General features: G+C 65.4%; 49 protein-coding genes. 33 read left to right on the forward strand and 16 right to left on the reverse strand.

Going from position 1 to position 53760, the window contains the following annotated elements; all coding sequences use genetic code 11:
• Positions 1 to 190 precede the first annotated feature (190 nt).
• Entirely contained in the window at positions 191 to 1669 is a 1479-nt protein-coding gene (locus QQZ18_RS06155) for a terminase (RefSeq protein ID WP_284539142.1), read from the forward strand.
• A 345-nt stretch (positions 1670 to 2014) separates the two neighbouring features.
• On the opposite strand, the gene QQZ18_RS06160 is transcribed toward QQZ18_RS06155, so the two are convergent.
• Entirely contained in the window at positions 2015 to 2740 is a 726-nt protein-coding gene (locus QQZ18_RS06160; protein WP_284539144.1) for a hypothetical protein, read from the reverse strand.
• Positions 2741 to 2988: 248 nt separating this feature from the next.
• Between QQZ18_RS06160 and QQZ18_RS06165 the strand changes: the two genes are divergently transcribed.
• The 10 genes from QQZ18_RS06165 (at position 2989) to QQZ18_RS06210 (ending at position 12764) form a co-directional block, all read left to right on the forward strand.
• Positions 2989 to 3939, forward strand: a complete 951-nt coding sequence (locus tag QQZ18_RS06165) for a LysR family transcriptional regulator (RefSeq protein ID WP_284539146.1) — start codon at positions 2989 to 2991, stop codon at positions 3937 to 3939.
• Between the two features lie 191 nt (positions 3940 to 4130).
• Positions 4131 to 5312, forward strand: a complete 1182-nt coding sequence (locus QQZ18_RS06170) for a MalY/PatB family protein (protein WP_284539148.1) — start codon at positions 4131 to 4133, stop codon at positions 5310 to 5312.
• A gap of 76 nt (positions 5313 to 5388) precedes the next feature.
• On the forward strand, positions 5389 to 6759 hold the full coding sequence (locus tag QQZ18_RS06175) for an APC family permease (protein ID WP_284539150.1): 1371 nt from the start codon (positions 5389 to 5391) through the stop codon (positions 6757 to 6759).
• A 665-nt stretch (positions 6760 to 7424) separates the two neighbouring features.
• Positions 7425 to 7628: a hypothetical protein gene (locus tag QQZ18_RS06180; RefSeq protein WP_284539152.1), complete on the forward strand. Its 204-nt coding sequence runs from the start codon at positions 7425 to 7427 to the stop codon at positions 7626 to 7628.
• Positions 7628 to 9325 (forward strand): portal protein, encoded by a 1698-nt coding sequence (locus QQZ18_RS06185; protein WP_284539154.1) that lies wholly within the window; start codon positions 7628 to 7630, stop codon positions 9323 to 9325. Before QQZ18_RS06180 ends, QQZ18_RS06185 begins: the two co-directional genes overlap by 1 nt.
• A gap of 510 nt (positions 9326 to 9835) precedes the next feature.
• The gene (locus tag QQZ18_RS06190; RefSeq protein ID WP_284539156.1) at positions 9836 to 10207 is read left to right on the forward strand and encodes a Bbp19 family protein; all 372 of its coding nucleotides are present in this window, start codon (positions 9836 to 9838) and stop codon (positions 10205 to 10207) included.
• The gene (locus QQZ18_RS06195; protein ID WP_284539158.1) at positions 10191 to 10919 is read left to right on the forward strand and encodes a hypothetical protein; all 729 of its coding nucleotides are present in this window, start codon (positions 10191 to 10193) and stop codon (positions 10917 to 10919) included. Before QQZ18_RS06190 ends, QQZ18_RS06195 begins: the two co-directional genes overlap by 17 nt.
• A 7-nt stretch (positions 10920 to 10926) precedes the next feature.
• Positions 10927 to 11976 carry a major capsid protein gene (locus QQZ18_RS06200; RefSeq protein WP_284539160.1) on the forward strand — a complete coding sequence of 350 codons (1050 nt, stop codon included), beginning with the start codon at positions 10927 to 10929 and terminating at the stop codon, positions 11974 to 11976.
• A 66-nt stretch (positions 11977 to 12042) separates the two neighbouring features.
• Positions 12043 to 12465, forward strand: a complete 423-nt coding sequence (locus QQZ18_RS06205; RefSeq protein ID WP_284539161.1) for a Bbp16 family capsid cement protein — start codon at positions 12043 to 12045, stop codon at positions 12463 to 12465.
• Positions 12465 to 12764 carry a hypothetical protein gene (locus QQZ18_RS06210; protein ID WP_284539164.1) on the forward strand — a complete coding sequence of 100 codons (300 nt, stop codon included), beginning with the start codon at positions 12465 to 12467 and terminating at the stop codon, positions 12762 to 12764. The genes QQZ18_RS06205 and QQZ18_RS06210 overlap by 1 nt, the downstream gene beginning before the upstream one ends.
• Positions 12765 to 13106: 342 nt before the next feature.
• Here the strand turns inward: QQZ18_RS06210 and QQZ18_RS06215 are convergent, their stop codons facing one another.
• Positions 13107 to 13397, reverse strand: a complete 291-nt coding sequence (locus tag QQZ18_RS06215) for a GIY-YIG nuclease family protein (RefSeq protein WP_284539166.1) — start codon at positions 13395 to 13397, stop codon at positions 13107 to 13109.
• Between the two features lie 695 nt (positions 13398 to 14092).
• On the opposite strand from QQZ18_RS06215, the gene QQZ18_RS06220 reads away from it, so the two are divergent.
• The 5 genes from QQZ18_RS06220 to QQZ18_RS06240 all read left to right on the forward strand — a co-directional run bounded on the left by QQZ18_RS06220 (position 14093) and on the right by QQZ18_RS06240 (position 17682).
• The gene (locus tag QQZ18_RS06220; protein WP_284539168.1) at positions 14093 to 14614 is read left to right on the forward strand and encodes a transglutaminase-like cysteine peptidase; all 522 of its coding nucleotides are present in this window, start codon (positions 14093 to 14095) and stop codon (positions 14612 to 14614) included.
• Positions 14615 to 14817: 203 nt separating this feature from the next.
• Positions 14818 to 15624 carry a hypothetical protein gene (locus tag QQZ18_RS06225; protein WP_284539170.1) on the forward strand — a complete coding sequence of 269 codons (807 nt, stop codon included), beginning with the start codon at positions 14818 to 14820 and terminating at the stop codon, positions 15622 to 15624.
• A gap of 154 nt (positions 15625 to 15778) precedes the next feature.
• Positions 15779 to 16147, forward strand: coding sequence for a YybH family protein (locus tag QQZ18_RS06230; protein ID WP_284539172.1), 369 nt, complete (start codon positions 15779 to 15781; stop codon positions 16145 to 16147).
• Between the two features lie 313 nt (positions 16148 to 16460).
• On the forward strand, positions 16461 to 16979 hold the full coding sequence (locus tag QQZ18_RS06235) for a GNAT family N-acetyltransferase (RefSeq protein ID WP_284539174.1): 519 nt from the start codon (positions 16461 to 16463) through the stop codon (positions 16977 to 16979).
• 394 nt (positions 16980 to 17373) lie between these two features.
• Positions 17374 to 17682 carry a HigA family addiction module antitoxin gene (locus QQZ18_RS06240; protein WP_284539178.1) on the forward strand — a complete coding sequence of 103 codons (309 nt, stop codon included), beginning with the start codon at positions 17374 to 17376 and terminating at the stop codon, positions 17680 to 17682.
• Positions 17683 to 18014: 332 nt separating this feature from the next.
• Here QQZ18_RS06240 and QQZ18_RS06245 read toward each other — a convergent pair whose 3' ends face one another.
• Positions 18015 to 18668 (reverse strand): class I SAM-dependent methyltransferase, encoded by a 654-nt coding sequence (locus tag QQZ18_RS06245; RefSeq protein ID WP_284539180.1) that lies wholly within the window; start codon positions 18666 to 18668, stop codon positions 18015 to 18017.
• Positions 18669 to 19028: 360 nt separating this feature from the next.
• Here QQZ18_RS06245 and QQZ18_RS06250 point away from each other — a divergent pair, with 360 nt between their 5' ends.
• Positions 19029 to 19529: a hypothetical protein gene (locus QQZ18_RS06250; RefSeq protein WP_284539182.1), complete on the forward strand. Its 501-nt coding sequence runs from the start codon at positions 19029 to 19031 to the stop codon at positions 19527 to 19529.
• Between the two features lie 256 nt (positions 19530 to 19785).
• Here the strand turns inward: QQZ18_RS06250 and QQZ18_RS06255 are convergent, their stop codons facing one another.
• The gene (locus QQZ18_RS06255; protein WP_284539184.1) at positions 19786 to 20775 is read right to left on the reverse strand and encodes a Gfo/Idh/MocA family oxidoreductase; all 990 of its coding nucleotides are present in this window, start codon (positions 20773 to 20775) and stop codon (positions 19786 to 19788) included.
• Between the two features lie 1137 nt (positions 20776 to 21912).
• Positions 21913 to 23175, reverse strand: a complete 1263-nt coding sequence (locus QQZ18_RS06260) for an MFS transporter (protein ID WP_284539186.1) — start codon at positions 23173 to 23175, stop codon at positions 21913 to 21915.
• A 234-nt stretch (positions 23176 to 23409) separates the two neighbouring features.
• On the opposite strand from QQZ18_RS06260, the gene QQZ18_RS06265 reads away from it, so the two are divergent.
• The 4 genes from QQZ18_RS06265 (at position 23410) to QQZ18_RS06280 (ending at position 28374) form a co-directional block, all read left to right on the forward strand.
• Positions 23410 to 24333 (forward strand): LysR substrate-binding domain-containing protein, encoded by a 924-nt coding sequence (locus tag QQZ18_RS06265; RefSeq protein ID WP_284539188.1) that lies wholly within the window; start codon positions 23410 to 23412, stop codon positions 24331 to 24333.
• Between the two features lie 637 nt (positions 24334 to 24970).
• Positions 24971 to 25759 carry an alpha/beta hydrolase gene (locus QQZ18_RS06270; RefSeq protein WP_284539190.1) on the forward strand — a complete coding sequence of 263 codons (789 nt, stop codon included), beginning with the start codon at positions 24971 to 24973 and terminating at the stop codon, positions 25757 to 25759.
• 898 nt (positions 25760 to 26657) lie between these two features.
• Positions 26658 to 27302: a LysE family translocator gene (locus QQZ18_RS06275; protein WP_284539192.1), complete on the forward strand. Its 645-nt coding sequence runs from the start codon at positions 26658 to 26660 to the stop codon at positions 27300 to 27302.
• Positions 27303 to 27591: 289 nt separating this feature from the next.
• Positions 27592 to 28374: a PRC-barrel domain-containing protein gene (locus QQZ18_RS06280; protein WP_284539194.1), complete on the forward strand. Its 783-nt coding sequence runs from the start codon at positions 27592 to 27594 to the stop codon at positions 28372 to 28374.
• Positions 28375 to 28475: 101 nt separating this feature from the next.
• Here QQZ18_RS06280 and QQZ18_RS06285 read toward each other — a convergent pair whose 3' ends face one another.
• On the reverse strand, positions 28476 to 28727 hold the full coding sequence (locus tag QQZ18_RS06285; protein WP_284539196.1) for an excalibur calcium-binding domain-containing protein: 252 nt from the start codon (positions 28725 to 28727) through the stop codon (positions 28476 to 28478).
• Between the two features lie 227 nt (positions 28728 to 28954).
• Here QQZ18_RS06285 and QQZ18_RS06290 point away from each other — a divergent pair, with 227 nt between their 5' ends.
• On the forward strand, positions 28955 to 29425 hold the full coding sequence (locus tag QQZ18_RS06290) for a DUF4126 domain-containing protein (RefSeq protein WP_284539199.1): 471 nt from the start codon (positions 28955 to 28957) through the stop codon (positions 29423 to 29425).
• 450 nt (positions 29426 to 29875) lie between these two features.
• Positions 29876 to 30766: a cation diffusion facilitator family transporter gene (locus QQZ18_RS06295; RefSeq protein WP_284539201.1), complete on the forward strand. Its 891-nt coding sequence runs from the start codon at positions 29876 to 29878 to the stop codon at positions 30764 to 30766.
• 84 nt (positions 30767 to 30850) lie between these two features.
• Here QQZ18_RS06295 and QQZ18_RS06300 read toward each other — a convergent pair whose 3' ends face one another.
• Entirely contained in the window at positions 30851 to 31057 is a 207-nt protein-coding gene (locus QQZ18_RS06300; RefSeq protein ID WP_284539203.1) for a hypothetical protein, read from the reverse strand.
• 485 nt (positions 31058 to 31542) lie between these two features.
• Here QQZ18_RS06300 and QQZ18_RS06305 point away from each other — a divergent pair, with 485 nt between their 5' ends.
• The 4 genes from QQZ18_RS06305 to QQZ18_RS06320 all read left to right on the forward strand — a co-directional run bounded on the left by QQZ18_RS06305 (position 31543) and on the right by QQZ18_RS06320 (position 34788).
• Positions 31543 to 31683, forward strand: coding sequence for a hypothetical protein (locus QQZ18_RS06305; protein WP_284539204.1), 141 nt, complete (start codon positions 31543 to 31545; stop codon positions 31681 to 31683).
• A gap of 6 nt (positions 31684 to 31689) precedes the next feature.
• Positions 31690 to 31956 carry a hypothetical protein gene (locus QQZ18_RS06310; RefSeq protein ID WP_284539205.1) on the forward strand — a complete coding sequence of 89 codons (267 nt, stop codon included), beginning with the start codon at positions 31690 to 31692 and terminating at the stop codon, positions 31954 to 31956.
• 49 nt (positions 31957 to 32005) lie between these two features.
• Complete coding sequence (locus QQZ18_RS06315; RefSeq protein WP_284539207.1) at positions 32006 to 34321, forward strand: glycosyltransferase family 4 protein; 2316 nt, start codon at positions 32006 to 32008, stop codon at positions 34319 to 34321.
• A 74-nt stretch (positions 34322 to 34395) separates the two neighbouring features.
• Entirely contained in the window at positions 34396 to 34788 is a 393-nt protein-coding gene (locus QQZ18_RS06320) for a GFA family protein (RefSeq protein WP_284539209.1), read from the forward strand.
• 662 nt (positions 34789 to 35450) lie between these two features.
• Here the strand turns inward: QQZ18_RS06320 and QQZ18_RS06325 are convergent.
• Entirely contained in the window at positions 35451 to 36086 is a 636-nt protein-coding gene (locus QQZ18_RS06325) for a protein-L-isoaspartate O-methyltransferase family protein (protein ID WP_342398912.1), read from the reverse strand.
• Positions 36087 to 36472: 386 nt separating this feature from the next.
• On the opposite strand from QQZ18_RS06325, the gene QQZ18_RS06330 reads away from it, so the two are divergent.
• Positions 36473 to 36997: a hypothetical protein gene (locus QQZ18_RS06330; protein ID WP_284539211.1), complete on the forward strand. Its 525-nt coding sequence runs from the start codon at positions 36473 to 36475 to the stop codon at positions 36995 to 36997.
• A 399-nt stretch (positions 36998 to 37396) separates the two neighbouring features.
• Here the strand turns inward: QQZ18_RS06330 and QQZ18_RS06335 are convergent, their stop codons facing one another.
• Complete coding sequence (locus tag QQZ18_RS06335; RefSeq protein ID WP_284539213.1) at positions 37397 to 37927, reverse strand: MarR family winged helix-turn-helix transcriptional regulator; 531 nt, start codon at positions 37925 to 37927, stop codon at positions 37397 to 37399.
• Between the two features lie 56 nt (positions 37928 to 37983).
• On the opposite strand from QQZ18_RS06335, the gene QQZ18_RS06340 reads away from it, so the two are divergent.
• The 5 genes from QQZ18_RS06340 (at position 37984) to adh (ending at position 44636) form a co-directional block, all read left to right on the forward strand.
• Positions 37984 to 38826, forward strand: coding sequence for an MBL fold metallo-hydrolase (locus tag QQZ18_RS06340; protein ID WP_284539215.1), 843 nt, complete (start codon positions 37984 to 37986; stop codon positions 38824 to 38826).
• A gap of 135 nt (positions 38827 to 38961) precedes the next feature.
• A complete protein-coding gene (locus QQZ18_RS06345; protein WP_284539217.1) occupies positions 38962 to 39372 on the forward strand; it encodes a hypothetical protein in 411 nt (136 codons plus the stop codon).
• Between the two features lie 284 nt (positions 39373 to 39656).
• Positions 39657 to 40067, forward strand: a complete 411-nt coding sequence (locus QQZ18_RS06350; RefSeq protein WP_284539219.1) for an SRPBCC family protein — start codon at positions 39657 to 39659, stop codon at positions 40065 to 40067.
• Positions 40068 to 41824: 1757 nt separating this feature from the next.
• Positions 41825 to 42781, forward strand: a complete 957-nt coding sequence (locus QQZ18_RS06355) for a GAF domain-containing protein (protein WP_284539221.1) — start codon at positions 41825 to 41827, stop codon at positions 42779 to 42781.
• A gap of 337 nt (positions 42782 to 43118) precedes the next feature.
• Positions 43119 to 44636 carry an aldehyde dehydrogenase gene (adh, locus tag QQZ18_RS06360; RefSeq protein ID WP_284539223.1) on the forward strand — a complete coding sequence of 506 codons (1518 nt, stop codon included), beginning with the start codon at positions 43119 to 43121 and terminating at the stop codon, positions 44634 to 44636.
• 811 nt (positions 44637 to 45447) lie between these two features.
• On the opposite strand, the gene QQZ18_RS06365 is transcribed toward adh, so the two are convergent.
• The 7 genes from QQZ18_RS06365 to QQZ18_RS06395 all read right to left on the reverse strand — a co-directional run bounded on the left by QQZ18_RS06365 (position 45448) and on the right by QQZ18_RS06395 (position 53458).
• The gene (locus QQZ18_RS06365) at positions 45448 to 46299 is read right to left on the reverse strand and encodes a hypothetical protein (RefSeq protein ID WP_284539225.1); all 852 of its coding nucleotides are present in this window, start codon (positions 46297 to 46299) and stop codon (positions 45448 to 45450) included.
• Between the two features lie 701 nt (positions 46300 to 47000).
• Positions 47001 to 48068, reverse strand: a complete 1068-nt coding sequence (locus tag QQZ18_RS06370) for an ABC transporter ATP-binding protein (protein ID WP_284539227.1) — start codon at positions 48066 to 48068, stop codon at positions 47001 to 47003.
• Between the two features lie 10 nt (positions 48069 to 48078).
• Entirely contained in the window at positions 48079 to 49260 is a 1182-nt protein-coding gene (locus tag QQZ18_RS06375) for a glycoside hydrolase family 172 protein (protein ID WP_284539229.1), read from the reverse strand.
• A 21-nt stretch (positions 49261 to 49281) separates the two neighbouring features.
• On the reverse strand, positions 49282 to 50124 hold the full coding sequence (locus QQZ18_RS06380; protein WP_284539231.1) for a carbohydrate ABC transporter permease: 843 nt from the start codon (positions 50122 to 50124) through the stop codon (positions 49282 to 49284).
• Complete coding sequence (locus QQZ18_RS06385; RefSeq protein WP_284539233.1) at positions 50117 to 51058, reverse strand: carbohydrate ABC transporter permease; 942 nt, start codon at positions 51056 to 51058, stop codon at positions 50117 to 50119. Before QQZ18_RS06385 ends, QQZ18_RS06380 begins: the two co-directional genes overlap by 8 nt.
• A gap of 1 nt (position 51059) precedes the next feature.
• A complete protein-coding gene (locus QQZ18_RS06390) occupies positions 51060 to 52409 on the reverse strand; it encodes an ABC transporter substrate-binding protein (protein ID WP_284539235.1) in 1350 nt (449 codons plus the stop codon).
• 47 nt (positions 52410 to 52456) lie between these two features.
• A complete protein-coding gene (locus QQZ18_RS06395; protein ID WP_284539237.1) occupies positions 52457 to 53458 on the reverse strand; it encodes a LacI family DNA-binding transcriptional regulator in 1002 nt (333 codons plus the stop codon).
• Positions 53459 to 53760: the final 302 nt, after the last annotated feature.

Consider the following 53760-nt stretch of genomic DNA (forward strand, 5'->3'; position numbering starts at 1 on the left):
AGCGAAATCGATCGCATCATGGACCAATACAACGACTGCCCACGAAAGATCCTTGGCTACAGCACCCCGGCCGAGGTATTCAAAGACTTCCTCACTGTTGCGCTTCAAACGTGAATCCATCCTCTGCCTTCGCAGAGGATGACAGTTTACTTATAGAAGCCAATATGTTGTCGCGCTTGAGGGTGTTCCCATGACCTCCCGTTCCGATCCCAATGAGGACCTCATTCGGCTTGCGGCCGAGTGCCGGTATGACCCCGACCGCTGGTCGATCGCCGCCTATGACTGGGGCGAGGGGGATCTCGCCGCCCACTCTGGTCCCCGCGCGTGGCAGCGGGAGATCAACCGGGAGATACGGGATCATCTGGCCGATCCCGCCAAGCGCTTCACGCCGCTCCGCATCGCCGTCGCCTCCGGCCATGGCATCGGCAAGTCGGCCGAGATGGGGATGCTGTCCAACTGGGCGATGTCGTGCTGGGCCGATTGCAAGATCGTGGTCACCGCCAACACGCGCTCTCAGATGCAGACCAAGACGGCGCCGGAGGTGGGCCTCTGGTTCCGCCGCGCCGTCACCGCCCACTGGTTCGACACGCAGGCGCAATCGATCCGCAGCCGCGACCCCAAGCGGGGCGACAGCTGGCGGCTCGATTTCGTCACCTGGTCGGCCGAGAACACCGAGGCCTTCGCCGGGCTGCACAACCAGGGCCGCATCATCCTGCTGCTGTTCGACGAGGCCTCGGCCATCGCCGACAAGGTGTGGGAGGTGGCCGAGGGCGCGCTGACCGACGAGGGCACGGTGATCGTCTGGGTGGCCTTCGGCAACCCGACGCGCAACGCCGGCCGCTTCCGCGAGTGCTTCCGCCGCTATCGCCACCGCTGGATCACCCGCCACATCGACAGCCGCTCCGTCGAGGGCACCAACAAGGCCTATCTGCAATCGATCGTCGACGATGCCGGCGGCGAGGACAGCGACGTGGCGAAATACCGCGTGCGCGGCGAGTTCCCCAGCCAAAGCCCGATGCAGTTCATCGGCGAGGCCGACGTGGAAGCGGCGCGGGCGCGGCACCTCCGGCCCGAGCAGTATCGCTTCGCGCCCAAGATCATCGGCGTCGATCCGGCGTGGACCGGCGTCGACACGGTGGAGATCGTGCTGCGCCAGGGGCTGATGGTGAAGAGCCTTGCCAGCCTGCCGCGCAACGACAACGACGTGGAGGTGGCCAACCTGATCGCCCGGCTGGAGGACGAGGAGGGGGCCGACGCCGTGTTCGTCGACGCCGGCTATGGCACCGGCATCGTTTCCGCCGGGCGGACGATGGGGCGGGCCTGGCGGCTGGTCTGGTTCGCCGGCAAGCCCACCGACCCCGGCTACCTCAACAAGCGGGCGGAGATGTGGGGCACGCTGAAGCGCTGGCTGAAGGACGGCGGTGCGCTCGACCCCGACGACCGCATGCTGTCATCCGACCTGATCGGCCCGGAAACCGTGCCCCGCCTCGACGGCAAGATCCAGCTGGAAAGCAAGGCCGACATGAAGGCGCGCGGCATTCCGTCGCCGAACCGGGCGGATGCCGTGGCGCTGACCTTTGCCGAGCCGGTGGTGAAGCGCGGGGCGGGGGTGGGCGGGGGTGCGCGGCGGGCGGCGGAGGAGAGGTACGATCCGCATGGGGGGCTGTGAGAGGTTCAGGCCAGTTCTTGTCAGTCATGGATCGCGCTGGCTTGGTTCTTGGAGCGCTATATCTGCCGGGGAGCTTTGTTCTGCCTGAGGTCCTCGCCTTCGCAAGGATGACAGCATTATATATAGCTTTTATAATCGGTTAGGTGGGTTCGTCTCTCCATCGTGCCGTGATTTTGCGATGCTTGTCGCGCATGCCGCTTCGAGCGGTCACCTCGCGTACTCCAGTTATCTCCCGCTCATATCAAATTGTCATCCTTGCGAAGGCGAGGACCTCAGGACGGTGGAGCGAGGGGGGGCATATCAGGCTGCCTTTGTTCGGCAAGCCCGATATGGGCAGTTCGCCGATCACGCCGCCCCAGTCCCCTCCGGCGGCGTGTCTAGGGCGATGTTCTCGCTGCGGGCGTAGCAGACGCAGACCACTACGTTGACGTAGGTGAGCAGCGCCAGGCCGACGAGGGCCATCAGGTAGCCGCAGGCGATGCCGAAGAGGTCGAGGCCGCCGTCGGGCGTCACCAGCATCGGCAGCAGCCCGAAGGCGGCGAGGTGGGCGATGATGATGAGGAGCCAGATCAGAACGGCGGCGACCAGCGCCAGCACCAGACGCCAGTAGACGGTGTGCAGCGACATCCCGCCCCGGATGAGCGCCCGGTGCAAGCCGGCGCCCTTGCCCATGATGCCCGCGGGAATCCAGCTGCCGAGCAGGGTGACGATCAGCGGCAGGGCCAGCGCCAGCAGGCCGGCGACCATCAGCAGTTCGGCCAGCGGCGGATACATGCCGAAGATCATCAGCACCGTGGTGCGGTAGGTGGCGTAAAGCGTGACCGACGTGACGAGGACGGCGATCAGCACCACCTTGAAGCCGGCGGCCATCGCGCCGGGCGCGGTGAAGCCGGCGGCGCTGCTGAGCGGCATGCCCCGAAGCAGCAGAAACGGCAGGCCGGTGGAGAGATAGAGGCAGGCGACGATCTCGCCGATATGGCCGGGGCCGGCCCACAGCTTGAGGCCGGCGACCACCTCTCCGCCGACGATCAGGAGCGCCAGCAGAAGATAGAGAGCAGAATGATCGCGCATGATGCGCGCCGATCTCGCCAGCATGGTTCACCCCCTCGACCGTCCAAGCCGTGCCTACCGCAAACGCTTCGCAAGCGCCACCGGCAATGGCGGCGGGCGGGAGGGGCGGGGATATCGAGTGCGCTTCGCTTTGCCCGGGCCCCGCCCCCGCCGGGTAGCCGAGGGGTGGTCTGGACGCTTTTCCTGGCCTGTGCCACATACTCGCACCAGTTTTGCGGCCATGGTCTTGGGGTGGGGGAGCCGTTCGCATGAGGAATCTGGCTTCGCTGTCGCAGCTGATGGTGTTTGCGCGCATTGCCGAGACCGGGTCGCTTTCGGCGGCGGCGCGGGAGTTGAACGTCACGCCGTCGGCGGTGTCCAAGAGCCTGACGCAGCTCGAGGAGCGGCTGGGCATTCTGCTGATCCGGCGGACGACGCGCAGCATGATGCTGACCGAGGGCGGGCGGGCGCTGATGCAGCACACGGCCACCATTCTCGACAGCCTGGACGAGGCGCTGAACGAAACCTCGCAGTTCCGCAGCTATCCGGCCGGCCCGCTGCTGCTCACCAGTTCGGTGGCCTTCGGCTGCGCGCAGCTGTCGTCGATCCTCGGTCGCTTCATCGAGGCGTCGCCGCAGGTTCAAGTGAACATCTCGCTCGACGACCGCTGCGTCGATCTCGCCGAGGAGAACTATGACGTCGCCCTGCGCATCACCGCGTCGACCGTCTGGAGCCATGCCTCGCGCAAGCTGGCGCCGATCCACTGGGTCTACTGCGCCGCCCCCGGCTATCTCGAGCGCCACGGCCGCATCGAGTCGCCCGACGATCTCGCCAGCCATCGCTGCCTCGTCTATCCGGCCATGACGCTCGACGGCGCCTGGACCTTCCAGCGCGGCAACGAGGTGCGGCACGTCAAGGTCGAGGGCTGCATGATCTCCAACTCCAGCCTCGCCCTCCTGGCGGCGACGCGGGAGCAGCACGGCGTCGCCTGCCTGCCGACCTATGTGGTGGCCAACAACATCCTCTCGGGCGACCTGGAGGTGGTGCTGCCCGACTACCGTTCGGCGATCACCCACACGCTCTACGCCATGTATTTCCGCTCGAAATACACCAACCCGACCATTCGCGGCTTCATCGACTTCATCGTCGACGACCTCGGCTCGATCCCGCCCTGGGATGCCGCCCTGCGCGCCCACCTGCCGTTCCTGGTCGACGAATAGTCGCCGAACCGGACGGACGGCCGCCCCCCCTTCCACGATCGCGACAGCGTCCCAACCTGCCCCCAAGCCGGGGCGGGCCGTTCCATTTTTGAAAATTACTCACAAGTGTTTTGAAATTTTACCATTTTATTTATATTATTCAACACGTTAGCTTCAAATTTAACACGTGTTTCGCTTCAGGAGAGGATAGCATGGCTTTTGATTTCGATACGGTCATCGACCGCCGTCATTCGGACTCGGCGAAATGGGCCTTTCCGGAAAGTTGCCTGAGCGCCGACGAGGCCGCCGCCGACCCGCTGCCGATGTGGGTCGCCGACATGGATTTCAGGGCGCCGCAGCCGGTGATCGACGCGCTGAAGGCTGCCGCCGACCGGGGCATGTTCGGCTATCCCGGCGTCACCAAGAGCTATCTCGACGCCGTGGTCGGCTGGCAGCGCAAGCGGTTCGGCTGGGACGTGCCGACGGAGTGGGTGCTGCAGACGCCCGGCGTGGTCACCGCGCTCAACACCGTCATCCAGGCGCTGTCGCGCCCCGGCGACTCGGTGCTGGTGCAGACGCCGGTCTACGTCCACTTCCACCAGGACACGCTGAACAACGGCCGGCAGGTGGTCTATGCGCCGCTGACGGTGGACGGCGACCGCTACAGGTTCGACGCCAAGGTGTTCGAGGCGGCCATCCAGCCGAACACCAAGCTGTTCATCCTGTGCAACCCGCAGAACCCGACGGGCACGGTGTGGTCGGAGGACGACCTCCGGCAGATGGGGGAGATCTGCGCCCGCCGCAACGTGCTGGTGGTGTCGGACGAAATCCATGAGGACCTCGTCTTCAACCGGTCGATGAAGCACATCCCCTTCGGCTCGCTGGGTCCGACGTTCGCCGACAACAGCATCGTCTGCACGGCGCCGAGCAAGACTTTCAACATCCCCGGTCTGCAGTGCTCGAACATCATCGTCGCCAACCCGGAGATCCGCGCCGAGCTGGGTCGCCAGCTGACGCGCAACGGCCTGCATTTCATCAACAACCTCGGCATGGTGGCCGGCGAGGCCGCCTACCGCCACGGCGAGCCCTGGCTCGAGGCGCTGCTCGACTACCTGAAGGGCAACCAGGAGCACTTCGCCAAGGAGATCGCCAAGTCGCTGCCGCAGCTGAAGGTGTTCAAGGCCGACGGGCTCTATCTCGCCTGGATGGACTGCCGCGCCCTCGGCATGGACCCCGAGGCGCTGGAGAAATTCATGCTGACCAAGGCGCGGGTGTGGTTCGACAAGGGCCAGAAGTTCGGCCCCGAGGGCCACGGCTTCATGCGCGTCAACCTCGGCTGCCCGCGCGCCACGGTCGACGAGTGCCTCAGCCGCCTGAAGCGCGCGCTGGGCTGATCCACACTCAAAAACAACGAGGACCGGGGGCTTCCGCAGGAGGGGGGCCTCCGGCGGCATACCGGGAGGAAACGACATGGCTGTGAGCAAGATCACACGAAACACGGATAGTCTGAAAAAAGAACTCAGCTTGCCGATGGTGTTCTGCGTGGCGTTGAAGCAGGTCATCGGCGGCGGGGTGATCGCCCTGACGGGCGTCGCCATCGGCCTGACGGGCGCCGGCGTGCCGCTCGCCTACACGCTGGCGGCCTTGACCTCGATCATGGCGGGCATTCCCTTCGCCATCATGAGCTCGGCCATGCCGGTCACCGGCGGCACCTACACCTGGCCGACCCGGCTGCTGTCGCCGGTGGCGGGCTTCCTGACCCTGTGGTTCTTCTTCCTGACCAACGTGGCGCTGTCGCTCTATGCCATCACGGCCGCCGACTACATCTCGGTGTTCTACGAGCATTTCCCGGCCTGGCTCCAGCTGCCGAAGCCGCTCCTGGCCTTCTTCATCCTGACGCTGTTCTACCTGCTCAACCTCTCCGGCTCCAAGTCGACCGCCAAGGTGGGCATGGTGCTGACGCTGATCATGGCCAGCGCCATCCTGCTGTTCATCGTCACCGGCGCGCCGGAAATCCAGGCGACCAACTTCAGCGAACTGTTGCCCAACGGCTTCAACGGGTTGATCAGCGCCGCCGGCATCCTGCTGTTCACCACGGGCGGCGCGGCCATGGTGGGCGAACTCGGCGGCGAGATGAAGAACCCGGGGCGCGACATCCCCATCGCCATCATCGGCGCCACCGGCCTTGCCGCCGTCGCCTACGTTCTCGCCAGCTCGGTGGCGGCCGGCGTGCTGCCCATCCCCGACGTCGCCAACAAGCCGCTGACGCTGGTGGCCGAGCACGTGATGTCGCGCGGGCAGTTCCTCTACTTCTCCATCGGCGCCGGCATCGTCAGCGTTCTCGGCATCATCAACGCCCAGATGCTGTGGGGCAGCAAGAGCCTGCTCGTCGCCTGCGACGACAACTGGCTGCCGCGCAAGCTGGCCAGCGTCAACAAGCGCTTCGGCACGCCGCACTACCTGCTGACGCTGCTCTACCTGATCGGCATCCTGCCCATCGCCCTCAGCCTGTCGGTGAAGGAGATCTCCATCGCCGCCGGCATCACCGGCGTCGTCGCCCAGATCGTCGTCATCGTCTGCTGCTTCATGCTGTACCGGAACCACAAGGGCATCTACGACAACGCCACCTTCAAGGTCCGCTCGAAGCCGCTGCTGATGACCATCATCGCCATCGCCTTCCTGCTCAACTGCTTCCTGGTGATCATGATGTTCATCAACGAGGCCAGCGCGATGACGGCGATGCTGATCTGCGGCTGGATGGTGGTCGGCGTGATCATTTCCGTGATCCGCCGCAAGGGCATCCTGGAAAACACCATCGAAAGCGCGGCGGTCGGCTCGTAACGCCTGCCTGCCGGATCGCGAAGAGGAAACCAAGGGGGCGCGAGCCCCCTTGTCGCGTTCGGGGGGCAGGCTTCTGCGATCGCGTGCGGATCGTCGTATGCTGAGTTCAGGCCGCGTTGCGGATCTGGATATCCACCTTGAGGCCAAGGGCGGTCAGCATGTTGATCAGGCTGTCCAGGCTGAACATGCCGATCTTGCCCCTCGGCGCAATGCGTGTCTCCCTGACGCCCTCGGTTTGGGGAGCGCGATATCGGCCGCTCGCTCCATCCTGCCCGAGGTCCTCGCCTTCGCAAGGATGACAGCATTATATATAGGGATGACAATCGGTTAGGTGGGTGGCTTTATCATCGCGCTGTCATCCGCAACGCTTGCCGCTCATGCGACATCAAGCTGTATGCCGCGCACTCCAGCTATTTCCCCTTTATATCAAGTTGTCATCCTTGCGAAGGCGAGGACCTCGGGCAGGATGGAGCGCAACGCCGATATCGTGCTCCAAAAGCCGGCCTGATCCTCCGTGCTCCACTGCCCCTTGATCCTTTCGCGATAGCGCTTGCATCGGCGCGATTGGGTCGCGCTCCGAACTCCAAAATCCCCGCCAACCGCAGTCCGGAAACCTCACCCGCCGTATGGACGAGAGGTACGATCCTTACGCGGGGCGATGATCCATGTGCCTTTCCAAGTCCACTCCCAAGGTGGAGCAATACAAGACCTCGGCGCAGTCCCAGGAGCCGGATAACGGCGCCATTCAGACGGCGGCGGCGCGGCGGGCGACCGACAAGCTGAGGTCCGGCGCCTCCACCATCCTCACCGGTGCCAACGGCGTGTTGCGAGATGCGACCACCCAGAAATCCGTACTCCTGGGGGTGTGATGGAAGCGCGCGCCAATGAAACGCAGGTCCAGTATCACCGCCGCCGGGCCGAGGAGCTGAAGCGGGTTCGCCAGCCGTGGGAATCCACCTGGAGCGGCCTTGCCGATTTCGTGGCGCCGCACCGGCTGCGCCTGGAAGCGACCGACGAGCGGGCGATCTCTCGCAAGCGCATTCTCGACCCCTCCGGCACCTTCGCCTGGCGGACGCTGGCGTCCGGCATGCACTCGGGGCTGACGTCGCCGGCCCGGCCGTGGTTCCGCTTTGCCACCACCGACCCCGAGCTTCGCGAGTGGGGCCCGGTGAAGCTGTGGGTGGACGAAGTGGAGGCGATCGAGCGGCGGATGTTCCAGCGCTCCAACGTCTACCCGGCCTTCCACGAGGGCTATGGCGACATCGGCCTGTTCGGCCAGTCCTGCGGCATCCTGATCGAGGGCAGCGACGACCCGCTGCACATGATCCAGCTGCTGCACGGCCGCTTCTGGATCGCCAGGGACGCCGAGGGCCGGGCGACGACGCTCTACCGCATGCTCCGCTGGTCGGTGGAGAAGATCGTGCGCCGGTTCGGCCTCGACACCATCTCCACCTCGATCCGCTCGGCCTATGACGCCGGCCGCTACGACCAGACCTTCGACATCTGGCACGCCATCGAGCCGCGCGTCGGCCGCGACCCGCAGAAGATCGACAAGCGCAACAAGCCGTTCCTCTCCAACTACTGGGAGGCCAACGGCAACAGCAACGATGGCCTGCTCGAGGAAAGCGGCTTCGACAGCAACCCGATCATCTGCCCGCCGTGGCTCGTCTGCGGCGACGACACCTATGCGCAGTCGCCCGGCATGGACGCCATCGGCGACGTGAAGACGCTGCAGGCCATGGTGCGCGACAAGCTGGAGGTGATCGCCAAGCTGGCGCGGCCGCCGCTTCAGGGGCCGACGTCGCTGAACGGCAACCCGATGTCGCTGCTGCCCGGCGCCATCACCTTCGTCGACGATCCGACGGGGAAGGGCCTCAGGCCGGTGATGGAGGCGAGTCCGCAGATCGGGCCGCTGCTCCAGGACATCGCCGAGACGCGGCAGCGCATCAACTCCGGTTTCTACGCCGACCTGTTTCTGATGCTGGCCAACATGGAGGGCATCCAGCCGCGCAACCAGTTCGAGATCGCCGAGCGCAAGGAAGAGAAGCTGCTGGCGCTCGGTCCGGTGCTGGAGAACATCTACAACAACCAGCTGGAACCCTGCGTCGACCGGGCCTTCGAGATCGGCCTCAAGCGCAACCTGTTCCCGCCGCCGCCGCGCGAGATCCAGAACCAGCGGCTGGCGGTGGAGTACATCTCGACGCTGGCCCAGGCCCAGAAGGCGGTGGCCACCGGCGCGGTGGAGCGGCTCGTCGGCTTCGCCAGCCAGTGGGCGGCGATGAAGCCCGACATCCTCGACAAGCTCGACGCCGACCAGTCGATCGACGTCTACGCCGACATGATCGGCGCCCCGGCGGCGATCGTGGTGCCCGACGACAAGGTGCAGGAAGCGCGTGAGGCGCGGGCGCAACAGCAGCAGCAGGCGCAGATGGCCGAGATGGCGAAGACGGTTGCGCCGGCCATTTCCGCCGGGGCGGATGCGGTGCGGGCGGGCAAGGACGCGGGGATCGATCCGGCGGCGGCGCAGCAGCTGATGGCGCAGTTGGGGATTGGTGGGGGAGGCTGATATTGGCCGCAGCGTCTTCTCGTCCTGAGGTCCACCTTGCATTCGCACGCGAATGCAAGCGGCCTTCGCGGGGATGATGAGCTATCTCTTTGTTTTCATTTATATAAAACTGTCATCCTGCGCGCAGGCGCAGGACCTCAGGCAGAATGAGGCAAGGGGTTGATATAGGGCGCTGCGCGAAGGCAACGATGATGGGTGAGGGAATAGGAGTTTGATAGTGGCCGCAGCGTCTTCTCGTCCTGAGGTCCTCGCCTTCGCAAGGATGACGAGATTGATAGTTGCGGGCGCCTACCTATCCGACGGCTCGATAGTTGGGGCTCCATCTATCCGATAGCTTGATAGTTGCGGGCTCCACCTATCCGCTTGTTCCTAAATATCAATCTCCTGTCATCCTTGCGAAAGCGAGGACCTCGGGCCGAATGGGGCTAGGGGCTCATATCAGGCGAGCTTCAACGGCGCGGACGCCGGATCGCGTGAACCAGTTTCTCCAATCAAATCAATAGGTGATCGATGCTCGATGAGTTCGAAGCGCGTGAGGCGCGGGATGTTGAGGCGCGGAAACACGCTGCCGAGGAGGAGGCCGATCTGCGGGAGGCTTTCCGGCTGATGATGGACACGGCCGAGGGCAAGCGGGTGGTGTTCTGGCTGCTGGGCCGGGCCGGGCTCTACGCCAATGCCTTCGATGCCGGCAGCGAGGCGGCCGAGCGCTATCGCCTGGGGCGGCAATCCCTCGGCCTCGAAATCCTGCAGAAGCTCGATCTGGTGGATGCGCGGCTCTACCCGCGCCTGCTCTTGGAGCGCGGCGAGGCGCGGGAACTGGAACGGGCCGCCCGGGATGCCGGCGGCAAGGCGCGTGAAGATGGGGATGATCAATATGCTTGAGCGATGGATTGTTGGTGCGGCGGTGTTCGCGCCTGAAGGCGACGGCATGGGCGGCGATGCCGGCGCGGCGCCGGAGAGTTTGATGTTCCCGAGCGAGGCGGCGCCGTCCGAGGCTGGGGGCGACGACGCCGGCTCGGCGCCGGACCATGACGGCGGGCGCAATCCGCCAGAAGCCAAGGACCGAGCCAAGGACGGCGCCAAGGACGAGACCGACGCCCCCGACCCGGCCGACGAAATTCCGGAAGACGGCCGCTACGACTTCAACCTGCCCGAGGGCATGGCGATCGACGAGAAGCTGGCCGAGGCGATGTCGCCGGTGCTGAAAGACATCGGCCTGACGCGCGGCCAGGCGCAGGTGCTGGCCGGTGCGCTCGCCGCCCATCGTCAGGCGGAGGCTGCCCATGGCGCCCACGAGTGGGCCGACATCCAGACCGGATGGGTCAACTCGGCCCGCAAGGATGCCGAGATCGGCGGCGCCCGCTGGGATGCCTCGGTGGCCACCGCGCAGGGGGCGCTCGCCCGCTTCGGCACGCCGGGGCTCCGCACGTTTCTCACCGAAAGTGGCGGCGGAAACCACCCGGAAGTTATCCGGTTCATGGCGCGCGTCGGAAGCGCGATCGCCGAAGACCGGCCGGAGAGCGGCGGGGCAGGGGCAGGACGCCCCCGAGAGGCCGCCCACCTGCTGTTTCCGAGCGACAAGCCCAAGGGGTAAATGACACATGGCCACCGTTGGCACCTACTACCCGAACCTGATCGACGCGCAGAAGCAGAGCGCCGAGGGCACGGTTCTCGAAATCCTGTCGCAGCAGAATCCGGTGCTGGACGACGCGATGGTCACCGTCTGCAACCAGCAGGCCATCCATCGCCACATGATCCGCACCGGCCTGCCGTCCGTCGCCTGGGGGCGCCTCTACAAGGGCGTGCCGCAGTCGAAGGCCACCGTGCAGCAGGTGGACGACACCACCGGCTTCCTGGAAGCGCGCTCGGAGATCGACGTGCGCCTGCTGGCGCTCGCGAAAGACGCCGCCAAGCAGCGCCTCGTCGACAGCGCGCCGTTCCTCGAGGCGATGAACCAGGAGATGGCGACCGGCATCTTCTACCACGACGTCGCCACCACGCCGGAGAAGTTCAAGGGCCTCGCCGCCCGCTACAACGCCTATTACGACGGCCCGAACGCCACCAAGCCCAACGTCGCCGCCGGACAGGTGATCGACGGCGGCGGCCGCGGCGCCGACAACACCTCGATCTGGTTCGTCACCTGGGGCGACCATGCGACCTCGCTCCTGACGCCCGAGGGCATCCCCACCGGCGTTCAGGTGCAGGACAAGGGCGAGGAGGTGACGCTGGATGCCGCCGGCAACAAGTTCTACGTCAAGTCGACGCTGTTCTCCTGGCATGTCGGTATGTTCGTGAAGGACTGGCGCTACAACGCCCGCATCGCCAACATCGACGTGTCCGACATGATGGCGGGCTCGGTGGACATCTGGAAGCTGCTGCGTGAGGCCTACTATCGCCTGCAGTCGCGCCGGCTGAATGCCACGTCGAGCCGCATCGCCATCTACATGAACCGCGACGTGCTGGAAGTGCTGGACGCCCAGTCGTCCGACCGGTCGCTCACGACCAACGCCGGCAGCTACAACTACAACGCCCCGGGCCTCAAGCGCGACAGCGTCGAGGGCAAGGAAGTGCTGACCTATCGCGGCATTCCGATCCGGGAAACCGATGCTCTCCTGAACACCGAGGCCGCGTTGCCGGCGTATGCGGGCTAACCGCCGAGTTCCGAAAGTGCCCGCTCCGGCGGGCGCCCTTCTCCCCGCTTTTTCAAGGACATCCAAATGATCCTGGACACTCAGGCGCTGTTCTCGGACGCTCAGCCCGTCACGGCGACGGTCGCCTCCACCAACACCATCGACTTCGGCCCGATCTCGCCGGCCACCCGCAATTTCGACGTCGGCAAGGGCGACGACGTGGCGCTGCTGGTGCAGGTGGTGGAGGACTTCAACAACCTCACCTCGCTGCAGATCGACCTGGAGCTCGACAGCACCCCCACCTTCACGCCCGACCGCGTCATCCCGCTCGCCACCGTGCCGCTCGCCCAGCTGAAGGCCGGCTCGCAGATCGCCCGCGACGGCCTGCCGCGCGGCCTGACCCTGCAGTACGGCCGCCTCAAGTACACGGTGTCGGGCACGGCGCCGACCACGGGCAAGATCACCGCCGGCGTGGTGGCCGGCGTGCAGTCCAACGGAGTGGCGATCTGATGCGCGTCACCGCCGTCCGCAAGGGCTACTTCGGCGGCAAGATCCGCGACGCCGGGGAGGCCTTCGACCTTCCCGACGCGCTGATGCGGGACGGGCTGAAGCCGTCGTGGGTGGAAGCGGAGGGGGAGACGCCCGCGCCGCTTCCTCCGGATGGCGAGGGCGAGGCGGTCTCGGCCCCGCGCAAGCGCGGGAGGAAACCGAAGGCGACAAGCGCGCCGGACGCCCCCGAAGGCAACGGCCTGACGGAAGCCCTCGGCGGCCCCCCGCCGGATTGGCTGCCGGGAGATCTTGGCGACTGAGAGAAGGCGAATGAGACAGGCGGGCTCCGGCCCGCCTGAGCTTTTTTTGGGGGGGAGCGCTATATCGGCGTACCGCCCCTTTCTGCCTGAGGTCCTCGCCTTCGCAAGGATGACAATTTATATAAACGATACAATCGGTTAGGTGGTCGTAAGAGTTCCTAACGGCCTCACCGCCCCATGTGGAACACGCCGACCTGCGAGAGTAGGCGAAAACATCTATCCAGTTGTTCCATATATATAAATTGTCATCCTTGCGAAGGCGAGGACCTCGGGCAGAACGGAGCGATCGGCCGATATAGATCTCCCACGAACTCCACCAACGCCAATATAGATCTCCCCCCTTCACCCCATGATCGTCTCGAAGAGATCCTCCCAACTTGGGTTCATCTCCTCGATCGCCTTGATCTTCCACTCGCGTTTCCAGTGCTTCACCTGTTTCTCGCGCGCGATGGCGTCAACGATCTCGTCGTAGTCCTCGTACCAGACCAGCCGCGTGCAGTTGTAGCTGTCGGTGAACCCACGATAGACGTGAGTGCGATGCTCCCAGATGCGCCCCTCCAGATCGGAGGTGACGCCGACGTAGAGCACGCCCTGCGGCTTGTTGGTGACGATGTAGACCCAGCCCGGATTCATGGGGCGAGCTTTGCGGAAATGCGAGGGGTGTGCAAGGGAGACCTATATAGGCCGCTCGCCTCTTTCGGCCTGAGGTACACCTTGAATTCGCTCGCGAATTCAAGCGGCCTTCGCAAGGATGACAATTTATATATATGTAACAATCGGATAGCGGCGTGCCTGAACCTCTAAGCGCCATGCTCCTCATCGTGGCGGTGATCGCGTTTGGGGGCTTCGCGCAACGCTCATCCCACTGACACCTCTATATAAATCTGTCATCCTTGCGAAGGCGAGGACCTCAGGCAGGAAGGGGTGGTACGCTGATATCGGGCACCCCTTGGACGCCCATTCAGCGCGCACCGCGCGATCCACCCCGTTCACCCACCACCTGTACTTACTTCTCCCATACCCGCCAAAGTATATCCGCCAAATCCCGTGCGCCGGTGCAACACCTCCCAGCGAAGTCGAGACATATGACCATCTCTGCGCCTCAAGCTTCGCCGTTTAACGAAGCGTTAACCAATCTAGACGGCTAACTGGGGGCAGGACGCAAGGAAGCGCTCGCGGGATTACATGCCCGGAGAAGACCAGGACCATCACGGGGCGGCACACGTAGTGCGCCGGATTCGGTTTCATCCCGATAGTTGGGGAGGCCGCGATGCGTCAAGTCTACTCACCAAGTCCACATTTGCACTGGCTTGTCCGCGGGGTGTTTCTTGACCTCTGTTCTCGCTCTTCTCGCCGGACTCTACGCGGCCCAGGCTGCAGGCCCGAACGGCTTCTACGACATGTGCGCCGTCTCGGCGGACGAGTGCCGTCCGGTGGCGGCGACGCGCAGCCTCGACCTGGCCGAGGTCGAGCGGATCAACCGCGCGGTGAATGGCGAGATCCGCCCCGAGGTGGAGCCGGCGGGCGTCGACGTCTGGCGGATCGGGCCGAGGAACGGCGACTGCGACGACTACGTGATGACCAAGCGCCACCGGCTGATCGCCGCCGGGCTCGGCAGCGCCGAGGCGCGGGTTGCCGTGGGGGTGGCCAAGGGGCAGCTCCACGCCGTGCTGGTGGTGCACCTCGGGCCCGAGTTCTACGTGCTCGACAACCTGACCGACGAGATGCTGCCGGTAGAGCGGTCGGCCGTGCGCATTCTCACCGTGCAGTCGCCGGCCAACCCGCGCGACTGGCAGACGGCGCCGGGCAGCACGAGCGGCGCCGGGCAGGCGGTGGCGGCGGGGCGCTAGAGCGCTGTTCGATCTGATTGAATCAGATCGGCGCTCCAAGCTCTTGTTCGTGAAGCATCATCTTTTCGATCCTCGTTTCACTCCGGTCGGATGATGCTCTAGCGGCGCTCTAGCGGCGCCGGAACGGCGAAAACCCGCCCGCCCCTAGTGTGTCTTCCGAAAGCGCCGGACGAGCGATCCGGCCGTTGTTCAGGAGACACGACATGCAGTCCATCGCCGAAACCTACATGGGCGCGCGCGGGGCGCTGCCGTTCGAGGATCTGGCGCAGTCCGGCGCGGTGACCGGCGCCATCACCGCCAGCGGCCAATCGGTGACCGTGCCGATCGGCGCCTACAACGGCGCGGTGTTCGCCTGGTGGGGCACGTTCTCGGGCGTCACCCTCGCCTTCGAGGCCGCCTACGAGCCGAGCCTTGCCACCTGGGTGGCCGTTTCGGCGCTCTCCTCCTCCGGCGGCGGGCCGACCACCAGCGCCAGCAACCTCTCCTCGGCCAACGCCTTCGAGGTCTACGCCCCCGGCGCGCTGGCCGTCCGCGTGCGCGCCACCGCGTTCACGGCCGGGCCGATGAACGTGCGCGCCATCCCCGTCGCCATGATGCAGGACATCGCGCCGGCCGTCGTCGGCGGCTCGCTGACCGTCACCGCCCAGACCTCCGGCGGCTCGGGCGGCATCGCCTCGGTCAATCGGCTGGCGTCGGCCGCGGCGTCGGTGAACGCCACGGTGGCCAAGGCCTCGGCCGGCCGGGTCTACAAGATCCACGGCTACAACGCGGCGACCAGCGTCCGCTTCCTCAAGCTCTACAACAAGGCGTCAGCGCCGACGGTGGGCACCGACGCGCCGGTGGTCGCCATCCCCCTGGCGCCGTCGAAGGAGTTCGACGTCGACCTCGGGCTGCTCGGCCAGTATTTCTCCACCGGCATCGCCTATGCGCTGACCACCGGCGCCGCCGACGCCGACACCGGCGCCCTGACGGCGGCCGACGTGGTGGGGCTGGCGATCTGGCTGGCCTGAGGGCCATTGCCGGCGGCGTCGAAGCGTCTGGAGCTTTTCCGGTGAAAAGCTCCATCTTCCTTTCAAGACGCAGCTTCGGACGCAAGACCGTGTCCACTTTTGCCGAACTGCTCTACTCTGTGGCGGCGCCCATAGCCCGCCACAGGAGAGCCGCGTGCAGCCGCAAGAGCACCTGAAACTCTACGAAGCCAGTCTCGCGCGGCAATGCTTCGACGAGGTCGCCCCGCTGCTGTCGGCGGAGGCGGTGTTCTGGTTCACCGACGGCAGCCATCGCGGCATCGACGCCATCCGGGCCGCCTTCGAGGACACCTGGCGCCGGCTCAGGAACGAGACCTACTGGCTGGAGGACGTCGATTGGATCGCCGTAGGCGACACGGCGGCCAGTTGCACCTACCGCTTCCGCTGGACGGCCGAGATCGACGGGACGCCCTGCGCCGGCGAGGGGCGCGGCACCACCGTGTTGCGCAAGGAGGAGGGGCAGTGGAAGATCGTCCACGAGCACCTCAGCCGCTTTCCGAAGTAGCCTGACCCGAAACTCTACTGGGCCGGGCATCTAGCTTCGATTTCTGCGCTTCCGGTGCTCACGAACCCCTGGGCATTGGCGGTTCACCGCCAATGCCCTACCTCTTGCTCAACGCAACTCCGGACGCAAAACCGGTTTCCACTTTTGCTGGAGTTGCTCCATGTTCGCTCCGCTCCGGTTCTCGAAATCATCGCCATCTGCCTCGCCCCAGCGAATTTCGAGTCAGGCTCTATGTAGCCGGGGGCGCTTGACTGGCCCCGCCCTGAAGGGTGATGGGGCTTCGCCTTTGCCGGACCTGATGGGAGCCGCCGGAATGGACCTTCGCTACGGCCTCGCCGGCCCTGCTGACGCCGCCAACCTCGCCGCCCTCTCCATCGAGGTCTGGCTCCACACCTATGCGCGGGACGGCATCCGCCAGGCCTTCTCGGACTACGTGCTGCGCGAGTTCACGGCCGAGCGGTTCGCCGCGCACATCGCCGATCCGCGACAGGCCATCGTGACCTGCCGGCGCGGCCCGTATCTCCTCGGCTATCTCCGGCTGGATTTCGACGCCGCCTGCCCGACGGTGCCGGGCCTCACGGGCGAGATCGCCACGCTCTACGTCCGCTCGCGCCACGCCCGGCAAGGCATCGGCACCGGCCTCATCGCCCAGGCGTCCGATCTCTGCCGGCAGCGCGGGCTCGAGCGCGTCTGGCTCGCCGTCAACCACGAGAACACCCCGGCCCTCCGCTTCTACGAAGCCCAAGGCTTCCGCCGCCACGGCTCGCGCGACTTCGAGCTGGAGGGGGAGCGGCACGAGAACTTCATTCTGGTGAGGGGGGAGGAGGAGTGAGAGACGGTCTGATGGCCAAGAACCCAAAGTCTGGATTGTCGGCTTTTGCTCACACCGCCTAAATGCTTGAAGGAGCATGGGAGGGAAGCGTGGCGGAGGAAGGTGACAAGAACAGGAACGACCAGCGTCTTTTGCGCAAGACGAAATTTAAAGGAACAGATCACCTCCAGTATATCTGGGCGCTGCAATGCGACGCCCCGAGTGTGGGCATGTGTACGGCGCCAATGGTTCAGACTTTCATCTGCGGCGTTGCCCTAAGTGCGATGGCGGCGCACCTGGAATATAAGGGAGAGCGGCATCGGGCGACCGCTCTACCGCCCTAAGGTCCCCACTTTCGAATGCAGAAAGCGTCGGATATCTATCTCGACGATCACAGCTACCGGTGAGGTGACGAATGTTGATGACCAAGCGCAAGCCGGCCACCGTTGGCGAGATCCTGACGGAGGAGTTCATGCAGCCGCTCGGGCTGACGCAGGCGGCGCTGGCCGAGGCGATGGGCGTTCAGCGCAAGCACGTCAATGAGCTTTGCAACGACCGCCGCAACGTGACGGCGGCCACCGCGCTCATCCTGGCGCGGGTGTTCGGCAACAGTGCCGATTTCTGGCTGAACGTGCAGCGCCGCAGCGACCTGTGGGAGGCCATGAACAGCCCCAAGGAGCTGGCGCGGATCGAGCGGGCGAAGCCGCTGCAATCGGCGGCGTAGGGAACGCCCCGGCCCTCCGCTTCTATCAAGCCCAAGGCTTCCGCCGCCACGGCTCCCGCGACTTCGAGCTGGAGGGGGAGCGGCACGAGAACTTCATTCTGGTGAGGGGGATTGTCGGGTGATGGGTGAAGAGGGAGCGTGATATCGGCCGCTCGCTCTACCGTCCCGAGGTCCTGCGCCTTCGCGCAGGATGACGGCCTATGTATTTGTTTTTATTAATATAAGTTCGTCATCCTGCGCGAAGGCGCAGGACCTCAGGCCGGAAGGGGCGCGAGGCCGATATCGAGCGATGGCGGCGATAGAGGCGGGGCTGTGGCTCCGCCTTTCTTGTCTCACGCCACGGCTACCCACCCCCGAAACGACAGGGCGGCGTAGAAGAGGGCGATCTCGGAGAAGCCGGCGTCGCGGAGCAGGGCTTCGTCGTCGGCGGTGGCGAGGATCGGCAGGCGCTGGGCCATCTGGGTGGCGGCGGCCGGGGTGGCGGGGTTGCCGGCGAAGGCGAGCGAGCGGGAGAGCCAGCGGGTGAGGTCCGCGCCGTCGGCGGCGCTGTGGTGGGCGACCACCAGGGCCGCGCCGGGGCGGAGGCGGCGGTGGATTTCGCGGAGGGTGCGGAGGCGTTCGTCGCGGTCGAGGAAATGCAGGGTCAACAGGCAGGTGGCGCCGTCGAACGGGCCTTCCGGCGCGGCGTCGATGGTGCCGAGCCGCAGGTCGGCGCGCGGGGCGTGGGGGCCGAGGGTGCGGCGGGCCAGATCGAGCATTTCGGCCGAGGGATCGACGCCGAGGAAGCGCCAGCCGGGCTGGCCTTCCGCGAAGGCGCGGAACTCCAGGCCGCCGCCGGCGCCGACCACCAGGATCTCGGCATCGTCGGGCGCCCGCTCGGCCAAGAGGATGGCCGCCATGCGGTGGAGATCGGCAAGGCCGGGCACCTTCTTCGGCGTCGCCTCGGCATAGCCGGCAACGACGGCGGGATCGCTGAACGGGATCATCAGCCGAACACTAGCGCGCAGTGGACGGCGAGGGCGGCGGTGGCGACGATGACGACATCATGTTGCATGGGAGGCTCCCGTGCTGGAGGAGGGGGGGCGGAGGTTTGGCTGTGTTTCATGTAACTTTATAAGTTACGATTCAGAATGTTTCAAGCGGCTGCCGGATAGCGATTGTTCTGGCACGGAGGAACGGCCGCCACGGTGGTCCTGTTCCCTTGGGGGATCGAAGCGCGAGGCGAGAACGCTTCGCGAAATGAGAGGGTTGGGCTTCGACTTTTGACGGGTTGAAAACTGCAACTTGAAATGGACGGGTGGCGGATATCCCCCTAGGGTCTTCCCATTGGGAACCTGGGGGATATCTTGCATAAGCTAACGATTGTCGGCGTGGTGGCCGTTGCCGCCGCGCTTGGCGCTTGCGCCAAAAGCCCTGAGAGCATTTCGCCGTCGTACGTCAGCGAGGTGGGCTATCAGGCCTGGAGCTGCCAGCAGCTGTCCGAGGAGACGCTGCGCCTGTCCTCGGCCTACGCGGTCGCCGCGCAGCAGCAGGAGAAGGCGCGCACCAACGACGTGGTCGGCGTGATCCTGATCGGCCTGCCGGTGTCGAGCATGAGCGGCGACAACATCGCGCCCGAGATCGCCCGCCTGAAGGGCGAGCAGGAGGCGGTCCGCAAGGCGATGGTGATCAAGAACTGCACGCCGGCCGCCGTGCCGCCGCCGGTGGTCAAGGCGCCTGCGGTGAAGGCGCCTGCGGTCAAGACTCCGGCGGCCAAGGCGCCGACTGCGGCGGCCGCGCCGGCTGCGGGGCAGGTGGCACCGATGGCGCCGGCCACTCCGGCGACGCAGGCACCGGCGAAGCCGTAAGCTGTCGCGGGACGGAAGGCCCCGTCCGCCGGGAGACCGGCGGGCGGCCTCTGCGCTTGGGATGACGGGGAGCCCGATACCAGCGCCTGAGATTTCTCGTCCCGAGGTCCTCGCCTTCGCAAGGATGACAGCTTTATATGAATGAAAACAAATGTATGGATCTGTCATCCTGCGCGAAGGCCGCTTGAATTCGCGCGTGAATTCAAGGTGGATCTCGGGCTGGAGCTGGTGGCGCGCCAGACGACCTGACCACCCCTCAGCCGCAGCTCGTCGCCGGTTTGCCGGCCGCCTCGATCGCCTTGTGGATGAGGGTCAGCGCGGCGATGGCGGGTTCGGGGCCGAAGGCGAGATGGGCCTTGCCGGCGATGGCATCCGCGATGTTGGCGTAGAAATCGTGCTGGCGGGAAGGTTCCAGCGGCACGCGCTCGCGGATCGACGTGCCGGCGCGGTCGGTGTGGAGGAGGGCGGTGGGCACCTCGCCCTCGGGGTAGGCGTTCTCGTGCGGGATGACCAGCGAACCCTTTTTGCCGTGGGCGACGATCACCGGCCCCTGCTCGCGCACGAAGGTGCTGCCGCGCAGCAGCACGCGGTGGCCGGGGTAGCGGAAGCGCACGTCGAAGAAATCGGTGGCGGCGTTGGGGCGGCGCAGCGAGTCCATGTCGGCGGCGACGGTGAGCGGTTGGCCGAACAGGGCGAGCATGCCGTCGACCAGGTGGATGCCGAGGTCGAACCAGGTGCCGGCGCCGGGCAGGTCGTCCTCCTTCCACCGCTTGTGGGTGACGAACGCGCGGTAGCGGTCGTAGTGCCACTCCAGCTCGACGAGGTCGCCGAGGTCGCGGGCGTCGAGGTGGCGCTTCAGGGTGAGGTAGTCGGCGTCGAGCCGGCGATTGTGGAACACGGCGAGGACGCGGCCGGCCGCCTTGGCTTCGGCCGCCAGCGCGCGGGCGTCGTCCACCGTCACGGTGATGGGCTTTTCCAGCACCACGTGCTTGCCGGCGGCCAGCGCCGCGCTGGCCATGGGGTAGTGCAGCTCGTTGGGCGTGTTGACGACGATGAGGTCGATGGCGGGATCGTCGAGGATGGCCTGGAAATCGGGCAAGCAGCGGGCGCCCTCGGGCTCGCTGCCGTCGGGGCCGGAGCGGCGCAGGATGGCGGCAAGCGACAGGCGCGGCTCGGCGGCGATCAGCGGCGCATGGAATTCGCGGCCCGACATGCCCCAGGCGGCGAGGGCGACGTTGATGGTCATGTGTGTCCGCTCCCAGTTTGTGAGCGGGCAGTATGAGGGCTCGGGGGATGTTGCGCCAGAGAGGGGGGCGATGTGGGGCACCTTTCGCCGTAATGCCAAGCGAGCGAGAGGGGCGGGGGCTGATGTCTGTTGGGAGACCGATATGGGCCCCTGAGATTTCTCGTCCTGAGGTCCTGGCCTTCGCCAGGATGACGGGAAATGGATATAAAACAAAGAGATGCGTAGCGCTTTCGTGGCGCTTTCGGTGAGTAAGAGAGGCTCCCGTTCGTATCAAACCGTCATCCTTGCGAAAGCGAGGACCTCGGGCAGGATGGAGCGAGGGGCTGATATCGGGCGCCTTCCCCTCGGTTCCAAGCGGGCGAGAGGGGGCGGGTGGCTGATGTCTGTTGGGAGACCGATATTAGCCCCTGAGATTTCTTGTCCTGAGGTCCTGGCCTTCGCCAGGATGACGGGAAATGGATATAAAACAAAGAGATGCGTAGCGCTTCCGTGGCGCTTTCTGTGAGTAAGAGAGGCTCCCGTTCCTATCAAACTGTCATCCTTGCGAAGGCGAGGACCTCGGGCAGAAAGGGGCGAGGGGCTGATATTGGGCGCCTTCCACCTCGGCTCCAAGTGAGCCAGAGGGGGCGGCTGATGTTGTTGGGAGACTGATATAGGCGGCAGCGATTTCTTGTCCCGAGGTCCTCGCTTTCGCCAGGATGACAGCTTGATATGAAGGGGAAACAGCTGGAGAGCGCGCCATACAGCGTGATGCCGCCAGAGCGACAAGCGTTGCGGATGACAGCGTGCTGACAGGAACCCACCACGTAACCGATTGTCATCCCTAAACATAATGCTGTCATCCTTGCGAAGGCCGCTTGAATTCGCGTGCGAATTCAAGGTGTACCTCGGGCAGGATGGAGCGAGGGGCTGATATCGGGTATCTTCCCCTCAGTTCCATGCGAGCGAGAGAGGGGCGGCTGATGTTGTTGGGAGATCGATATAGGCGGTTGCGATTTCTTGTCCCGAGGTCCTCGCTTTCGCAAGGATGACAGATTTATAGTTCTGTTTTTATTGCATTTATCCGTCATCCGTTCGTGCGGCGGGAACCTCAGGCAGTGTGGGCGGGGATGCTGTCGTCGTGCTAACCTGCCCCCATCACAGCCCCTCCAGCGCGCCGATCCTCAGCGTTGCCACCAGGATCACCCCGAGCATGGCCGAGACGAGGCCGACGATGGCTGGCCAGCCGCCGAGGCTCCACAGCCAGCCTCCTCCCGAACCCATGGAGGAGGAGCCGGCGTAGTAGGCGAGGAGGTAGAGCGAGGAGGCGTGGCCCTTGGAGCCCTTGGCCAGCCGGCCGACCCAGCCGCTCGCCACCGAGTGGATGATGAAGAAGCCGCCGGTGATGCCGGTGAGGCCGAGCACGATCATGACCAGCGAGGACGACAGCGTCATCAGCGTGCCCACGGCCATGAGGACGACGCCGATGAGCTGCGCCGGCACGCGGCCGTGGCGGTCGGCGAGGATGCCGGCCCAGGGGGAGGCGACGACGCCGGCGATGTAGACCAGGAACATGGCGCTGATGAAGCCGGGCGACAGGCCGAAGGGGGCGGCCGCCAGACGGAAGGTCAGGTAGTTGAACAGGGCGACGAAGCTGCCGAGCGCCAGGAAGCCGCACAGGAACACCAGCGCCATGCCCGGCGTGCGCAGATGGCCGAGCCAGGTGCGGGCGTGGGCGGCAAGGCTCATGCCCTTGCGGCGGACGAAGTTGCGCGAGGGCGGCAGCAACAGGGCGAAGCCGGCGGCGGCGATCAGGTCGAGGACGCCGATGATGGTCAGCGCGGTGCTCCAGGAGCAGAGCTCCATCAAGAGGCCGACGCCGACGCGGCCGGCCATGCCGCCGAAGGCGACGCCGCCGACATAGAGCCCCATGGCGGTGCCAAGCGAACGCGGCTCGATCTCCTCGGAGATGTAGGCCATGGCGACCGCCGGCACGCCGCCGAGCACGAAGCCCTCGGCCGCCCGGAGTAGCAGCAGCATGTGCCAGCTGGGCGACATGGCCGCGCCGATGTGGCAGAGCGCCGCCCCGAGCATGGACCAGAACATCATGCCGCGCCGGCCGAAGCCTTCGGAAAAGGCGCCGGCCAGCAGGATGGCGATGGCGAGGCTGCCGGTGGTCAGCGACAGCGCCAACGAACTCTCCGCCGGGCTGACGCCGTAGTGGGCGGCCAGGTTGGGCAACAGCGGCTGGATGGCATAGAGCAGCGAGAAGGTGGCAAAGCCGGCGAGGAACAGCGCCAGGCTGATGCGCCGGTAAGCGGCGCTGCCCTTGACGACGAAGGTCTTCTCGGCGGGTGTCTTCAGCGGCGTTTCGGCAGGCGCATCAGGGGGAAAGGCATCGAAGGGAGAGGCGAGCGACATGGGTCCGTTCCGGTTGGAGGCGCAACCTACTCCCTCCTCTGCTATAGATCGTCGGCAATTTACTTCATTCAGTTATGCCGATATTTTATAGCTTGGAACCTGACCCGAAACCCTGCCGGGGCGGGCATCCAGCTTGGTCTTCCGCGATTCTTGTGCTCGCGGGGTTTGAGCCCGCTCAAGGTCTCGAAGCCGTCGTCCCATCCCTCGCTCCGGCGAGTTTCGAGCGAGGTTCCCATGGACATTTCCCAGCTGCGCACCTTCGCCCTCGTCGCCGACCTCGGCAGCCTCAACAAGGCGTCGGGGCGGCTCAGGATCGCCCAGCCGGCGCTCTCCCGGCAGATCCGCCTGTTGGAGGAGGATCTCGGCGTGCGGCTGTTCGAGCGGCACGGGCGCGGCATGCGGCTGACCGAGCACGGCGTGGCGGCGCTGGAGCATGCGCGGCACATCCTGGGCGAGCTCGAGGACCTGCGCGTGGCGGTGGGCGGGCCGGAGGCCGGCATGGTCGGCAGCGTGTCGGTGGGGCTGTCGCCCACCATCTCCAACGCCCTGTCGGTGCCGCTGGTCGCCGCCTTCCGCGCGGCGCACCCGGCGGTGCGGGTGCGCATCGTCACCTCCTACACCGGCTATCTGCTCGACAGCCTGTTCCGGGGCGATATCGACGCGGCCATCCTCTACAACGCCCGGGCCAACCAGGCGCTCCGCACCGAGCCGATCCTGTCGGAAAACCTGTTCCTGATCGGCCCGGTCGGCGCCGACCTCAGCCCCGACCGCCCGGTGGCGTTCAAGGAGCTGGCGGCGCTGCCGCTGCTGCTGCCGAGCCGCGGCCACGACCTCAGGGCGGTGGTCGAGGACTGCGCGCGGCAGGCCGGCATCGACATCGACGTGGTGGTGGAGGTGGACGGCTACGGCTCGCTGAAGGAGCTGGTGGGCGCCGGCTACGGCTACACCATCATGCCCGCCACCGCCTTCGAGCACGAACCGACCGCCGCCGACTTCCGCCTTGCCCCGCTGGCCAACCCCTCGCCGGTGCGGCAGCTGGCGCTGTGCTACCCGAGGGATCGCCGGGTGTCGCGGGCGGCGCTGTTCGCCGGCGAGGTGATGAAGGAGAAGATGATCGGGCTGGTGAAGGAAGGAACGTGGAACGGGACGCTGGTGTAGGGGCGTGGGAGGAGAGGGAGATCGATATCGGCCCTTGCGATTTCTTGTCCTGAGGTACACCTTGCATTCGCGCGCGAATGCAAGCGGCTTTCGCAAGGATGACAGACTGATATAGAGGTATCTGTGGGTCAAGCCGCCTGCGACGCTCCCAAACGTCATCACCGCCACGACGCGGAGCACGGCGCTTGCATGTGCCGGTGCCCCGCTATCCGATTGTTCCCTATATATAATTCTGTCATCCTTGCGAAAGCGAGGACCTCCGGCAGAATGGGGCGCGCGGGTGATATCAATCTCCCCTTGGGTGCGGGAGCTTGATATCGGCCTTTGCGATTTCTCATCCCGAGGTACACCTTGCATTCGCGCGCGAGTGCAAGCGGCCGGTGCCAGGATGACTGTTGAAAGATATGAAACAAGAGGAAATGTCGAGTTTCAGGTGCTTCCCCGGCTGCACGACGACGCTCCCGTTCCTACCCTCTCCTGTCATTCTGCGCGGAGGCGCAAAACCTCGGGCAGAAAGAGGCTGGGGGCCTCTATAGGGCGCCAACCGGGGCCGTATTGTGCCGAGGGGGCGGCAGGCATATGCCATGCCGGCAACTTGAGGTGGGCGGCGCCCGTCGGTGGGTCCGGGATTGGCATCATGATTCTTCGCGGTGAGTATTTTTCGCCCGCGCTCCAGATGGAGACGCGGCTGTCGCTGTTCGTTCCCAATGGAACGGGGGCGAGCGGCAAGCGGTCGGCGGTGTACCTGCTGCACGGCCTCTGCGGCCGGTCGGGCGATTTTCTCGACTACACGACGCTGGCGACCTTCGCCGCCGAGGGCGATGCCATCCTGATCATGCCGGAGGTGGCGCGCAGCTTCTACGCCGACATGCGCTATGGCCTCGATTACTTCACCCATGTGGCCGACGAACTGCCCCGCGTCTGCGCCGACCTGTTCAACATCGATGCCGCGCGCGAGCGGACGGGCGTGGTCGGCGCGTCGATGGGCGGCTTCGGCGCGCTGCGCGTCGCGCTCACGCGGCCCGAGCGGTTCGGCTGGTGCGCCGCCTTCTCCTCGCCCTGCCTCAACCTTCGCGAGGACTTCGACCTTAAGGCGCGCGGCCTGACGGTGGAGGCGCTGAAGGGCATGTGGGGCGAGCGGTTGATCAAGGATTTCCAGGCCATCCTGGGCGAGGACCTCGCCTACGACCCACGGCTCGACGTTCCCGCCCTGGCGCGGGGGCTTGCCGGGGCGGCCGTCAAGCCCCGGATCCACACGGCCTGCGGCCTGTCGGACCCGTTCTTCCTCACCGACAACCGTCGCTTCGCCTCGGAGATGGAAACGCTGGGCTTCGACTTCGGCTACGAGGAATGGGACGGCGGCCACGACTGGGCCTTCTTCGGCCAAGCTCTCGACAAGGCGCTGAAGTGGGGCGCGGCCGGCTGAGGTTCACGCCTCTGCCCTGCTGGCGCGGATGCCGTGGCCAATGGTGCGGGATCGAGAGGTGGGGCGGGGAGGGCGATATCGGCGGGTGCGATTTCAAGGTGGACCTCAGGCAGGAATGGACGTGGGGCTGATATCGGGCAATCTGGGAAGGGGGGGCGTGATAGGGGGGCGAGGAGCGTTCTCGTCCTGAGGTCCACCTTGCATTCGCGAGCGAATGCAAGCGGCCTGCGCGAGGATGACAGGAAATGGATATGAAACAAATAGATAGAGCGTTGTGCGTGGGATGCGAGGTTGTCGCTTGCTATTGAGGCAGGCGATGCGCTGGATGAGTTCGTGCGCCGCTTATCCAACTGTTTCCAATTTATAAATTGTCATCCTTGCGCAGGCGAGGACCTCAGGCAGGAAGGGGCGGTGAGGTTCATATAGGGCGCCTGCGGCTCATGGAGCTTGATAGGGGCCGAGGAGTAATCTCGTCCTGAGGTCCTCGCCTTCGCGAGGATGACAGGAAATGGATATGAAACAAGGAGATGCGTGGCGTTTCCGGTGCGTCCTCGGTGAGTGAGAGAGGCTCCCACTCTCCCATCAGGCCGTCATCCTTGCGCAGGCGAGGACCTCAGGCAGGAAGGGGCGGTGAGGTTCATATAGGGCGCCTGCGGCTCATGGAGCGTGATAGGGGCCGAGGAGCGATCTCGTCCCGAGGTCCTGCGCATGAAGCGCAGGATGACGGGAAATGGATATGAAACAGGGAGATGCGTCGCGTTTCGCTTGCTTTCGGTGAGCCGGAGAGGCGCGCTTTCGCTCCATCGCATGGCATCTCACCGCCGCGTAGCCGCCGCAGGGAAACTCTGGCAGGATGGGGCTTCCGCCTCTCTTCGCTTCCCCTGGCCGAGGGCTTTGCATGGATGTCGTGACGCTTCTGCTGTTCGTCTCCGCCGTGGTCGTGCTGACGGTGACGCCGGGGCCGGATCTGTTTCTGATCGTCGGGCGGGGCATCGCCCAGGGACGGGCGGCGGCGCTGTTCACGGCCTTCGGCTTCTTCCTCGCCGGCTTCGTGCAGGTGCCGCTGCTGGCGCTGGGCCTTGCCGGTGTCGTGGCGAAGAACCCGGTTCTGTTCGACGTGCTGCGCTATGGCGGCGGCGCCTATCTGATGTGGCGCGGCCTCCGCATGGTGCTCCACGCCGGGCGCGGCGTGGCGGCTCCGGCGACGCAGGCCTCGGCCGGGGCGGCGATGCGGGAGGGCTTCGTCGCCAGCCTTCTCAACCCCAAGAGCCACGTGTTCCTGCTGGCCTTCCTGCCGCAGTTCGTGCGGCCGGAGGCGGGATCGGTGATGGTGCAGTTCCTGGTGCTCGGCATCGTCATGCGGGTGGTCGCCCTGCTGGTCGAGGGCGGGATCGCGCTGTTCGCCGGCTCGATCGGCCAGCGCCTCCGGCGGTCGTCGCGGCTGGGCGCGTGGCTGGAACGGCTCGCCGGCTGCCTGCTGGTGGCCGTGGGCCTGCGCCTCGTGCTGATGGGCCGCCCTGAGGACGCCGTGGCGCGGGCCTGAGGCGCCCGTCGAGCCCTGTCGGCGACGTCCCGCGCCGGCCGTCCATCGCCCCGGCCCATCTAGAAATCCGTGCCTCCTCTGGAACAAAGGCGGTGGGGTGGGCGTTACCCCATCAGTCTCCGTGATGGTGGCCGAGAGGGCTTGTCCGTTCCCCCTGGTCGCGCCGGGAGACCCGATTTCGCGCCGCTGCCTGGACGGACCGCAAGGCGAGGCAGCACCTGGCCGGCGCCGTGGCTCCCATGAGGGAGCGATGCGGGCGACGGCCGACGCACACTCAAGGAGCGCCCACATGCTGTGGAATGCATCGAAGATCGAAGGTTACACCGTCGCTGCCAGTGACGGCGACATCGGCACCGTCAGCGATCTGCTGTTCGACGACCAGAGCTGGCAGATCCGCTGGCTGGTGGTCGACACCGGCACCTGGTTCACCGAGCGCAAGGTGCTGCTGCCGACCTCCACCCTGGGCCACGCCGACGTGCAGGCCGAACGCTTCTCGGTGAGGCTGACGCGCCAGCAGGTCAAGGACAGCCCAGATATCGACACCCAGCGGCCGGTCTCGCGCCAGTCGGAAAGCGACATCTACGGCTACTACGGCTGGACGCCCTACTGGGGCGGCGGACTTTACTCCGCCGGCTACGGCACCGGCATGACGGCGCCGCTGCTGGCGCCGACGCCCGAGACGCAGCGCCTTCATCGCGAGGCGGTGGAGGCGCAGAAGGGCCGCGACGACCCCAACCTGCGCAGCATCAACGCGGTGGAGGGTTACTACATCAAGGCCACCGACGGCGACATCGGCCATGTCGAGGACATGCTGGTGGAGGAGTCCGACTGGAGCATCCACTACCTGGTGATCGACACCAAGAACTGGTGGCCGGGCAAGAAGGTGCTGATCTCGCCGCGCTCGGCGCACGACATCAGCTGGGCCAACAAGACCGTTTCCCTCAACGTCACCCGGGACAAGGTCAAGAACAGCCCCGAGTATGACCAGTCGACCGTCGTCGACCGCGCCTACGAGGACCGGTTCGGGACCTATTACAACGACGCCGATCCCCGCATGAGACGCCACGGCTGACCGTTCGACTGAGCGAGACGAATGGAGCCGGCCCTGGGGCGTGAGCCGCCGGGGCCGGCTTTTTCGTGTTGTGGTGAGGCGCAGACGGTCGCGTGACGGCGTCACTCACAGCCGATCTCGCTCTGAATCTCCTGCACTTGCTCGCGGCTGTGGCAGACGTTTTCGCAGGGGATGCCGTCGTGGTCGCCGTCGGCCCGGCTATAGCCGCCGCACCAGAGTTCGACGGCCTCGCGGCAGCTGTCGACGGTCTTGCAGGTTGCGCCCCGCGCCAGGACGGTCGCGTCCGGGCTCGCCACCTTGGGGCGAGGAAAGGCCGCGGCCGGCGACGGGGCCGCCAGAAGGAGGGCGCCCAAGAGGAGTATCCAGCGGGGGGGCATCGTGTCCGACCGAGCAGGGATTTCCGCATGGATACGCCGAGCGGGGGAAGGCGTCCATGCAACTGGCGTCGAGGGCGGTTTGCGCAAGGGCATCCGCCGGCCATCGCCGTTCCCATCAGGCCACCTGGGCCAGGCGAACATATCGGGCGTCCCTTTTTGTCGGGGTCGACTGAACCGTCGACCGACTTTCGGGTTAAGTCGGCATGACATACTCAGCTCTCCTCCCCTCGTTTCTCATCGGCGCCGTTGCCAGCGCCCGGTCGATGACGCCCATGGCGACGATCGCCACCGTGCGGTTGGCCGGTCAGCGCATGCCGGGGCGGCTGTTCCTGCTGGATCATCCGGTCTTCAAGCTCGGCGCCCTGGCCATGGGCGTCGGGGAAGTGCTGGGCGACAAGATGAAGTCGGCGCCCGACCGCACCGTGTTCCTGGGCTTGCTGGCGCGCGTGATGAGCGCCGGCATCGCCGGGGCGGCGCTGGCGCCGCGCGGACAGGAGAAGGCCGGTGCCGCCGCCGCGGTGGGCACGGCCATTCCGCTGGCTTACGCGACGCTGGCCGGTCGCAAGCGGGCCATGACGGCCATCGGCCAGACCCGTAGCGGGCTGATCGAGGACGCCCTGGTGGCGGCGGCGTGCGCGGGCATCGTGGCTTTGGCGGTGAAGCGCGGGCGGTGAGGGTGGGGAAGAGTGGAAGGGTGGCCTATATGGGCCGATTGCCTCATCCTGCCCGAGGTCCTCGCCTTCGCGAGGATGACAGGAACTTGATATGTAACAAGTATTTGGCGGATCGCGAGTAGTTTGCGGCTGATCCCACTGGTAAAGGGAGAGGCGCTTTCGGCTGCTCCCATTCACGAGGCCTCTGTGCGGCCCCTCCTCATTCACGAGAGCGTCTACTCAGCACTCATGCCCGCTTCCAGCAGCAGGGCGGCCGTTTCGGTTGGGGCGGACAGCATGAGGGCGTGGCCGGCTGGGATTTCGCGGTAGGTCCATTCGCCGCCTCGTCTGGCGGCCCGCCGTGACGGTACCGACCAAAGTGCGGGGGAGAGGCGACCAACGGCCGGTTGACCGGGGGCTTGGCGGCGGATAGGGCGTTAGGCCTTCGCATCGCATCTCCGGAGCCGGTCCATGACCCCCACAACCACGCATCTCGCCGTTGGCAGCCTTGTCGTGGGCTTTGCCGTGCTGGGGCTGAAGGCGGTGGCCTATTGGCTGACCGGCTCGGTGGCGCTGATGTCGGACGCGCTGGAAAGCATCGTCAATGTGGTCACGGCGCTGGTGGCGCTGGTGGCCATCCGCGTCGCCGCCGCGCCGGCCGACACGGCGCACCCCTACGGCCATTACAAGGCGGAGTTCTTCAGCGCCGTGGTCGAGGGGGCGATGATCATCGTCGCCGCCGTGCTGATCATGAACGAGGCTTGGAAGGGGCTGATGGCGCCGCGCCCGCTGGACGCGCCCTTCGAGGGCCTCTTGGTCAACGGGTTGGCGACGGCCATCAACGGCCTGTGGTGCTGGGTGCTGATCGTCTGGGGGCGGCGGATGAAGTCGCCGGCACTGGTGGCCGACGGCCATCACCTTCTCTCCGACGTGCTGTCGTCGGGCGCCGTGGTGCTCGGCGTGCTGCTGGCGGTGCTGACCGGCTGGTACGTGCTCGACCCCATCCTGGCCGGGCTGGTGGCGATCAACATTCTCTGGTCGGGCTGGAAGGTGGTGACCTCGTCGCTGAGCGGGCTGCTCGACGAGGCGGTGCCGGACGATCAACTGGCAAAGATGCGCGCTGTCATCGCCACGGCCACGGCCGGCATCATCGAGGTGCACGACCTCCGCACCCGCCACGCCGGCAAGATGACCTTCGTCGACTGCCATCTGGTGGTGCCCGGCGCCATCACCGTCAACGAGGCGCACGCCATGTGCGACGCCATCGAACAGGCGGTGCGCGACGAGTTCGGCGACGTGACCATCACCATCCACGTGGAGCCCGACAGCCATGCCGAGGAGGGGCGGGCGCTGGTGCTCTAGGCGCGATCGCCGGTTGCCCGGTCGGGCGCTCATACCGGTTCCGTCAGTCTCCGCCCGGACGGTCGCACCCTGACGGATGCGGCATCAGTCGGCGGCGAGGTCCGGGCGCCCGGAGGGCAGGGGGTCCATGGCCCGATCCTGCGCCAGCTTTACGCCCTGTTCGGCGCCGTCGGCCACCGGTGCGAGCGCGCCGCCGCAGCACTGCTCGTCCTTGTACAGCCGGTAGCCATAGGCGACGGCCACGCTGGCGGCCACGACCAGACAGACATAGAGAAAATAGCGCGACGTCATTGCAAGTCCTTCGGGCAGGGCGGCTCAGCCGGGCGGGATATGCGCGACGGCTCGATTTCAAGCATAACTTTGAATGATCACGCGGCGGGGACCAATTTATCCTCTACCGTATATACTATTGATTGAAAAATTCAACGTCTGCCATTGAATGATCGAAAATCATTCTTAACTACTCAATTAAGGTCGACTCTGTCGAACAATGTGTCCGCAGGCACGAAATCCTGGTTTGGGCACGTTGTATTCGCAGGATGCCGAGCCGAAATACGATGGTTCGCCAAAGTGCGCTCCACGATTTCGACTGGCGCGTTCAGCAGATGTGCGAACGGCCGGAGTTCGCGGCACGCGCTCCGGTGGCAAGGCTTGCCGGCCCGACATGCAACACACGCCCGAACCGGTGCGGTTGCCAGCCAGACGACGGTCGCGACGCGGGGCTCGGCCCTTGCCGGTCCCGGCCGCCGGTGGACCAACAGGGAAAGGACCCGACCATGGCCAAGGAACAGAAGCGCGGCAACAAGGAAGCCCGAAAGCCGAAAGGCAACAAGAAGACGCCGGCCGTTTCCGCCAGCGCCTCGTCCCTGATGACCAACGGCGTTTCGCTCGCGCGGATGCCGAAGGCGAAAGCGTGAGTGCGCATGATGCCTGACAGCGAAATCGAATCCACCGTCACCTTTCATCACCCCTTCGTGCTGAAGGACTTCGAAACGCCGCAGGCGGCGGGCACCTATCGCCTCGTCTACGACATGGAGGAAATCCGCGGGCTTTCCTTCCTGGCGACACGGCGCACCGGCATCCGCCTCAACCTGCCGGCGCTGTCGGTTTCGGACCTTGCCAGCTCGGTCGTCCGGATCAGCCAGAGCGAACTCGACGCGATGATCGCCGAGGACGCACGACCGCGATGACGGACCCCGCGATAACGGCCTGAGGCCCCTCCAGGAAAGATCGGACGCCATGATACGAGTGAAAAGGGTCGCCTTCATCGGCAACTCGCTGCCCCGCCGCTGCGGCATCGCCACCTTCACCACCGAACTGCAGCAGGCGGTGGCTTCGGTGCGCCCGCGGCTTGGAACCTCGATCGTCGCCATGAACGACCCGGGGCACATCTACGCCTATCCCGACAGCGTCCGCGTCGAGATCGACGAGGGGCGGCCGGAGGACTATCTCGCCGCCGCCGAGATCCTGAACAGCAACCAGGTGGACGTCGTCTCGCTCCAGCACGAGTTCGGCATCTTCGGCGGCGAGGCCGGCGATTATATCCTCCCGCTGTTGTCGCGCCTGACGGTGCCGGTGGTGACCACGCTGCACACCGTGCTGGCCGCGCCGTCGGCCGAGCAGCGGCGGGTGATGGACGAGATCGTCCGGCTATCGGCGCGGGTGGTGGTGATGGCCGAAAAGGGCCGCCAGCTCCTCCGGGAGGTCTACGACGCCCCGGCCGACAAGATCCAGGTGATCGCCCACGGCATTCCGGACGTGCCCTTCGAGACGTCAGACCTCACCAAGCTGGCCGAGGGCTACGACAACCGCAAGGTCATCCTCACCTTCGGCCTCCTGTCGCCCAACAAGGGCATCGAGGTGATGATCGACGCCATGCCGGCCATCCTGAAGGCGTCGCCGACGGCCGTCTACGTGGTGCTGGGCGCCACCCACCCCAACCTGGTCCGCAACGACGGCGAAGCCTATCGCGACGGGCTGAAGGCGCGGGTCGACGCGCTCGGCATCACCGACAGCGTGGTGTTTCTCAACCAGTTCGTCGATCAGGCGACCCTGCTGCGCTGCATCTCGATGTGCGACGTCTACGTCACGCCCTATCTCAACGAGGCGCAGATGACGTCGGGCACGCTGGCCTACAGCTTCGGGCTGGGCCGGGCGGTGGTGTCGACGCCCTATTGGCACGCCGCCGAACTGCTGGCCGACGGCGCGGGCATCCTGGTGCCCTTCAACGATCGCGACGCCATCGGCGAGGCCGTCTCCGGCCTGCTGACCGACGACGCGCGGCGGCAGGAGATGTCGCGCGAGGCCTACCGGCTGAGCCGCTCCATGACCTGGGAGCAGACCGCCGGGCGCTATCTCAAGACCTTCGAGAGCGTGCTCGCCGAGCGCTCGGAACGGACGGCCGAGGGGCCGATGGCGGCCACCCGCGCCGCCACCCGCACGCCCGAGATCCGGCTCGACCACCTGATGGCGATGTCCGACGACACCGGCCTCATCCAGCACGCCGTGCATGCCGTTCCCGACCGGGGCCACGGCTATTGCGTCGACGACAACGCGCGCGGCCTGCTGCTGGCGACGACCCTGGAGCACACCGGCGACAGCGGTCTGCCCGATCAGGTGGCCGGCCGCTATGCCGCCTTCGTTCAGCACGCCTTCAACCCCGACAACGGCCGCTTCCGCAACTTCATGAGCTTCGACCGGCGCTGGCTGGAGGAGGTCGGCTCCGAGGACAGCCACGGGCGCACGCTGTGGGCGCTCGGCGACTGCGCCCGCAACGCCGCCGACCCGGCGCGGCGGCGCTGGGCGGCGGCGCTGTTCGCCAAGGCCCTGCCGGCGGTGGAGAGCTTCCGGTCGCCGCGCGCCTTCGCCTCGACCTTGCTGGGCCTGGTGCCGTACCGCGCCGCCCACCCGGACGACGAGGCGGCGCTGCGGCTTCAATCGCTTCTCTGCGACCGGCTGATGGCCCTGATCGGCGCCCTGGACACGGCCGACTGGACCTGGTTCGAGGAGGGGCTCGCCTATGACAACGCGCGGCTGCCGCAGGCGCTGATCGCCACGGGGCTCGCCACCCGGCATGGCTCCCTGGTCCGCACCGGCCTCGGCACGCTCAGCTGGCTGATCGGCATGCAGACGGCGCCCTCCGGCGTGTTCCGCCCGGTCGGCTCGCACTCCTTCGGCGCCTTGCGCCAGCCGCCGGAGCCGTTCGACCAGCAGCCGCTGGAAGCCGCCGCGACGATTTCGGCCTGCGTCGCCGCCTGGACCGCCACCAAGAACATCAAGTGGAAGATCGAGGCCGAGCGGGCCTTCGGCTGGTTCATGGGCGCCAACGACCTGTCGATCCCCCTGGTCGACGTCAAGACCGGGCGCTGCCGCGACGGCCTGCATCCCGACCGGGCCAACGAGAACTGCGGCGCGGAGTCGGTGGTCTCCTACCTGCTCGGCCTCGCCGAGATCCGCCAGCTGGTGCGGACGCGCAGCGCCGAGCCGGACGACAGGCCGGTGGTGCGGCTGGTGCCGCCGCGCCGACCGTCCATCGGTTCGGCGACCTTGCAGTGACATGGCGCCTCGTCGGCGGGAACCGTTGAACGGCGATCCAGGTTAATGCAACCTCCAGGCTGGAGGAGGCCGACATGGACGAGTTCGAAGGCGGGTGCCTGTGCGGCGCCGTGCGTCTCAAGGCAACGGGGCGGCCCTACCGGGTCGGCCTCTGCCACTGCACCGACTGCCGCAAGCACAGCGGCGCGCTGTTCCACGCCTCGGCGATCTTTCCCGAGGAGGCGGTGGAGGTGAAGGGCGAGACCTCCGACTACAAGGGCCGTCACTTCTGCCCGCGCTGCGGCTCGTCGGTATTCGGGGTGAGCGGCGACGAGGTGGAAGTGAGCCTCGGCGCCCTCGACGGCCCCAACCAGCTGACGCCCACCTACGAGCTGTGGTCCATCCGCCACGAAAGCTGGCTGCCGCAATTCTCGCTGAAGCACAGCTACGAGCGGGACCGCGAGGGTATGGGAAGGTATGAGGATTAGGGGAGGGGGAGCGCTATATCGGCGTTGCGCTTCGTTCTGCCTGAGGTCCTGCGCCTTCGCGCAGGATGACAATTTATATAGAGGGAACAGTTGGTTAGTGTTGCGACTCTTTCTATCACGCCGTCATCCTGCGCTTCAGGCGCAGGATCTCAGGAAGGTAGGGCGCGCGGTTGATATCGGGCGGCGTTGGTTGGGGAGCGCTATATCGGCGTTGAGCTTCGTTCTGCCTGAGGTCCTGCGCCTGAAGCGCAGGATGACGGCTTTATATAGATGGAACAGTTGGTTAGCGCTGCGGCACTTTCTATCACGCCGTCATCCTGCGCTTTAGGCGCAGGACCTCGGGAAGGTGGCGCACGCGGTTGATATCGGCGGCGTTGGTTGGGGAGCGCTATACCGGCCGCTCGTTCCATTCTGCCTGAGGTACACCTTGAATTCGCTCGCGAATTCAAGAGGCCTTCGCAAGGATGACAATTTATATATATGTAACAAGCGGATAGAGATTGCTTGCACTTGTGGGCGTTGTGTTTCCGCGTCGTGGCGGTGATGACGCAGCGGGGCTTTGAGGGCGGCTTATCCCACTGTTCCCTCTATATAAATTGTCATCCTTGCGCAGGCGAGGACCTCATGCCGGAAAGAGCGAGGGGTTCATATAGAGCTCCCCCTTACCCGCCCCCCTCCAGCTTCTCCGATGAGAACCACACATCGCGGTAGACGGCGAGGGCGGTGTCGTCGGGGGTGCGGTCGGTGGTGCGCCAGATGGAGCGGAGGGCGCGGACGGCGGCGGGGCTGTCCGGCAGCTTCAGAGGCTTCACCTCGCCGGAGGCGCCGACGCAAGGGATGAACCAGGCGCGCATCAAAGGGGTGACGGTGAAGCCGCCGGCCTCCGCCTTGATCAGCACCGTCTGCGCGATGTCCTCGCTCGGCCGCCAGGGGAGGATCAGCCGGCCGCCCGGATTGAGGGCGTCGAGCCAGTCGACGGGCGGGGCGGCGACGCCGGCGTTCACGTAGATCACGTCGGATTTCGGCAGCGGCTGGGCGGTGGCGTTGCCGTTCACCACCGTCACGCCCTCCATGGGCGCGAGGTTCCGGCGGGCGAGGTCGGCGAGGCGTTCGTCGATCTCGAAGGCGGTGACGGTGCCGGACGGCAGCACCAGCATCTGCAGGATGGCGGTGTAATAGCCGGTGCCCGCCCCGACGTGGGTCACCGCCTCGCCGGCTTCGGGGGCGACGGCGCCCATCCAGGCGGCGTGCAGGGACGGCTCGCCGTTGTTGATGCCCTTGGCAGCGTCGAGCGCCACCAGCACATCTCTGGTAGAGATAGGCGGGGTCGGCGCTGGGCGTGTCGACCGGGCGGCCGTGGAAGACGATGCGCCACGGCCCCGGCGGGCAGAACGCCTCGCGCGGGATGGCCTCGAAGGCCCGTTCCAGCCGGGGATCGGACCACCGGCTGGCGGCGGCCATCAGCCGCGCATAGAAACTCCTGATTTCCTCGATGCCGGCACGCTTGGTCATGGCGGGGCCTCGTGTCCTGGAAAAGGGGGGCATCAGGACATATGGGGGCGATCGCCGGGATGGGTAGGTGAGAGGGGGAAGAGGGCGCGCGATACGGTGGGCGCGCAGTTTCACCCGGTTGGCCCATGATGGCGGTTGGCACACGACACGGTTGCAGCTATAGCCCTCGTGTGTGTATCCCGCCAAGCATTCCCCCATCGTCGTAGACGGCGTCGTCTACGATCTGGAACACCTGGACGCGCTTTTCGCCACGATTCCCGGCAAGGGAGTTGTGAAGGGGACCGATTTGGGCGTGGTGGTCGTGTTCTCGGACCACGTCTACACCGAACGGACAAAGCACGGTCAACCGCACGATATCGTCGATCACAACGGAACCAAGCGGACGTTCGATGCGGACCGCTACGAGATGTCCAAGACTCTCGGCGCGGCGATCGGACGGCGCATTGCCTGCAACGACCTGACGCACATTTCGAAAAGCTTTGGCGGCATAGACAATCTCGTCTTCGTCGAAACCGCCGACGGCCGCATATGGGCGGTGGTCTACTGCCTCGTACCCCACGACGACGGTTGCACCGTCCGGATGGAAGTCCTCTCGTGTCACCCCAAGGTGATCAAGGAGAAGTCGCAGTCCTACCGAAACCTGAGCTACTACGCGCGGATGTGCCTGTATCAGAAGGTGCGCATACCAAAAGCATAAGGCCCAGCTTTCGCCGGGCCTTGATGGATGTCCATTACCGTGGTGTACAAGACCAACGCCTTGCGGCCTTGGTTGACGGGCAGCGACATTGAAGTCAGCCTGCCTGCAGAAAAGATAAGTCGTCGGGCCAAGCTCGTCAAGCGCGCCTTGACGGCATGCTTGGTGCAGGTTCGATGCGAACGGGGGGTGGGAGACCGATATCGGCCGAGGTGCTTTCTCGTCCTGAGGTCCTGCGCCTGCGCGCAGGATGACGGCTTTATATAAATGAAAACATATACATAGATCGTCATCTGCGCGAAGGCCCCTTGAATTCGCGCGCGAATTCAAGGTGGACCTCGGGCAGGAAAGGGCGAGGAGCGACTATAGGGCGGTTCTGACCGCTTGGCGGACGGCTGGCCGTCAGCTCTGCGTCCCCGCATCCGGGTTGAGGGCGGCGAGGGCCAGTTTGCGCAGCAGCGCTTCGAGCATGGCTTGTTCGTCGGCCGTCAGGGCGTCGAGGATGGTGCCTTCGAAGGCCATGTCTTCGCGGAAGGCGCGTTCGACGAGGTCGGCGCCTTGGGGCGTCAGTTGGGCCAGCATGCTCCGGTTGTCGTCCGGGTCGGGGCGGCGGGTGACGAGGCCGGCCTTTTCCAGCTTGGCGAGGCGGGCGGTGAGGCCGCCGGAGGAGATCATCAGCCAGCGGTAGAGCTCGGTGGGGCGCAGGCAATAGGGCGGGCCGGAGCGGCGCAGCGTGGCGATGACGTCGAACTCGCCGCTGTCGAGGCCGTATTTCCGGAAGATCGCCTCGATGGGAGGGCGTAGACTGAGGGTGATCAAGCGCATGCGGCCGAGAATGGCCATGCCGCGCGTGTCGAGGTCGGGCAGCTCGGCCGACCATTGCGCGCGCCTCATGTCGACGCCGTCCTGCGCCTCGTCCGTTTGTCTTGACATCAAGACATCTCCTGTTATCTTGACATCAAGATAACCCGGACGCCGGAGGCAAGGCAATGATCCAAGTCAACGCGCCGAAGCTGTCACAAGTTCCCGTCTGCGTCACCTGCGGCACGCAATATCCCGAGGTCGAGCGGATGGAGGATTGCCCCGTTTGCTGCGACGCGCGGCAATATGTCGGCTGGGACGGGCAGCGCTGGACCACCTCGGCCGAGGTGGCCGCCCAGCACGAGGTCCACTTCGAGGACTGCGCCGGGGTGATGACGCTGCAACTGGCGCCGCGCTTCGGCATCGGCCAGCGCGCCTTCCTGATCCCCCAGGCGGGCGGCATGGTGATGTGGGAGTGCCTCTCCGCCGTCACCGACGCCGCCGTGGAGCGGATAGCCGGCATGGCCAGGGACGGGGGGCGTGTGCAGGCCATCGCCATCTCGCATCCGCATTTCTATTCGGCCATGCTGGAGTGGAGCGCCGCCTTGGGCGGCGTGCCGATCTACCTGCACGAGGCGGACGAGGAGTGGGTGGCGTTCGACAGCCCCTTCCTGCGCTTCTGGAGCGGTGACCGCTTCAAACTCACCGACGCCATCGATCTGGTGCATCTGCCCGGCCATTTCGAGGGCAGCAGCGGGCTTTTGTGGAAGACCGGGCCGCGCCCCGGCGGCAGCCTCTTCCCCGGCGACGCCATCCAGATCGGCATGGACAGGCGCATCGCCAGCTTCATGTGGAGCTACCCCAACGCCATTCCGCTGGGGCGCAAGTCGCTGGCCCGGCTGAGGGCGCATGTCGACCCGCTGGCCTTCTCCGATCTCTACGGCTCCTTCGAGGGCAAGCAGATGATCGGCGAGGCCAAGGCGTTGGTGGAGGCGTCATTTGCCCGATACGAGGCGGCGCTAGAGGGGTAGGCGGAGAGCAAGGACAAGGGATGCGTGGGGCGTTTCGGCCCTCTCGCAGCGGCAAGACGTGCGTCTCCTGGAGCCGCGCCGGGGAACACTGGTTCGCCGGACGGGTTCTAACTCTGGTTCACCCAGGAGGAGATCATGAGCCCGACAAACCTCAGACTGCTCGTTTGCCTCGTCATGCTCGGCGGGCCCACGCTCGCCCACGCCACCTGCCTGACATCCGTCACCGAGCTGAAGGCCGAGGGGATCAAGACGAACTGGCAGGAGACGACCATGGACGATGGCAAGCCGCTGAAGATCGTCATCGCCGACGGCGCCAACGGGCTCGTCTATTCGGCCAGCAAGGCCGGCGAGCCGTGGCTGACCGGGGACGCCGCCTTCTGCCGCTCCGGAAACACCACGACGGTGACCCTGGACAACACCAAGGCCACCGAGAACGTCCCGCTGGTGACGAGAATGGCGCTGCCCTCCACGCTGTCGGCGCCGATCGTCAATGATGAGATCAGGCTGGCGGGAGGTGCATGGCGCGGGACCTTCGTGGGGAGGTGATGGGGTGGGGAGTTTTGAATGGAGCGTGATATCGGCCGGGGAGAGTTCTCGTCCTGAGGTCCTCCTTGAATTCGCGCGCGAATTCAAGCGTTCTGCGCGCAGGAAGACAGCTAGATATTTGTTTCAATTATATAATTCTGTCATCCTCTGCGAAGGCAGAGGACCTCGGGCAGAAAAGGGCGAACGGCGAATATCAAGCGCCTTCCCATCTCCACCCACGCCGATCCTGACGGAAATCGCCGCGGCTTTGTGTTGCCATCGATTATCAACTGAGGAGGGAAACCATGCGCATCACTGTCGAGACCACCGTTGCCGCGCCGATCGCCGAGGTGTGGCGGGCCTATGTGAGCCCGGAGGACATCAAGGCGTGGAACGCCGCCTCCGACGACTGGCACACCACCACGGCCAGCGTCGACCTCCGCGAGGGCGGGGCGTTCTCCTCGCGCATGGAGGCGAAGGACGGCAGCGAAGGCTTCGACTTCGCCGGCACCTACACGAAGATCGTGCCCGAGCAGCGCATCGAGTATGCGTTCGGCGACCGCACGGCCGAGGTGCTGTTCCGGCAGTGGCCCGAGGGCGTCCGCGTCAGCGTCAGCTTCGATCCAGAGACGACCTATCCCGAGGACTTCCAGCGCGCCGGCTGGCAGTCGATCCTCGACAGCTTCAAGCGCCACGTGGAAGGGCGGACGGGGTGAGCAGGCTGCGGGTCAGGGTCGTGGGGCGGTTGCTGTTCAGCCGGTGAGGGGGAGCGCTATATGGGCGGCTCGCTCCATTCTGCCTGAGGTCCTGCGCCTTCGCGCAGGATGACAGAATTATATTAATTAAAACAGATACATAGGTTGTCATCCTGCGCGAAGGCGCAGGACCTCGGGACGAGAAGGTGGTGCGGGTCGTATCGGGCGGCATTGAATATGGGGAGAGCTATATTGGCCGCTCGCTCTGTTCTGGCTGAGGTCCTCGCTTTCGCAAGGATGACAGATTTATATATAGGAAACAACCGGATAGCGATTGCGTGCCCTCATGGCGGCGTTGTTCGTGGTTGCCGTGGAGCCAGCGAGGAGCTTGCGAGCGGCGGATCGCTGCCCCCTTCATATCACGCAGTCATCCTTGCGAAGGCGAGGACCTCAAGACGAGAAGGTGGTGCGGGTCGTATCGGGCGGCATTGAGTAGGGGGAGCGCTATATCGGCGGTTCGCCCTGTTCTGGCTGAGGTACACCTTGAATTCGCGCGCGAATTCAAGCGGCCTTCGCGCAGGATGACAGATTTATATATAGAAAACAATTGGATAGCGCTTGCGTGCCCCTATAGATCGCCGCTCGTTGTTCCCGTGCTGGCGCGGGAAGCCAGCGAGGAGTTTCGCGAGCGGCGGATCGCTGCGCCCTTCATATCACGCAGTCATCCTTGCGAAGGCGAGGACCTCGGGACGAGAAGGTGGTGCGGGTCGTATCGGGCGGCATTGAGTAGGGGGAGCGCTATATGGGCCGCNGAGGTCCTCGCTTTCGCAAGGATGACAGATTTATATATAGGAAACAACCGGATAGCGATTGCGTGCCCTCATGGCGGCGTTGTTCGTGGTTGCCGTGGAGCCAGCGAGGAGCTTGCGAGCGGCGGATCGCTGCCCCCTTCATATCACGCAGTCATCCTTGCGAAGGCGAGGACCTCGGGACGAGAAGGTGGTGCGGGTCGTATCGGGCGGCATTGAATATGGGGAGAGCTATATCAGCCGATCGCTCCATTCTGCCTGAGGTACACCTTGAATTCGCGCGCGAATTCAAGCGGCTTTCGCAAGGATGACAGATTTATATATAGGAAACAATCGGATAGCGCTTGCGTGCCCTCATGGCGGCGTTGTTCGTGGTTGCCGTGGAGCCAGCGAGGAGCTTGCGAGCGGCGGATCGCTGCGCCCTTCATATCACGCAGTCATCCTTGCGAAGGCGAGGACCTCAGGACGAGAAGGTGGTGCGGGTCGTATCGGGCGGCATTGAGTAGGGGGAGCGCTATATGGGCCGCTCGCTCTGTTCTGCCTGGGGTCATGCGTCTTCGCGCAGGATGACGGCTTTATATGATTGAAAACAAATACATAGGTTGCGCGAAAGCGAGGACCTCGGGACGAGAGGGTGGTGCGGGTTGTACCGGCGGCCAACGCGTCTGGATCCCCGATATCGTCGGACACTCTCGCTGCAACCTGCCGTCGGGCCGGTCGCCGCGCCGAGTCTTTTGGGCGAATTGTCTACCTCGGAAAACAAGATTATGAAGGGTCCCCTATTGGGAGTTTCCCGTAGGGCGCGGCTCGATCCGGTGAGGAGGATCGGCGTCGCGGGCGTGCTCCGCATCATCTTCGATCCGCGTTCCACTCCGGTCGGATGATGCTTGAGGCGGCCCACGCGGAGGACGGTGGAGGGCAGGAGGACGTTCAGGACGTCGTGGCCAACGCTTCTCGAGGAGGAAAAGCGTGGACAGGTCAGATGAACTTCACGCACGGCACATCAGGGATACGCTGGCCGCAGATGGGGCGGCGCGATCGGTGATCGCCGCGTCGTGGCACCGGTCGCAGGAGCTGCACAAGCTCGATCCGGCGTCGCCCAGCCCGCCCGTCTGGCGGTTGACCGACCACGAGATCACACTGGCCCGGCAGCCGCTGGAGCCGCTGATCGCCTGCGCGGAAAGCGCCATGGACCGCCTGCATGCCGCCGTCGGCGGCGTCGGCTGCTGCGTGCTGTTGGCCGACCGCAACGGCGTGCCGCTGGAACGGCGTGGCGCGGCCGGCGACGACGCCACCTTCAGCGAGTGGGGCCTGTGGATCGGCACGCCATGGAGCGAGGGTAGCCAGGGCACCAACGGCATCGGCACCGCCATCGCCGAGCAGCGGCCGGTGACCATCCACCGCGACCAGCACTTCTTCAGCCGCAACGCGCTTCTGAGCTGCACCTCCTCGCCGATCCATGACGCCGACGGGCAACTGGCGGCGGTGATCGACGTCTCCTCCTGCCGGGCCGACCTGACCGAAGGCTTCCTGACGCTGATCGCCCAGTCGGTGGTCGACGCGGCGCGGCGCATCGAGTGCGATCTGTTCCGCCGCGCCTTCCCCGGCCGTCGCATCATTCTGGCGCCGTCGCCCGAGGGGCGGGCCGACACCCTTCTGGCCGTCGACGGACACGAACTGATCGTCGGCGCCACCCGCGCCGCCCGCCAACTGTTGGGGCTGAGCGCGGCGGACCTCGACGGCCGCACCCCGATCGGCGACCTGATCGCCCGCGAGCGCGAGGCCGACGACCTGGCCGCCGGCGAACGGGCGGTGGTTCAGCGCGCCCTGGCGAGGGCGCGCGGAAACGTGTCGCACGCCGCCGAACTGCTCGGCATCAGCCGCGCGACGTTGCACCGCAAACTCAACAAGCTCGGCCTGCACTAGAAATTCTACTGGGGCGGGCATCTAGCTTAGCATTCTGCGCTTCCGGTGCTCACGAACCTTAAGTTCGCTCCGCTCCGGTTCTCGAACGCGTCGCCAAGGGCATCCGCCCGAAAAGTTGCAGACTTTTCGGGCTAAGCGGATGCCCAGGGATGCCGCACCCCAGCGAATTTCAAGCGCAGGCCGCCGTCGCGCCTCGGACTGTCACTCCCCCCATTCGACTGTCGCAGAACTGCGACACTGGCAGCCCGCGGCGGTAGCGAGCCGGCTGGATATTGGATTTCACGTACGCAACTCTCCTGACAGCGCGATGAACGCGCGACCTGTCTGGGAGGACAAGATGACGTATCAGAGCACCGTCAAGGCCGCCGATCTGCCGTTCCGCACCAAGTATGGCAACTACATCGGCGGCGAGTTCAAGGATGCGCTGAGCGGGCGCACCTTCGACAACCTGTCGCCGATCACCGGCCAGAAGCTCTGCGAAGTGGCGCGGTCGGAAGCCGCCGACATCGAGCTGGCGCTGGATGCCGCCCACGCCGCCCGCGAGGCCTGGGGCAAGACCAACGTCGCCCAGCGCGCCTACATCCTCAACCGCATCGCCGACCGCATGGAGGAGAACCTCGGTCGCCTGGCGCTGGCCGAGACCTGGGACAACGGCAAGCCGATCCGCGAGACGACGGCGGCCGACATTCCGCTCGCCATCGACCATTTCCGCTACTTCGCCGGCTGCCTGCGCGCCCAGGAGGGCACGCTGTCCGAGATCGACCACGACACCATCGCCTATCACTTCCACGAGCCGCTGGGCGTCGTCGGCCAGATCATCCCCTGGAACTTCCCCATCCTGATGGCCGCCTGGAAGCTGGCGCCGGCACTGGCCGCCGGCAACTGCGTGGTGCTGAAGCCGGCCGAGCAGACGCCGGCCTCGATCCTGGTGCTGATGGAGATCATCGGCGACCTGTTGCCGCCGGGCGTGCTCAACGTCGTCAACGGCTTCGGCCTCGAGGCGGGCAAGCCGCTGGCGTCCTCCAAGCGCGTCGCCAAGATCGCCTTCACCGGCGAGACCTCCACCGGCAAGCTGATCATGCAGTATGCCGGGCAGAACCTCATTCCGGTGACGCTGGAACTGGGCGGCAAGTCGCCCAACATCTTCTTCTCCGACGTGCTGGCCGAGGATGACGACTTCTTCGACAAGGCCATCGAGGGCTTCGTGATGTTCGCCCTCAACCAGGGCGAGGTCTGCACCTGCCCGAGCCGCGCCCTGATCCAGGAAAGCATCTACGACAAGTTCATCGAGCGGGCGCTGACCCGCGTCCACGCCATCAAGCAGGGCAACCCGCTCGATCCGGACACGATGATCGGCGCCCAGGCCTCCGAGGAGCAGCTCAACAAGATCCTCGGCTACTTCGACATCGGCCGCGAGGAGGGCGCCAAGGTGCTGACCGGCGGCTCGCGCGCCCACCTCGGCGGCGACCTCGAAGGCGGCTACTACGTGACGCCGACCGTCTTCCAGGGCAACAACAAGATGCGCGTGTTCCAGGAAGAGATCTTCGGCCCGGTGGTCTCCGTCACCACCTTCAAGGACGAGGACGAGGCGCTGGAGATCGCCAACGACACGCTCTACGGCCTCGGCGCCGGCGTATGGAGCCGCGACGCCAACCGCCTCTATCGCTTCGGCCGCAACATCCAGGCCGGCCGCGTCTGGACCAACTGCTACCACGCCTACCCGGCCCACGCGGCCTTCGGCGGCTACAAGCAGTCCGGCATCGGCCGCGAAACCCACTCGATGATGCTCGACCACTACCAGCAGACCAAGAACCTGCTGGTGAGTTACAACCCCAAGAAGCTGGGCTTCTTCTAGAGCCTGGTCGAAATCCGCTGGGGCGGGCATATGGCTTAGTCTTCTGCGCTTCCGGTGCTCACGGACTTGATGTCCGCTGCGCTCCGGTTCTCGAAGCCGTCGCCAAGGGCATCCGCCCGAAAAGTTGCAGACTTTTCGGGCCAAGCGGATGCCCAGGGATGCCGCACCCCAGCGAATTTCGCTCCAGGCTCTGCGAGCCCTACGAGCAAGCATAGGAGCGCCGATCTGGGAGATCCGGGTCGGCGCTTCAAGCTGTTGGTTGTGAGGGGAGCGCTATATCAGCCGCTCGCCCCATTCTGCCTGAGGTCCCCGCCTGCGCGGGGATGACAGGAGAATGATATATAGAACAACTAGTTATACGGTCTCCCCTCCCTATCAAGCCGTCATCCCCGCGAAGGCGGGGACCTCAGGAAGGTGGGGTGGGCGGTTGATATCGGGCGCCCGAGGGAAGGGGAGCTTGATAGGGGCGCGTCGGTGAGGGTGTGTAGGCCGTAAGCGATGCGCTAATTATTTGTTTCATATCAATTAACTGTCATCCCCGCGCAGGCGGGGACCTCAGGAAGGTGGGGTGGGCGGTTGATATCGGGCTCCGTGAAACAGCGGTGCCCTATAGGTCTCCCTTGCCCTTTTCTGCCTGAGGTCCCCGCCTGCGCGGGGATGACAGGAGAATGATATATAGAACAACTAGTTATACGGTCTCCCCTCCCTATCAAGCTGTCATCCCCGCGCAGGCGGGGACCTCGGGACGAGAAGGTGATGAGGGTCGTATCGGGTTCCCCTGGCGATCCGGAGCATTCGCCGGATGGAATGCCTACCGGATCAGCGCCTCGAATTCATCCGGCGTGGTCCGCTTGGCGCCCCCCATACGACTGGTCTCAGCTATCCACGGCCTCGTCCCCTCGACAAGCCAGTCGTCGCCGAAGCGGATCAGACTGAAGCCGATCAGAAAATCGCGTCCGTCGAACGAAAGAAGGGCAACACGTTCGGTTTCGGCGTCACCCTGAAAAAACTTGGCGTGTTTGGAAAAAAGGCGCTGTTGCCGTTCGCTGTTCACTTTTTCTGGCAACGGGGTGCCGATTTTCGAAATTGAAAGTTCTGACAGGCGCTCTGCCTGTACAGCGTCGAACATATCCCTCGCAGCTGTCGGATAGTTTGGACTGGCGTAAGTTTGGCCGTCCAGAAGCGCGTCTATGATCACTGGATTGTTCGCCAGCATCAGACTGTAAGTGAGAAACTGGACATCTTTTGCAATCAGACCCGCGTAGAATGCTTTGTTGACCGAGATGAAAAAGGGATCGCTGGCCGGCATCGCGAAAGAGGGCATGATCACCTTGAGCTGCCCGGCTTGCGCCACGAAGTCGTAGCCCTCGCTCATGCGATCGACGGCGGTCGTTGCCAGAATGGCCTCGAAATCCTGTTTCTTCACCGCCTCCATGAAGGCGGTAATGGCCTCTTCCGGTGTTTTGAAATGGCCCTCTTCGGCAGCATAAGCCTCGGTCAACCAGAGACCGGCGACGACAACGGCGACGGCAACCAACCCAAACTTCAACAAGCGCATGATGCTCTCTGCCAATGACTGTGCTCCGGTTCCATTTCCGGGACCGCGGAAGCCCAATCGTCCACGCCCAAAGCGTTCTGCGACGCCATCGTCGGGGATCGTCATCCGTCCTGCTTTCTGGCCGATTTCATGGCCGCCACAAGCTTTAATGAAGATCGATGATTATCATATGTTTACAGGCTTATCTCTGAGAAAGTCTTCTGCAAAGATGGCCGCTTCGGTGGCCACATCCATATGGCTGTCCTCCGCTGCGAAAGCGACTTGAATTCGGGCAGGATGGGGGGGAGTGATATCGGGCGCCCGAGGGAAGGGGAGCGTGATAGGGGCGCGTTGTTGCGGGTGTGTAGGCCGTAAGCGATGGGCTAATTATTTGTTTCATATCAATTAACTGTCATCCCCGCGAAGGCCGCTTGAATTCACGAGTGAATTCAAGGAGGACCTCAGGAAGGTGGGGTGGGCGGTTGATATCGGGCTCCGTGAAACAGGGGGGTCCTATAGGTCTCCCTTGCCCTTTTCTGCCTGAGGTCCCCGCCTTCGCGGGGATGACAGAATTATATAATAAAAACATATATATAGATCGTCTTCCTTGCGAAGGCGAGGACCTCAGGCAGAACGGAGTGCAACGCTGATATAGAGCGCCCGTGCACGCATTGCGCAACGATAGCGACGCGGGAAAGGCGGACCAGATATCAAGCCTTCGCCCTCGCGGTTTTCTCCTCACCAAGGATAGGCACATCGCAAATGTGTGCATGCCATAGCGCCTTCGCGGGGATGACAGGAATGTGATATAAAACAGATACTTGGGCCTACCCCAGGCGCTTCTCGGACTCGGCGTCGAAGAACAGCATCTTGTCGGCCTCGGGCAGGAGCGTGACCTTGTCGCCGCGGCGGATGTCGAGTTGTTCGTGGAGGACGACGGTGAGGCGGTGGCCGTGCAGGGAGACTTCGAGTTGGGTTTCCGAGCCGGTGGGTTCGATGACCTCCACCTCGGCGGGGAAGCCCTCTGGGTCGCGGCGCCAGTATTGCGGGCGGATGCCGAGGATGACGTCGGTGTCGGCCGGCACGCCGAACGGCAGTTGCGGCAGCGGCAGGGTGAGGGCGCCGGCGACGAAGGCCGGGCCGGGGCCCGTCGCCGTCAGCCGGCCGGGGATGAAGTTCATCACCGGCGAGCCGATGAAGCTTGCCACGAAGACGTTGTCGGGTTCGTTGAACAGCGTCAGCGGGCTGCCGATCTGTTCGACGCGGCCCTCGTTCATCACCACGATCTTGTCGGCCATGGTCATCGCCTCGACCTGGTCGTGGGTGACGTAGACGGTGGTAGTGCCGAGGCTCGCCTGCAGCGACTTGATCTCGGCGCGCATGACGACGCGCAGCTTGGCGTCGAGGTTGGAGAGCGGCTCGTCGAACAGGAACACCTGCGGGTCGCGCACGATGGCCCGGCCCATGGCGACGCGCTGGCGCTGGCCGCCGGAGAGCTGGCCGGGGAAGCGGTCGAGCAGGGCGGAGAGGCCCAGCACGGCGGCGGCCGCCTCCACCTTGCGGCCGATCTCGGCCTTGGGCACGCCGCCGAGCTTCAGCGAGAAGCCCATGTTCTGGCCGACCGTCATGTGCGGGTAGAGCGCGTAGTTCTGGAACACCATGGCGATGTTCCGCTTCTTGGGCGGCAGGTTGTTGACGACCATGCCGCCGATGCTGAGCGTGCCGGCGGTGATGTCTTCCAGGCCGGCGATCATCCTGAGCAGCGTCGACTTGCCGCAGCCGGACGGCCCGACGAGGACGACGAAGTCGCCGTCCTCGATGTCCACCGACACGCCGTGGATCACTTCCAGGCTGCCATATGCCTTGACGATGTTGTCCAAACCGATCGACGCCATGGTTCAGGTCCTACTCCTTGGGGCCGCGCCTCTCGAAGAGGGGGCGAAAGTCGGGCAGCCGGTCCTCGCGGGCGGGGAAGGCGTCGAAGGGCTTGTGCGGTTCGGCCTGGTACCAGTAGGCGACCGAGGAGATGGAATCGCCGCGCCGGTTGGCGTGGCCGTGCTCGATGGTCACCCGGATCTGCCGCTGGAACACCACGGGGTCCTCGACGTGGAAGCGGTAGACCGACACCGGATCGGTCCAGTTGGGGCCGCCGCCGGCGATGATGCCGTGATAGGGCGCGCTGTACTCCTGGGTCGGGCACCAGGAGGTGTTGAAATAGTCCTCCGTGCCGGTGCCGTGCAGGGTGGGCGGCCAGGCGTCGTTGGCGCCGGGGCTGGTTTCGGGGTGCGGCAGCAGCTCGGGCAGGTCCGGCTCGTCGGCGATCTGGCGCCGGCGGCCGGCGTCGGGCACCGACAGGCCCGGCTCGCCGTCGACGAAGATCATGTCGTCGCCCTCGCCGTACCAGTCCCAGCCGGCGTGGCGGCGCAGCGAATAGACGTTGTAGGTGCAGCCGACGTAATGGCCGTGCCCGGCGGCGTCGAGGATGACGTAGTTCTGCGCCGGATCGGTGTTGGCGCCGCCGAGCTGGAACGCCTCGTTGGACATGCCGGCCTCGTCGGCCGCCTCGGGGCGCATCAGGCGGAACTGGGCGTGGAAGCGGCCCATGTCGTCCTCCAGCCGGTCGTGCAGCTCGAGGTCGACGTAGTAGTAGAACTGGACCTCGTCCTCGGCCTCGCTGGTGACGGTGAACTTCATGTGGCTGGCGAAGGGCATGGGGAAGTAGCAGTTGAAGCCCTTGCCGTCCTGCGGGCTCATCTGCAGCGGCAGGCTCCAGAAGTTCTTCGCCTTGGCGTGGCCCATGCCGAAGAAGTCGCCGATGGGCGCCTCGATGCTCGGCTCGCTCTCGCCGTCCCAGTAGGCGCGCAGGATGATCTTGCGCAGGTGGTGCGGGCTCACGCAGGCGATGGTCACCCAGATGTGGGTGACGATGCCGGCGCCGTCGGCCTCGGCGATGGTCACCGTCTCGCCGGTGGCGATGTGGAGGCGGTCGTCGTTGCCGCCGGTGCGGTCGTAGCTGGAAAACCGCCGGGTTTTCGCCTTGCGCAGCTTGGCAAGGCCCCGCAACGGTGACAGGCCGAGATTGGACATTCGAGGCTTCTCCTTGGCGGACTACTTGAGGCCGCTCGTCTTGATGGAATCCATGATTTGGCGCTGGAAGATCAGGAACAGGATCAGGGTGGGCGCCGCCACGATGGTGGAGGCGGCCATGATGTAGTTCCACGATGCGCTGTACTGCCCCTTGAAGGCGGCGATGCCGACCTGGACCATCCACAGGTTCTGGTCGCTGGTGATGGTCAGCGGCCACAGGAAGGCGTTCCAGTTGGTGAGGAAGAACAGGATGGCCAGCGAGGACAGCAGCGGCCGGCTGAGCGGCAGGATCAGGCTCCAGTAGATGCGCCAGTAGCCGGCGCCGTCGATCACCGCCGCCTCCTCCAGCTCGCGCGGGATCGACAGGTAGTATTGCCGCAGCAGGAAGATGCCGAAGGCGTTGAAGATGGCCGGCACGATCAGCCCGGCATAGGAGTTCAGCATGCCGAGCGTGCGCACCAGGATGAACAGCGGCACGATGATGACCGGCAGCGACACCAGGAAGGTGGAGAACATGGTCAGGAAGATGACCTCGCGCCCCGGAAAGCGCAGCCGCGCCAGCGCGTAGCCCGACATGGAGTGGAACAGCAGCGCGATCAGCGTGACCGAGGCGGAGACGACCAGCGTGTTGAACAGGTAGCGCAGGAAGTTGACCTCGGTGAACACGTAGACGAAGTTTTGCAGCGTCGGCGCTTCCGGCACGAGGGTCATGGAGAAGACGTCCGCCGGCTCCTTGAAGGCGGTGGAGATCATCCAGAACAGCGGGAAGACGGTCATCAGCGCCAGGATCAGCGTGACCAGCATCTGCACGCCGCGGACGATGCGGACCTGCGACAGGGTGAAGGCGAGGCCGGGCCTATTCATAGTTGAACCTCCCGCCCCGGGTGAGAACGAACAGCAGGATGGTGATCGCCATCAGGGCCAGGACCACGATGGAGGCCAGCGCTCCGGCGTAGCCGAAGGCGTTGTACTGAAAGGCCTGCTGGTAGATGTAGTAGATGGTCATCATGGTGGAGTTGGCCGGGCCGCCGCGCGTCATGACGTAGACGAGATCGAAGGTCTGGGCGCCGGCGACGGCGGCGACCATCGACACGATCAGCACGAAGAAGCTGGTGGGCCTCAGCAGCGGCAGCGTGATGTACCAGAAGGACGTCAGCGGGCCGGCGCCGTCGATGCGGGCGGCCTCGTAATATTCGTTGGGGATGTCCTGCAGGCCGCCCAGGAAGATGAGCATGTAGAAGCCCATCAGGAACCAGACGCTGACGAAGATCACCGCGAACAGCGCCAGCTCCGGGCTGCCGAGGAAGGACACGCTGCCGAGGCCCATCGTCGACACGAGGCGGGGGATCATGCCGATCTTGTCGACGGCCAGCACCTGCCAGACCAGCGCCACCACGACGAGGCTGACCATCTGCGGCATGAAGAACAGCGAGCGCATCGCGCCGTTGAAGGCGTTGGTGCGCTTGACCAGCAGCGCCAGGCCGAGCCCGGAGACGTAGAGCGCCGGCACCAGCCAGACCACGTAGGTGGCGGTGACCCAGAAGCTTTTCCAGAACAGCGGGTCGAGCGCCAGGCGCTGGTAGTTCTTGAGGCCGACGAAGCGGTAGCCGCCGAAGCCGTCGACGTCGAAGAAGGCCAGGGCCAGCGCCAGCACCATCGGAATGCCGATGAAGACAAGGAGGCCCAGGGCATCGGGCAGCACGAAGACATAGCCGGCGATGGCCTCGCGCTGGCGCGAGGTCAGGCCGGTGGCGGCGGGAAGACCCGCCGGCACCTGATTTGAGGCTGTGCCCGCCATCTCAGAGGATCCGCGCCCCGGAGTAGCCCGCGAAGAAGGCGTCCAGCTGCTGCGAGGCGGCCTCGGCGACGGCGGCCGGATCCTGCCCGCCGAGCATGGTCTCCTGGATGGCGTCGGAGATGATCTTGTAGACCTCCGGCGGCACGCGCGGCTCTGCGCGGGTGCCGGGGTAGACCTCCTTGGAGAACTTGCCCATGTTGCCGGACAGGAAGTCGTCGCCGCCCGCCTGAAGCGCCGACTGGCGCGGCGGCATGTCGGACTTGGCGACCGTGCACCAGTTGACCACGCGATCGACCGAGCCCTTGTCCATGGAGGCGAGCACCCAGGCGCAGAACTGGCCGGCGGCATCGGGGTTGGCGCCGTGGGCGTTGGCGACGAAAGCCCAGCCGCCGCCCACCGTCACGTATTTGCCGCCCTTGGGGATCGGCAGTTTGAAGATGCCGTAGGGCACTTTCGACGCGTTGGCGTTCAGTTCGGCGATGGCCCAGATGCCGACGTTCTGGATGGCGGCGAAGCCCGAGCCGAGGTTGGCCGCCGCCGCGAAGCCGCCGCCGCCCAGCACCTGGCGCGGGGCGACGCCGGTCTTGATCGCGTCCTGCCAGAACTTCAGCGCCTGCACGGTGGCCGGCGAGTTGAAGGCCGACTTGCCGTCGGCGCCCTGGAACTCGCCGCCGCCCTGCCACAGGAAGGGATACCAGGTGAAGTTCTGGTAGTAGCCGGGGTTGGTGTCGAACAGCACGCCGTAGCGCTTGTCGGTGGTCAGCTTGCCGGCCACTTCAAGCAGCTCGTCCCAGGTGGTGGGCACGTCGTTCTCGTTGAGGCCGGCTTCCTCGAAGGCCTTGACCGAGTAGAACATGGCCATCGGCTCGACTTCCATGGGAATGCCGAAGATCTTGTCGTCGACCTTGCGGTTGGCGATAACGCTTTCGGGGAAGTCGGCCTGCGCCTGGGCATCAATGTAGGGCGTCAGGTCTTGCAGCACGCCGCCGTTGTAGTAGCGCAGGAAGTCGCCGGGGCTGACGATGAAGATGTCCGGCCCGGTTCCCGAGGCGAAGGCGGTGGAGAGCTTGGTGCCGTTCATGTAGTCGCTGTTCGGCACGTATTCGAGTTCGATCTTCTGGTCGTGGCTGGCATTCCAGCCGGCGACGGCGTCCTCGAACCACTTGGACTGCGCCGGCACGTCGCCGCCCGGCGCGTAGAACTGCCAGAACTTCAGCGGCGCGCCCGCCGCGAAGGAATAGCGCGTGTTGACGAAGGGCATCGCCAGGGCGCCGAGACCCGCGCCGGCCTGCAGGATGCGGCGGCGCGAAATGCGGAACGTGTTTTCCGAGTTGCTTGTGCTTCTGGTCACTTTTTCCTCCCAGTTACCAGCCCCACGCGCCTTCTCCCTAGGAAAACCTAGGCAGTATCAAATGCTTGCAGAAAACAGGGTACTGTGAACTTGCGTGGTGGTTCGTCGAGCCCGGCAAGGCGTTCGTTCAGCATGGAGACGGCGCGCCGCCCCAGCTCCGCCGGGCTGTTGCCGACCGTCGTCAAACGCGGCCGGACGTCCTCCAGTTGGGCGATCTGATCGAAGGTGGCGACCGCGATGTCCTCGGGAATGCGGATCTTGCGGTCGTAGCACTCGGTCAGCGCGCCGATGGCCATCAGGGAATTGGCAAAAAAAACCGCGCTCGGCATGTCGTGGCCGTGTTCCTCGCACAGCCATGCCACCGCGGCGCGCCCCGACGGCTGAAGATAGGTTCCCTCGCGCAGGAGACTGCGGTCGAGCGGATGGCCGGCCTTGGCCAGGGCGTCGGCAAAGCCGCGCGTGCGCCGGTCGGCCTCGCGGAAGCTGGCCGGGCCGCTGACCACGGCGATGCGCCGGTGGCCGCGCGACAACAGGTGCTCGGCCATCTGGGCGGCGCCGTTGTAGTCGTCGAGCTCCACCACGTCGACGATCGGCTCGGGCAGGGAGCCGATGAACACGGTGGGCGTGGTCAGCTCGCGTAGCCGGTCGAGCATGCCGTGCAGCGCGAAATCGCCGACGATCAGGCCGTCGACGCCGCGCTGGCTGATCTGGCGCAGGTATTCGTCGCCGTGGATCTGCGAGCGCCCGCCGGGCACGTCGGTGTTGAAGATCAGCGTGTCGAGGCCCAGCTCCTCCAGCGCGCCCTGAATGGCCTTGACCAGCTCGGTGTAGAACGGGTTCAGCACGTCGGGGATCAGCACCGCGATGACGTTGGTGCGGCCGGTGCGAAGGCTGCGCGCCTGCGAGTTGGGCAGATAGCCAAGCTCGGCAATCGCCGCCGACACCTTGGCCCGGAGCTGGGGCGACACGCGTTCGGCATGGTTGATCACGTGCGAAACGGTCGTCCGCGACACCCCTGCCAGTTCTGCAACTTTGGAAATCGTCGTCATGATCCCCGGGATAACACGCACCAAATCGATTTGGAAAGTGGGGGTGGTCCAAAGTGGGGGAGAAGATGGATAGGGGCGGGCCTCACTCGTGGTGTGAAGGTGGAGAGCGTAGGCCACCGGTGGTGCGCGATGGTGTGGGGGTGGAGGCCGAAAACGCTGCGCTAAATATTTGTTTTATACCCCGACTCCGTAGAATCCCGGCAAATAGCTGGGAAGGCTTGCGGAATAGGTTCTGATGGATTCTGATTGCGGGATGATCAGAGGCCAATTCCTGACCGCTTCAGAACGCCAGCATTTGCTAT

Source organism: Pleomorphomonas sp. T1.2MG-36 (assembly GCF_950100655.1).
GTDB lineage: Bacteria > Pseudomonadota > Alphaproteobacteria > Rhizobiales > Pleomorphomonadaceae > Pleomorphomonas.

Bases quoted from the DNA above. Each gene is read 5' to 3' on its own strand.
- QQZ18_RS06265 (WP_284539188.1), top strand. From the start codon at position 23,410: ATGGACATTTCCCAGCTGCGCACCTTCGCCCTCGTCGCCGACCTCGGC.
- QQZ18_RS06155 (WP_284539142.1), top strand. From the start codon at position 191: ATGACCTCCCGTTCCGATCCCAATGAGGACCTCATTCGGCTTGCGGCC.
- QQZ18_RS06270 (WP_284539190.1), top strand. From the start codon at position 24,971: ATGATTCTTCGCGGTGAGTATTTTTCGCCCGCGCTCCAGATGGAGACG.
- QQZ18_RS06160 (WP_284539144.1), bottom strand. From the start codon at position 2,740: ATGCGCGATCATTCTGCTCTCTATCTTCTGCTGGCGCTCCTGATCGTC.
- QQZ18_RS06205 (WP_284539161.1), top strand. From the start codon at position 12,043: ATGATCCTGGACACTCAGGCGCTGTTCTCGGACGCTCAGCCCGTCACG.
- QQZ18_RS06255 (WP_284539184.1), bottom strand. From the start codon at position 20,775: ATGACCATCAACGTCGCCCTCGCCGCCTGGGGCATGTCGGGCCGCGAA.
- QQZ18_RS06370 (WP_284539227.1), bottom strand. From the start codon at position 48,068: ATGGCGTCGATCGGTTTGGACAACATCGTCAAGGCATATGGCAGCCTG.
- QQZ18_RS06200 (WP_284539160.1), top strand. From the start codon at position 10,927: ATGGCCACCGTTGGCACCTACTACCCGAACCTGATCGACGCGCAGAAG.
- QQZ18_RS06210 (WP_284539164.1), top strand. From the start codon at position 12,465: ATGCGCGTCACCGCCGTCCGCAAGGGCTACTTCGGCGGCAAGATCCGC.
- QQZ18_RS06320 (WP_284539209.1), top strand. From the start codon at position 34,396: ATGGACGAGTTCGAAGGCGGGTGCCTGTGCGGCGCCGTGCGTCTCAAG.
- QQZ18_RS06380 (WP_284539231.1), bottom strand. From the start codon at position 50,124: ATGAATAGGCCCGGCCTCGCCTTCACCCTGTCGCAGGTCCGCATCGTC.
- QQZ18_RS06340 (WP_284539215.1), top strand. From the start codon at position 37,984: ATGATCCAAGTCAACGCGCCGAAGCTGTCACAAGTTCCCGTCTGCGTC.
- QQZ18_RS06275 (WP_284539192.1), top strand. From the start codon at position 26,658: ATGGATGTCGTGACGCTTCTGCTGTTCGTCTCCGCCGTGGTCGTGCTG.
- QQZ18_RS06310 (WP_284539205.1), top strand. From the start codon at position 31,690: ATGATGCCTGACAGCGAAATCGAATCCACCGTCACCTTTCATCACCCC.
- QQZ18_RS06235 (WP_284539174.1), top strand. From the start codon at position 16,461: ATGGACCTTCGCTACGGCCTCGCCGGCCCTGCTGACGCCGCCAACCTC.
- QQZ18_RS06240 (WP_284539178.1), top strand. From the start codon at position 17,374: ATGTTGATGACCAAGCGCAAGCCGGCCACCGTTGGCGAGATCCTGACG.
- QQZ18_RS06315 (WP_284539207.1), top strand. From the start codon at position 32,006: ATGATACGAGTGAAAAGGGTCGCCTTCATCGGCAACTCGCTGCCCCGC.
- QQZ18_RS06395 (WP_284539237.1), bottom strand. From the start codon at position 53,458: ATGACGACGATTTCCAAAGTTGCAGAACTGGCAGGGGTGTCGCGGACG.
- QQZ18_RS06180 (WP_284539152.1), top strand. From the start codon at position 7,425: ATGTGCCTTTCCAAGTCCACTCCCAAGGTGGAGCAATACAAGACCTCG.
- QQZ18_RS06375 (WP_284539229.1), bottom strand. From the start codon at position 49,260: ATGTCCAATCTCGGCCTGTCACCGTTGCGGGGCCTTGCCAAGCTGCGC.
- QQZ18_RS06195 (WP_284539158.1), top strand. From the start codon at position 10,191: ATGATCAATATGCTTGAGCGATGGATTGTTGGTGCGGCGGTGTTCGCG.
- QQZ18_RS06185 (WP_284539154.1), top strand. From the start codon at position 7,628: ATGGAAGCGCGCGCCAATGAAACGCAGGTCCAGTATCACCGCCGCCGG.
- QQZ18_RS06365 (WP_284539225.1), bottom strand. From the start codon at position 46,299: ATGACGATCCCCGACGATGGCGTCGCAGAACGCTTTGGGCGTGGACGA.
- QQZ18_RS06175 (WP_284539150.1), top strand. From the start codon at position 5,389: ATGGCTGTGAGCAAGATCACACGAAACACGGATAGTCTGAAAAAAGAA.
- QQZ18_RS06350 (WP_284539219.1), top strand. From the start codon at position 39,657: ATGCGCATCACTGTCGAGACCACCGTTGCCGCGCCGATCGCCGAGGTG.
- QQZ18_RS06385 (WP_284539233.1), bottom strand. From the start codon at position 51,058: ATGGCGGGCACAGCCTCAAATCAGGTGCCGGCGGGTCTTCCCGCCGCC.
- QQZ18_RS06260 (WP_284539186.1), bottom strand. From the start codon at position 23,175: ATGTCGCTCGCCTCTCCCTTCGATGCCTTTCCCCCTGATGCGCCTGCC.
- QQZ18_RS06280 (WP_284539194.1), top strand. From the start codon at position 27,592: ATGCTGTGGAATGCATCGAAGATCGAAGGTTACACCGTCGCTGCCAGT.
- QQZ18_RS06345 (WP_284539217.1), top strand. From the start codon at position 38,962: ATGAGCCCGACAAACCTCAGACTGCTCGTTTGCCTCGTCATGCTCGGC.
- QQZ18_RS06335 (WP_284539213.1), bottom strand. From the start codon at position 37,927: ATGTCAAGACAAACGGACGAGGCGCAGGACGGCGTCGACATGAGGCGC.
- QQZ18_RS06245 (WP_284539180.1), bottom strand. From the start codon at position 18,668: ATGATCCCGTTCAGCGATCCCGCCGTCGTTGCCGGCTATGCCGAGGCG.
- adh (WP_284539223.1), top strand. From the start codon at position 43,119: ATGACGTATCAGAGCACCGTCAAGGCCGCCGATCTGCCGTTCCGCACC.
- QQZ18_RS06165 (WP_284539146.1), top strand. From the start codon at position 2,989: ATGAGGAATCTGGCTTCGCTGTCGCAGCTGATGGTGTTTGCGCGCATT.
- QQZ18_RS06225 (WP_284539170.1), top strand. From the start codon at position 14,818: ATGCAGTCCATCGCCGAAACCTACATGGGCGCGCGCGGGGCGCTGCCG.
- QQZ18_RS06215 (WP_284539166.1), bottom strand. From the start codon at position 13,397: ATGAATCCGGGCTGGGTCTACATCGTCACCAACAAGCCGCAGGGCGTG.
- QQZ18_RS06190 (WP_284539156.1), top strand. From the start codon at position 9,836: ATGCTCGATGAGTTCGAAGCGCGTGAGGCGCGGGATGTTGAGGCGCGG.
- QQZ18_RS06295 (WP_284539201.1), top strand. From the start codon at position 29,876: ATGACCCCCACAACCACGCATCTCGCCGTTGGCAGCCTTGTCGTGGGC.
- QQZ18_RS06170 (WP_284539148.1), top strand. From the start codon at position 4,131: ATGGCTTTTGATTTCGATACGGTCATCGACCGCCGTCATTCGGACTCG.
- QQZ18_RS06305 (WP_284539204.1), top strand. From the start codon at position 31,543: ATGGCCAAGGAACAGAAGCGCGGCAACAAGGAAGCCCGAAAGCCGAAA.
- QQZ18_RS06300 (WP_284539203.1), bottom strand. From the start codon at position 31,057: ATGACGTCGCGCTATTTTCTCTATGTCTGTCTGGTCGTGGCCGCCAGC.
- QQZ18_RS06290 (WP_284539199.1), top strand. From the start codon at position 28,955: ATGACATACTCAGCTCTCCTCCCCTCGTTTCTCATCGGCGCCGTTGCC.